Source organism: Psychroserpens sp. BH13MA-6, assembly GCF_052983595.1.
The window spans coordinates 980413-1032505 of sequence record NZ_JBRJGE010000001.1 but is presented as its reverse complement, the minus strand read 5'-3'; the positions used below and the strand labels follow the sequence as shown (position 1 = coordinate 1032505).

At 37.1% G+C, this 52093-nt stretch carries 51 protein-coding genes and 1 pseudogene (1 of these 52 cut by a window edge); 22 read left to right on the top strand and 30 right to left on the bottom strand.

The window, feature by feature from the left end; translation table 11 throughout:
• Positions 1–834: pseudogene (locus ACU8DI_RS04565) on the bottom strand (hypothetical protein); the annotation flags it as partial.
• A 219-nt stretch (positions 835–1053) separates the two neighbouring features.
• Positions 1054–2019 (bottom strand): endonuclease/exonuclease/phosphatase family protein, encoded by a 966-nt coding sequence (locus ACU8DI_RS04560; RefSeq protein WP_447111549.1) that lies wholly within the window; start codon positions 2017–2019, stop codon positions 1054–1056.
• A 72-nt stretch (positions 2020–2091) separates the two neighbouring features.
• Between ACU8DI_RS04560 and hflX the strand changes: the two genes are divergently transcribed.
• Positions 2092–3306, top strand: coding sequence for a GTPase HflX (gene hflX, locus ACU8DI_RS04555; protein WP_447111548.1), 1215 nt, complete (start codon positions 2092–2094; stop codon positions 3304–3306).
• Positions 3307–3369: 63 nt separating this feature from the next.
• Here the strand turns inward: hflX and ACU8DI_RS04550 are convergent, their stop codons facing one another.
• The 8 genes from ACU8DI_RS04550 to ACU8DI_RS04515 form a co-directional block, all read right to left on the bottom strand.
• Complete coding sequence (locus ACU8DI_RS04550; protein WP_447111547.1) at positions 3370–4308, bottom strand: DUF3078 domain-containing protein; 939 nt, start codon at positions 4306–4308, stop codon at positions 3370–3372.
• A gap of 155 nt (positions 4309–4463) precedes the next feature.
• Entirely contained in the window at positions 4464–4970 is a 507-nt protein-coding gene (locus ACU8DI_RS04545) for a DUF2480 family protein (RefSeq protein ID WP_447111546.1), read from the bottom strand.
• A 21-nt stretch (positions 4971–4991) separates the two neighbouring features.
• Positions 4992–6827 (bottom strand): ABC transporter ATP-binding protein, encoded by a 1836-nt coding sequence (locus tag ACU8DI_RS04540; protein WP_447111545.1) that lies wholly within the window; start codon positions 6825–6827, stop codon positions 4992–4994.
• Between the two features lie 14 nt (positions 6828–6841).
• Positions 6842–7168, bottom strand: a complete 327-nt coding sequence (locus tag ACU8DI_RS04535; protein WP_447111544.1) for a DUF59 domain-containing protein — start codon at positions 7166–7168, stop codon at positions 6842–6844.
• A gap of 40 nt (positions 7169–7208) precedes the next feature.
• Entirely contained in the window at positions 7209–7631 is a 423-nt protein-coding gene (locus tag ACU8DI_RS04530) for a SufE family protein (protein WP_447111572.1), read from the bottom strand.
• Between the two features lie 65 nt (positions 7632–7696).
• Complete coding sequence (locus ACU8DI_RS04525; protein ID WP_447111543.1) at positions 7697–8176, bottom strand: hypothetical protein; 480 nt, start codon at positions 8174–8176, stop codon at positions 7697–7699.
• 122 nt (positions 8177–8298) lie between these two features.
• Positions 8299–9363 (bottom strand): zinc metalloprotease, encoded by a 1065-nt coding sequence (locus ACU8DI_RS04520; protein WP_447111542.1) that lies wholly within the window; start codon positions 9361–9363, stop codon positions 8299–8301.
• Between the two features lie 161 nt (positions 9364–9524).
• Positions 9525–10739: an aminotransferase class V-fold PLP-dependent enzyme gene (locus ACU8DI_RS04515; protein ID WP_447111541.1), complete on the bottom strand. Its 1215-nt coding sequence runs from the start codon at positions 10737–10739 to the stop codon at positions 9525–9527.
• A gap of 108 nt (positions 10740–10847) precedes the next feature.
• On the opposite strand from ACU8DI_RS04515, the gene ACU8DI_RS04510 reads away from it, so the two are divergent.
• Genes ACU8DI_RS04510 through ACU8DI_RS04500 form a run of 3 tightly spaced genes read left to right on the top strand, consistent with a single transcriptional unit; the run spans position 10848 to position 11809 of the window.
• Complete coding sequence (locus ACU8DI_RS04510; protein WP_447111540.1) at positions 10848–11186, top strand: PadR family transcriptional regulator; 339 nt, start codon at positions 10848–10850, stop codon at positions 11184–11186.
• Positions 11183–11611, top strand: coding sequence for a hypothetical protein (locus tag ACU8DI_RS04505; protein WP_447111539.1), 429 nt, complete (start codon positions 11183–11185; stop codon positions 11609–11611). Before ACU8DI_RS04510 ends, ACU8DI_RS04505 begins: the two co-directional genes overlap by 4 nt.
• A gap of 12 nt (positions 11612–11623) precedes the next feature.
• A complete protein-coding gene (locus ACU8DI_RS04500) occupies positions 11624–11809 on the top strand; it encodes a hypothetical protein (RefSeq protein ID WP_447111538.1) in 186 nt (61 codons plus the stop codon).
• On the opposite strand, the gene sufD is transcribed toward ACU8DI_RS04500, so the two are convergent.
• From sufD to ACU8DI_RS04470, 6 genes are all read right to left on the bottom strand, one after another.
• The gene (gene sufD / locus ACU8DI_RS04495; RefSeq protein ID WP_447111537.1) at positions 11799–13112 is read right to left on the bottom strand and encodes a Fe-S cluster assembly protein SufD; all 1314 of its coding nucleotides are present in this window, start codon (positions 13110–13112) and stop codon (positions 11799–11801) included. The two genes, ACU8DI_RS04500 and sufD, sit on opposite strands and share 11 nt — an antisense overlap.
• Before the next feature lie 74 nt (positions 13113–13186).
• Positions 13187–13939: a Fe-S cluster assembly ATPase SufC gene (sufC, locus tag ACU8DI_RS04490; protein ID WP_447111536.1), complete on the bottom strand. Its 753-nt coding sequence runs from the start codon at positions 13937–13939 to the stop codon at positions 13187–13189.
• Positions 13940–13944: 5 nt separating this feature from the next.
• Complete coding sequence (locus tag ACU8DI_RS04485; RefSeq protein ID WP_447111535.1) at positions 13945–14376, bottom strand: hypothetical protein; 432 nt, start codon at positions 14374–14376, stop codon at positions 13945–13947.
• Positions 14377–14405: 29 nt separating this feature from the next.
• Entirely contained in the window at positions 14406–15854 is a 1449-nt protein-coding gene (sufB, locus tag ACU8DI_RS04480; protein WP_447111534.1) for a Fe-S cluster assembly protein SufB, read from the bottom strand.
• Positions 15855–15863: 9 nt separating this feature from the next.
• Positions 15864–16193, bottom strand: a complete 330-nt coding sequence (locus ACU8DI_RS04475) for a HesB/IscA family protein (protein WP_447111533.1) — start codon at positions 16191–16193, stop codon at positions 15864–15866.
• A gap of 144 nt (positions 16194–16337) precedes the next feature.
• The gene (locus ACU8DI_RS04470) at positions 16338–16508 is read right to left on the bottom strand and encodes a hypothetical protein (protein WP_447111532.1); all 171 of its coding nucleotides are present in this window, start codon (positions 16506–16508) and stop codon (positions 16338–16340) included.
• 226 nt (positions 16509–16734) lie between these two features.
• Between ACU8DI_RS04470 and thiL the strand changes: the two genes are divergently transcribed.
• Positions 16735–17787 carry a thiamine-phosphate kinase gene (gene thiL / locus ACU8DI_RS04465; RefSeq protein WP_447111531.1) on the top strand — a complete coding sequence of 351 codons (1053 nt, stop codon included), beginning with the start codon at positions 16735–16737 and terminating at the stop codon, positions 17785–17787.
• Here thiL and ACU8DI_RS04460 read toward each other — a convergent pair.
• The 3 genes from ACU8DI_RS04460 to ACU8DI_RS04450 all read right to left on the bottom strand — a co-directional run bounded on the left by ACU8DI_RS04460 (position 17768) and on the right by ACU8DI_RS04450 (position 19220).
• Positions 17768–18040, bottom strand: coding sequence for a hypothetical protein (locus ACU8DI_RS04460; RefSeq protein ID WP_447111530.1), 273 nt, complete (start codon positions 18038–18040; stop codon positions 17768–17770). The two genes, thiL and ACU8DI_RS04460, sit on opposite strands and share 20 nt — an antisense overlap.
• A gap of 79 nt (positions 18041–18119) precedes the next feature.
• Positions 18120–18383 (bottom strand): hypothetical protein, encoded by a 264-nt coding sequence (locus tag ACU8DI_RS04455; RefSeq protein ID WP_447111529.1) that lies wholly within the window; start codon positions 18381–18383, stop codon positions 18120–18122.
• A gap of 51 nt (positions 18384–18434) precedes the next feature.
• On the bottom strand, positions 18435–19220 hold the full coding sequence (locus ACU8DI_RS04450) for an alpha/beta fold hydrolase (protein WP_447111528.1): 786 nt from the start codon (positions 19218–19220) through the stop codon (positions 18435–18437).
• A 90-nt stretch (positions 19221–19310) separates the two neighbouring features.
• Here ACU8DI_RS04450 and ACU8DI_RS04445 point away from each other — a divergent pair, with 90 nt between their 5' ends.
• Both ACU8DI_RS04445 and brnQ read left to right on the top strand, forming a co-directional pair.
• Entirely contained in the window at positions 19311–20861 is a 1551-nt protein-coding gene (locus tag ACU8DI_RS04445; protein ID WP_447111527.1) for a serine hydrolase, read from the top strand.
• Positions 20862–22154: a branched-chain amino acid transport system II carrier protein gene (gene brnQ, locus ACU8DI_RS04440; protein WP_447111526.1), complete on the top strand. Its 1293-nt coding sequence runs from the start codon at positions 20862–20864 to the stop codon at positions 22152–22154.
• On the opposite strand, the gene ACU8DI_RS04435 is transcribed toward brnQ, so the two are convergent.
• On the bottom strand, positions 22151–23440 hold the full coding sequence (locus ACU8DI_RS04435) for an aminopeptidase P family protein (RefSeq protein ID WP_447111525.1): 1290 nt from the start codon (positions 23438–23440) through the stop codon (positions 22151–22153). The genes brnQ and ACU8DI_RS04435 overlap by 4 nt on opposite strands.
• A gap of 231 nt (positions 23441–23671) precedes the next feature.
• Between ACU8DI_RS04435 and ACU8DI_RS04430 the strand changes: the two genes are divergently transcribed.
• The 6 genes from ACU8DI_RS04430 to ACU8DI_RS04405 all read left to right on the top strand — a co-directional run bounded on the left by ACU8DI_RS04430 (position 23672) and on the right by ACU8DI_RS04405 (position 32881).
• Positions 23672–25492, top strand: coding sequence for a T9SS type A sorting domain-containing protein (locus tag ACU8DI_RS04430; protein WP_447111524.1), 1821 nt, complete (start codon positions 23672–23674; stop codon positions 25490–25492).
• A 106-nt stretch (positions 25493–25598) separates the two neighbouring features.
• The gene (locus ACU8DI_RS04425) at positions 25599–28436 is read left to right on the top strand and encodes a VPS10 domain-containing protein (RefSeq protein ID WP_447111523.1); all 2838 of its coding nucleotides are present in this window, start codon (positions 25599–25601) and stop codon (positions 28434–28436) included.
• A gap of 38 nt (positions 28437–28474) precedes the next feature.
• Positions 28475–29344 (top strand): hypothetical protein, encoded by an 870-nt coding sequence (locus ACU8DI_RS04420; protein ID WP_447111522.1) that lies wholly within the window; start codon positions 28475–28477, stop codon positions 29342–29344.
• 93 nt (positions 29345–29437) lie between these two features.
• Positions 29438–30112, top strand: coding sequence for a succinate dehydrogenase cytochrome b subunit (locus tag ACU8DI_RS04415; RefSeq protein ID WP_447111521.1), 675 nt, complete (start codon positions 29438–29440; stop codon positions 30110–30112).
• 15 nt (positions 30113–30127) lie between these two features.
• Positions 30128–32125, top strand: a complete 1998-nt coding sequence (locus ACU8DI_RS04410) for a fumarate reductase/succinate dehydrogenase flavoprotein subunit (protein ID WP_447111520.1) — start codon at positions 30128–30130, stop codon at positions 32123–32125.
• 9 nt (positions 32126–32134) lie between these two features.
• Positions 32135–32881, top strand: a complete 747-nt coding sequence (locus ACU8DI_RS04405; protein ID WP_447111519.1) for a succinate dehydrogenase/fumarate reductase iron-sulfur subunit — start codon at positions 32135–32137, stop codon at positions 32879–32881.
• A gap of 132 nt (positions 32882–33013) precedes the next feature.
• On the opposite strand, the gene rpmA is transcribed toward ACU8DI_RS04405, so the two are convergent.
• Positions 33014–33274: a 50S ribosomal protein L27 gene (gene rpmA, locus ACU8DI_RS04400; RefSeq protein ID WP_447111518.1), complete on the bottom strand. Its 261-nt coding sequence runs from the start codon at positions 33272–33274 to the stop codon at positions 33014–33016.
• 36 nt (positions 33275–33310) lie between these two features.
• Positions 33311–33985 (bottom strand): 50S ribosomal protein L21, encoded by a 675-nt coding sequence (gene rplU / locus ACU8DI_RS04395; protein ID WP_447111517.1) that lies wholly within the window; start codon positions 33983–33985, stop codon positions 33311–33313.
• A 347-nt stretch (positions 33986–34332) separates the two neighbouring features.
• Here rplU and ACU8DI_RS04390 point away from each other — a divergent pair, with 347 nt between their 5' ends.
• Entirely contained in the window at positions 34333–35655 is a 1323-nt protein-coding gene (locus ACU8DI_RS04390) for a M16 family metallopeptidase (RefSeq protein WP_447111516.1), read from the top strand.
• A gap of 14 nt (positions 35656–35669) precedes the next feature.
• Positions 35670–37715 carry a M16 family metallopeptidase gene (locus ACU8DI_RS04385; RefSeq protein ID WP_447111515.1) on the top strand — a complete coding sequence of 682 codons (2046 nt, stop codon included), beginning with the start codon at positions 35670–35672 and terminating at the stop codon, positions 37713–37715.
• A 52-nt stretch (positions 37716–37767) separates the two neighbouring features.
• Here ACU8DI_RS04385 and ACU8DI_RS04380 read toward each other — a convergent pair whose 3' ends face one another.
• Positions 37768–38646 carry a DMT family transporter gene (locus tag ACU8DI_RS04380; RefSeq protein WP_447111514.1) on the bottom strand — a complete coding sequence of 293 codons (879 nt, stop codon included), beginning with the start codon at positions 38644–38646 and terminating at the stop codon, positions 37768–37770.
• Between the two features lie 93 nt (positions 38647–38739).
• Here ACU8DI_RS04380 and ACU8DI_RS04375 point away from each other — a divergent pair, with 93 nt between their 5' ends.
• A complete protein-coding gene (locus tag ACU8DI_RS04375; RefSeq protein WP_447111513.1) occupies positions 38740–39249 on the top strand; it encodes a heavy-metal-associated domain-containing protein in 510 nt (169 codons plus the stop codon).
• Positions 39250–39293: 44 nt separating this feature from the next.
• Here ACU8DI_RS04375 and ACU8DI_RS04370 read toward each other — a convergent pair whose 3' ends face one another.
• Positions 39294–39764 carry a CYTH domain-containing protein gene (locus tag ACU8DI_RS04370; protein ID WP_447111512.1) on the bottom strand — a complete coding sequence of 157 codons (471 nt, stop codon included), beginning with the start codon at positions 39762–39764 and terminating at the stop codon, positions 39294–39296.
• A gap of 32 nt (positions 39765–39796) precedes the next feature.
• Here ACU8DI_RS04370 and dinB point away from each other — a divergent pair, with 32 nt between their 5' ends.
• Positions 39797–40906: a DNA polymerase IV gene (dinB, locus tag ACU8DI_RS04365; protein WP_447111511.1), complete on the top strand. Its 1110-nt coding sequence runs from the start codon at positions 39797–39799 to the stop codon at positions 40904–40906.
• Between the two features lie 131 nt (positions 40907–41037).
• Here dinB and pyk read toward each other — a convergent pair whose 3' ends face one another.
• The 5 genes from pyk to ACU8DI_RS04340 all read right to left on the bottom strand — a co-directional run bounded on the left by pyk (position 41038) and on the right by ACU8DI_RS04340 (position 45344).
• A complete protein-coding gene (gene pyk, locus ACU8DI_RS04360) occupies positions 41038–42480 on the bottom strand; it encodes a pyruvate kinase (RefSeq protein ID WP_447111510.1) in 1443 nt (480 codons plus the stop codon).
• Entirely contained in the window at positions 42480–42962 is a 483-nt protein-coding gene (locus ACU8DI_RS04355; RefSeq protein WP_447111509.1) for an IPExxxVDY family protein, read from the bottom strand. Before ACU8DI_RS04355 ends, pyk begins: the two co-directional genes overlap by 1 nt.
• A 132-nt stretch (positions 42963–43094) precedes the next feature.
• Positions 43095–43838 (bottom strand): ribonuclease III, encoded by a 744-nt coding sequence (rnc, locus tag ACU8DI_RS04350; protein ID WP_447111508.1) that lies wholly within the window; start codon positions 43836–43838, stop codon positions 43095–43097.
• A gap of 7 nt (positions 43839–43845) precedes the next feature.
• Positions 43846–45096 carry a beta-ketoacyl-ACP synthase II gene (gene fabF / locus ACU8DI_RS04345; protein WP_447111507.1) on the bottom strand — a complete coding sequence of 417 codons (1251 nt, stop codon included), beginning with the start codon at positions 45094–45096 and terminating at the stop codon, positions 43846–43848.
• Positions 45097–45110: 14 nt separating this feature from the next.
• Complete coding sequence (locus ACU8DI_RS04340; RefSeq protein ID WP_008269813.1) at positions 45111–45344, bottom strand: acyl carrier protein; 234 nt, start codon at positions 45342–45344, stop codon at positions 45111–45113.
• Between the two features lie 184 nt (positions 45345–45528).
• Between ACU8DI_RS04340 and purN the strand changes: the two genes are divergently transcribed.
• The 4 genes from purN to ACU8DI_RS04320 all read left to right on the top strand — a co-directional run bounded on the left by purN (position 45529) and on the right by ACU8DI_RS04320 (position 49702).
• On the top strand, positions 45529–46095 hold the full coding sequence (gene purN / locus ACU8DI_RS04335) for a phosphoribosylglycinamide formyltransferase (protein ID WP_447111506.1): 567 nt from the start codon (positions 45529–45531) through the stop codon (positions 46093–46095).
• The gene (locus tag ACU8DI_RS04330; protein WP_447111505.1) at positions 46088–46729 is read left to right on the top strand and encodes a ribonuclease H1 domain-containing protein; all 642 of its coding nucleotides are present in this window, start codon (positions 46088–46090) and stop codon (positions 46727–46729) included. Before purN ends, ACU8DI_RS04330 begins: the two co-directional genes overlap by 8 nt.
• A gap of 56 nt (positions 46730–46785) precedes the next feature.
• Complete coding sequence (locus tag ACU8DI_RS04325; protein WP_447111504.1) at positions 46786–47712, top strand: PfkB family carbohydrate kinase; 927 nt, start codon at positions 46786–46788, stop codon at positions 47710–47712.
• Between the two features lie 91 nt (positions 47713–47803).
• Positions 47804–49702: an amidophosphoribosyltransferase gene (locus ACU8DI_RS04320; protein WP_447111503.1), complete on the top strand. Its 1899-nt coding sequence runs from the start codon at positions 47804–47806 to the stop codon at positions 49700–49702.
• A 576-nt stretch (positions 49703–50278) separates the two neighbouring features.
• On the opposite strand, the gene ACU8DI_RS04315 is transcribed toward ACU8DI_RS04320, so the two are convergent.
• On the bottom strand, positions 50279–50887 hold the full coding sequence (locus ACU8DI_RS04315) for a superoxide dismutase (protein ID WP_447111502.1): 609 nt from the start codon (positions 50885–50887) through the stop codon (positions 50279–50281).
• Positions 50888–51001: 114 nt separating this feature from the next.
• On the opposite strand from ACU8DI_RS04315, the gene ACU8DI_RS04310 reads away from it, so the two are divergent.
• Positions 51002–52093, top strand: the 5' end (the start) of a protein-coding gene (locus tag ACU8DI_RS04310; protein ID WP_447111501.1) for a UvrD-helicase domain-containing protein. The gene runs 2058 nt beyond the window's last position; only the first 1092 of its 3150 coding nucleotides appear in the window; the start codon lies at positions 51002–51004; its stop codon lies beyond the right edge, outside the window.

Below are 52093 nucleotides of genomic sequence, written 5' to 3'. Positions count from 1 at the left end.
TACCTCATAATCCGTCACAGCTGTTAATCCTCCAACTGTATAAGGATTGTCTGTCGTTGAATCTCCCGATCCTACTGGCTCACCTGTACCAATCGGCTGTACCGCAACCTCCCAAGTACCCTCTGTGCCTCCTGCTGTCCAAGATATATCAGCGCCTGTGGAAGTAATGTTACTTACTGTTATGCCCGTTGGTTCAGGACAACTTACTTCAAATATTGTTACTGTATCAAATGCGACACCTTCGTCTTCAACAGACGTGTCGGATCCAAATGCGACTCTCAAAATCACATTAGCTTCACCAGCCAATCCAGTAAGTGCATGTCGGGCAATCACCCAACCACCAGATCCAGAAGCACCTCTACCTGTCCAACCTACTTGTTGGCCACCTGGGTTTCCTGCGATTGTTCCATCATTGTACCAGTTATTCGGATCACCTAGAGCTCCTACATTTTGCCATGAAGCTCCTCCATCTATAGAGGATTGTAAAACCATACCATCCCAACTGAATTCAGAATTCCACCAAATACTCATTTCAATAGCGGGAGCACTTAACGCTGTTAAATCAAAAACAGGACTCACCACAAATGAATTTTCACTAGTATTGTAGTTTCCTGTCAAATTTGTTACCCAAGCATTAGCGCCAGAGTCTGCACTGTTTATCACAGCATTAGTTGGCGCTCCAAGAGCCCAGGTTCCTGCGTTGGTGTTGTCTGCAACCCAGCCTCCATCTCCAGATTCAAAATCTTCTACATAAGGGTACGACGCAATCTGCGCATCGACACACCAAATAGAAAAAACAAGGAGGAATGATAACGAGAGTATAATTTTTTTCATATTAATGAATGCTATTAAATTATTTTAATTAATTGACAGTTAGCGCCTTAAGTTTAGTCCTTTAGGGGAGTACGGACTATTCCCGACAAAATAAGTCCTTGCTATAAGACTTAAATAAGTAACCGAAGATAAAAAAAATGCCAGTTAACATACTGTTAACAATGTTATAATAGATAAAAAGCAATTATTATCGACAAAAAGAAAAGGAGTTCTAAAATCTTATAATTCAGTTACATTTAATCGCAGGTAAACTGGAAAATGATCACTATAACCTCCTTTGTATTTTCTTCCAACATAAGTTCTGAATGGTTGCCCTTTAAACTTTCCTTTGTACTGGGTCAAAAAAGCTTCATCAAATATATCAGCTTCATCAAATTTCAGACAATTTAAACCTGTTTCAAAAAAGTTCGTAGAACAAAGTATCTGATCAAACAAGTTCCATCTAAAATTGTGGTTTAAACTGCCTCTATTATATGATAGCAATGTTTCCATTGGATTAAATAGGTTACTGGCTTTAGTCAAATACTTTAAACTATCATTCGCTGGGTTATCATTAAAATCTCCCATCACTAAAATTTTAGCATCAGCATCCTCCGCTTTAATCTTACCAATGATTTCAACGACTTTTTTCGCAGCTGTCATACGTTTCAGTGATGATTCTATGACGCCTTCTCTACGCGAAGGCCAGTGATTCACAATACAGTGTATCTTTTCAGCATGTAATTCTCCCGTGACAACCAAAATATCTCGGGTATGATCTTGTGCGCCAATGTCATCCTCAAGATAAATGCTAAAGGTTTGAGAATGCTCTACCGTAAAAACAGTTTTATCATATATCAATGCCACATCGATTCCTCGCTCATCCTGTGAATTATAATGAACAAACCCATAATTATGACTCGCAAGTTCTTTGCTTTGAATTAAATCCCGAACAACGTTCTTGTTTTCAACTTCAGCCAATCCAACTATCGCTGGCGGCTTCACAGACTCCTTTGGACCAATTTTAGAAATGACCTGTCCTAGTTTGTAAAGTTTTCTTTCGTAACGATTTTTTGTCCAGCGTTTCTCTGAACCTGGCAAAAAATCGTCATCAAATTTTGAAGTATCATTATGTATATCAAAAAGATTTTCGAGATTATAAAATGCTATGGTATACGATGTTGTTTTCAAGTCTTTGGAATCCACAACACAAATTTAAGTTTTAAAAAGCAATGGGCGAAGATTCAATTATGTAACTTTGTTTTTTTATTTGAATATATGATTGAAAAGAAAGATATAGAATTAGAGAGAGCTGTTCTTATTGGTGTCGTTACCAGAGAACAAAATGAAGAACAGTCTAAAGAGTATTTAGATGAATTGGAATTTTTAACTTATACTGCAGGTGGTGAGGTCTTGAAACGCTTTACCCAAAAAATGGACATGCCGAACCCTAAAACGTTTATCGGTTCTGGGAAAATGAAAGAAGTGCAACAGTTCATTGAAGACCATGATGTGGGTACCGCTATTTTTGATGATGAATTATCGGCAGCACAAGAGCGAAATATCAGTAAAATTTTAGGCTGTAAAGTATTAGACAGAACCAATCTTATTCTTGACATCTTTGCACAGCGCGCCACAACTAGTTATGCCAGAACCCAAGTAGAATTAGCCCAATGCGAGTACTTACTTCCGAGGTTAAAAGGAATGTGGACGCATCTCGAACGTCAAAAAGGTGGTATTGGAATGCGAGGTCCTGGAGAAACGGAGATAGAAACCGATAGACGTATCGTTCGTGATAAAATCGCTTTACTTAAAGCGAAAATCAAAACGATCGACAAACAAATGGCTGTACAACGAGGTAATCGCGGCAAGATGGTGAGAGTCGCTTTGGTTGGTTATACCAATGTTGGGAAATCCACACTTATGAACGTGATTAGTAAAAGTGATGTCTTTGCCGAGAATAAGTTATTTGCCACTTTAGACACGACCGTGAGAAAAGTGGTCATTCAGAACCTACCATTTTTATTAACTGATACCGTTGGATTTATTAGAAAATTACCAACACAACTTGTTGAATCGTTCAAGAGTACACTAGATGAAGTTCGAGAGGCTGATTTGTTACTTCACGTGGTTGACATTTCACATCCTAATTTTGAGGAACATATCGATTCAGTAAATAAAATCTTAGGAGAAATTGATAGTGCTGATAAGCCTACTATTATGGTATTCAATAAAATTGATGCTTATCAACCTGAACCTTTTGATGAAGATGACCTGGTTACGGAGCGAACCTCATCACATTACACTTTAGAGGAATGGAAAAACACATGGATGAACCGAATTGGGAATAATGCCCTATTTATTTCAGCATTAAATAAAAAGAATTTAGACACTTTTAAAAAACGTGTTTATGATGAAGTCAGAGAAATTCATGTAACCCGTTTCCCTTATAATCATTTCTTATATCCTGATTATACGGAAGAGGAAGAATAATGTATTTTATTACAAAAAAAAGCACCTTTTAACAAGGTGCTTTTTTTAATATGAATACTGACTTTAGAATTTGTAAGTCAATCCTAAGGTGTAGTAAGTTTGTAAATCGTTATCAACACTTTCGAAAGTTGGAATATCGGCTGAATCACCATCAAATTGTGCTAATGCATAATTTAAAGCCTCTTGTTTGTTACTTCTTAAAGCAAAGTCAAAACCGACACCAATTTTCTTCCATAAGGTATAGCTAAATGAGTTCGTCCATGTAAAGTTTGATAAGTCACCACTCTCGTAGCTCTGGAAAGTTGAAAAGTTGGTTTTAAAGTTAATCTTGCCAATTTTACGTGTATAGTCGGCTACGATTTTGGCACCTAAAGATGATTCAAATACGGCATCGTTATCTGCAAATACGAAGTTGTAGTTTAAGGGGTGAATCACCACAATTAAATTCTCGATTGGCGTCCAAGTAGCACCAATACCAACATCCAAATATCCTGGATCATTAAAGTTATCGAGGATGGTGGTTCTGTATTCCATTAATGCCGAAGCCGCTAAAGTTTCACTTAAATTTCTACCATAAAGTGATGAAATATTAAAAACATCAGTCGTTGGTTCAAAGTTATCAGAATCTAAATCGGTGTCCTTGTTATCCAATTTCACCCAACTGAGATTTGTCGTTAATGAGTTTCTCCAGAAAAATTTATCCTCAATTAAGTTAGCGTAAGCATTAACGGTAAAACCTATGTTTCCAGAGGAGTTATTCGGTACGCCTTGAGCATACCAGTTATTGAAGTTAGACAAGCTACCACCAATCACTCCAAAAGCTCCAACGCGCCATCCAGGAAGCGCATCAATTTGAGCTTGTAAGGCATCAGCTTCTGCTTGTGCAGCATCTGCTACAGCTTGTTTTTCTGCCTTTTGTGCTTCTAATTCTTCTTTGGTTTGTGAATAACCAAAAACTACAGTCAATAAAAATATTGTAGATAAAAGTAACTTTTTAGTCATAATATTAGTTTTAAAGTTTTTTAATAATTCCATTGCAAATATAATTCATAACGTATTTGACTACCTATAAGTTTGAATTAATTTTACTTCTTAAAAATACTAATTTTTGTGTTTTAGACACTCGTTTTAGTAAGAGGTCACAAGATTTATAATTATTATTTTCTTTTGTAAAGTGGTACAGAAGAGCAGGCTTCACCAAACATGATAGACTTTGCCACTGGTTTTAGTCGTTTTGCCAACATTAAATAAGCATTTGTTGGGACAGGCTTATGAGAACACCCTTTTATGATAAGTGGTTTATCTGAATAAGGTTGCACATCCAGTTTGCCAATAATGTCTTGATAAATAGCTGTTTCTAAAGCTTCCAAATTGCCAAGCACCACTTTCTTAACGTATGGTTCCAATGCAATGGTCATCAGCATGTAGGCCCAAGCCGGAACAATAGCATCTGACGAACATGTCAAGGCCACGAATTGGTTTTGGTGTTGCGACCAGTCATAATCCTTGACGCGTTGTCTAAATTCTTTTTCTCTTAAAACAAACCCTTCATAAAGCCACTCCTTAATATCAAATACAAAGCGTTCTCCTTCTGGATAATAATCCTCAAGATCTACGACCATTAATTTACTCAAGGCGACTCTATTTACAATCTCTTCTGCCATAGTTCAAATTTAATCAATTATTTATTGGTAACCTTCCGCTTGCAATGCAAATAACTGTGCATATAGCTTTTGGTTACTCATGAGCTGATCATGGGTTCCTATCTCCAGAACCAATCCATTCTCCAGTACCAGTATTCTATCGGCTTGTCGAACAGTACTAAACCTATGAGAAATAATGATACTCGTTTTATTTTCAGTAAGACCAATAAAACGCTCAAAAACCTGACTCTCTGACTTGGCATCTAAAGCTGAAGTCGGTTCATCTAAAATCATGACTTTGGCATCTTTCATATAGGCTCTTGCTAAAGCTACTTTTTGCCATTGACCACCAGATAATTCTTGACCTTTATAAAAACGCTTACCTAATTGCTGGTCATAACCAAACTTCAACTCTGAAATAACCTCATCTGCCAAACTCAAGGCCGCCGCATTTTCTATTTTATCTTGATTGTCTATTTGATCAATGTCTCCAATAGCGATATTTTCCTTAACCGTAAATTCATACTTATAAAAATCCTGAAATATCACACCAAAAAACGCTTGGTATTCCGACTTCTTAAACCGATTAATATTGATCCCATCTAAGAAGATTGCACCAGAAGTAGGCTCATAAAACCGCAATAACAATTTAGTAAGTGTTGTTTTTCCTGCACCATTTTGACCAACAAAAGCCATCTTTTCTCCAGCTTTTATTTCGAAACTAACACCTTTCAATATGTCCGCTGTTGCATCAGGATAGGAAAACGTCACATCTCTAAATTCAAAGCCAGACTTTATGGATTCTGGAAGCGGCATGTCTTCATTATGTTTAGGTACTAAGGAAATATCTAAAAATTCGAAATAATCTTTTAGGTACAAAGCACTCTCAGTAATTCTCGTGAATCTAGAAAAGAAATCCTGAAGGTTTCTTGTTAATCTATTGAAGGAACCTGACAAAAATGTCAACTCGCCTAAGGTAATCACACCAGAAATAACCCTATAAATAATAAATACATAGGCGCCATAATAGCTTAATGTCCCCAATACATTAAACAAAAACCCCAAAGCTGACCGTTTTACAGCGAGCTTCTTATTAAGTTCAAAATAGTCGTTAGATAGCCCTTTAAAACGACTCACTACAAAATCGGTTAAACCAAATAATTTGATTTCTTTAGCTGTTTGGCTATTCGCTCCAATAAATCGTAAATAATCGAGCTCACGCCTTTCTGCTGTCCATCCTCTAGCTAAGGAATATTGTTTTTGACTAAACCATATCTCATTGATAAACGATGGAATGATACTCAGAATCAATAATATAATAAGATAGGGTTCGAAGTAAATAAGTCCAGCAATTAAGGTAGTTATCGAAATAAGACTTTGCACCTCGCTTAAGGTATTAGACATCAAACCAACACGACCTGTTGTTTGCGTTCGAGCGCGTTCTAACTTATCGTAGAACTCTGAGTCTTCCAACAAACTCATATCAATTTGATTCGTCTTTTTAATGATACTCACAGACGAACTGATGGCATAGGCATCGCCTAACAATCCATCGGTTAAAGCAATAGCTCTACTCACCAAATCTGAAAGAATAATAAGACCAAACTCAATACCAACGTATAGCCATAGTCTGGACAAATCACTAGTCTCGATATTCGTCTGTAAAATAATTTCATCAATAATGAGTTTCCCAACCCATAGCACAATAACAGGTAAAAGAGCACCAATTAAACGACAAAATGCAGATACAACAAACCGCTTTTTATTGGTTTGCCATATGTCTTTAAAAAATCTTGGGATAAAAATTAAGGCATTGAATGAATGCCTCAAATTCGTGGTTTGTTTGTCTTTTAAGGATTTAGGAGTATGTCTTGGCATTTAGGAGTTCAAGATTAAAGCATCCCGAGTTCCAACTTTGCCTCTTCACTCATCAAATCTTGGCTCCAAGGTGGATCAAAGGTGATTTCTACCTCTGCTGATTTGACGTCATTCAAAGACTTGACTTTTTCTTCAACTTCTAAAGGCAACGTCTCAGCAACAGGACAGTTAGGCGTTGTTAAGGTCATTAAAATCTTAACATCATAATCTTCATTCACCAAGACATCATAAATAAGTCCTAGCTCATAAATATCTACTGGAATTTCTGGATCAAAAATGGTTTTTAAAACGCGTACTATTTTTTCTCCTAACAGACTGGTATCTATAGTTGTATCACTCATAATTTTATCTATTTCGTTTCCATATCAAATGGTAACGTTTTTAATTTAATTGTGTTTGGTATGCAATGGCATACATCTTAATTTGTTTAATCATACTCACCAATCCGTTCGCTCGTGTTGGCGACAAATGTTCCTTGAGACCTATTTGGTCGATAAAATCGGTATTACTTTCAATGATCGCCTGTGGTTTTTGATCTGAAAATACCCGAATCAAAATCGCAATAATCCCTTTTGTAATGATGGCATCGCTATCTGCAGTAAACTGTACTTTATCGTCTTTCATTTCAGCATGAACCCAAACCTTACTTTGACAACCTTTAATAATATGATCATCATTCTTGTATTGTTCATCAATAAGCGGTAAGGTTTTTCCTAAATCTATCATATACTGATAGCGCTCTTCCCAATCATCAAACATTGAAAACTCATCAATGATTTCTTCTTGTATCTCTTCAATCGTCATAAAACTCTTAGTTTTTTTTGCCACACAACAAGGTGTGATATTCACTTTTCAAAGATACGACATCTCTATTGTTTTTCCATCATAGCTTTCATGGATAACAGCTTCTCAACAAGGGCTTTAATTTCTTTAGGAGGATTTTGATGATCAAAAGCATTCGTTTTGTAGGTCTCATCGCCCTTGGTCGCTTCAAAAGTTGCGATTGCGGCACCATCAAATTGATGCGATTCTGAAGGTGACTTGAGCTCTGAAAGCTTTGTCATATCAAATTGACTTGTTTTTTCATTTAATGCCGTACGTTGTTCTTCTGAAATTTTATGAGTTTTGACATCTTGTAGATTATAGTCATTAGTGTAAGATAAGGTATCTCCTTCAACCCATATTTTTAGAAAAAACCCTCGTGTGGCGGCTTGATATGTTATCTTATCAATCTCTTGACTTTGTCTGTCTGCCATTTCCTGAGATGCATTATTTACCATATCTTTTTGAGTTTTGTCACACTCTTTAGTTGTTATCAACATTAAAATGACACATATAATTAATTTCATAATGTTAGTTTTTTGAGTCTGATAGTAATATTACAAAAAAGAAGCCAAAGTTATTTAGTGCGTTCATTAAATAAAAAAAGGATGTCCGTTCGGACATCCTTTCATACAATATTGTTGCAATATTAATTCGCCATAGCAGCTCTTGGTCCACCACTTTGAAATATTGATCTCATACGTGTCTTTTGACCTTCAGAGAACATATACATACAAGCATCATCTACATAATCCATGTAATTCATCGTCATATCATTTGAACGACAGTTAACCGTTGGATACGAAGGGCATCCATAGTTTGGTCCGTCAGAGGTAGGCGTATCAGCCACATAGTCATCTCTATTACATCTTCCATCACCCCAAATATGGCGTAAGTTTAAGTAATGTCCTACTTCATGAGTTGTGGTTCTTCCTTCATCAAATGGCGCAGCAACATAACCTGTATTTCCAAAATACTGTGGTGATACAACAACACCATCTGTTGCTGAAGGTCCACCTGGGAACTGTGCATATCCAAGGATACCACCGCCTATGTTACATACCCAAATATTAAGATGTGTATCTGGAGTGATTGGAGGATAGGCTGCCTTCATGGCATCATTAGTTCCCCAAGAACTTCTAGAATCTGGATAACGGAATGTTCCAGCTAATGAAAATTGAATTTCACTATCTGCTACTAAACCAGCAAATTCATTAGGCACTTGATTGGCATCATTGTTAGTACCTCTAAAATCTTGATTTAAGACAGAGATTTGTGAATTGATTTGAGTACTTGAAATGTTCTGCTGTGAATTACTGTATATCACGTGTACATAAACAGGAATGGTAATCACACCGAGGTTATCAGTGGTGCCACCGCCTCCGCCACCACCAGTGTTTCCACCGCCGTTGCCGTTGCCGTTCCCATTTCCAGGGCCACCTTTAGCATTAGCTGCAAAAGCTCTTGATTGGTACTCTATATCATACATTTTTTGATACAACTTCGGGTCCTCTTCTAACAATCTATTTAAATTCGTCATGGTATGACAAGCGACAATACCATTCCTTTCATTCTCTCCATTATCAGAATCTGTATGCACGAAGAAATCGCTCATATCTATTTGATTTTGTTCTTGTGAAGTTCCATTTGGTTCAGATTCACAAGACGTGAAGATCAGGGCCAGAGCTGCAAAGCTCAACATCATTTTTTTCATACTTAATATGTTTTAATTAAAAATTCTGCTGAATATATAAATATTTAGGAAAATTTTAACTAAATGCTGAAGTTTTTCGATGAAAAACAGCTGTTTTGTAAATGGTAAAAAACAAAAAAACACCTAAAAAGGTGTCATTCAGAACCTTATATAATCAACACTTAAGAGAGCATCATTTTGGCCTTTTTAACACCTGCCACTAAGACATCTATTTCGGCATGTGTATTGTAAAATGCAAAAGAAGCTCTTACTGTTCCTGGAATTTTATAGAAATCCATAATTGGTTGCGCACAGTGATGTCCAGTTCTAACAGCAATACCCATTTTATCTAGTATCGTTCCAATATCGTATGGGTGTATCCCTTCTATATTAAAAGAAATAACCGAGGTTTTTTCTTTAGCTACTCCATAAATTTTCAAGCCTTCAATTGCTGCTAACTTTTCGGTAGCATAGACCAACAATTCATGTTCGTAAGCCGCAATATTGTCAAAACCGATTTGGTTCATATAATCTATCGCAGCACCGAAAGCGACACCACCAGAAATATTTGGCGTACCGGCTTCAAATTTATGTGGTAATCCAGCATAAGTTGTATGCTCGAAAGTCACTTGATCTATCATCTCTCCACCTCCTTGGTACGGTGGTAATTTTTTGAGCCAAGCCTCTTTTCCGTAGAGCATGCCTACACCAGTTGGCCCACACATTTTGTGCGCAGAAACCACATAAAAGTCGACATCCAAAGCCTGAACATCTGGTTTTATGTGCGGACAAGATTGTGCACCATCCACTAAAACAGCAGCGCCAAACTCATGCGCTTTATCAATGATATATTTAATGGGATTGATAGTTCCTAAGGCATTGGAAATATGGTTGACGAAGACCAACTTCGTTTTATCGGAAAGTAATTCATCATAAGCACTCATCACTAATTCCCCATGGGCATTCATCGGAATCACTTTTAGTTTAGCACCTGTGCGCTCACAGAGCATTTGCCACGGTACAATATTACTATGATGCTCTAATGCCGACACAAGCACCTCATCATCTTTTTGTAGTAAGGATGAAAACCCGTTAGCGACAAGGTTAATGCCATGAGTCGTTCCAGAAGTCATAATGATTTCATGACTGTGCAACGCATTAAAATGCTGTTGTATTTTGCGTCGTGCGTCTTCATATAAATCAGTTGCCTCCTGACTTAAGGCATGTACACCTCTATGAATATTCGCATTGTGGTTAGTATAATAATCTACGATAACATCAATCACCTGCTGAGGCGTCTGTGATGTTGCAGCATTATCAAAATAGACCAAAGGTTTTCCGTTGATTTCGCGATTTAAGATGGGGAAATCCTTTCTGATTTTATTGACGTTTATCATAGGTGCAAAGTTACAAGATGTTTGTCTAAAAAGGCATTTAGAAAAGAAAACTTATTATTTTTTTATCATTTTATAAAAATACATTTAAATAAAATGTATATTTGACATATGTATAGTAAAGAACTCACTAAAGGCACCTTACAACCCATCATTTTAAAGCTAATTAGTAGCAGAGAAAAGATGTATGGTTATGAGATTACTCAAGAAGTAAAAAAAATGACCTTGGGTAAAATAGATATTTCTGAAGGCGCCTTGTATCCCATACTTCATAAACTTGAAGCCAAAGGCATTTTAGAAACTGAAAAAATGTATATAGGAAAACGTATTAGAAAGTACTATATGGTTACAAAAGAAGGTAAGCAAGTGGTCACCGATACCACAAAAGAATTACAAGATTTTATAGATACGTTACGTATCATTTTTAATACTCAAACTGTCAAATCATGATAATATCTCAGGAACATATTGTATATATAGAAAACAACCTCAAACTTTACGGCATACAATCTAAAGATCTAAGAGATGACCTCATCGATCACATTTGCTCTTATTTGGAAACCAGCGAATCTGAGGATTTTGATAGTCTCTATCAAGAAGCGCTTCAAAAGTTTGGTGGTTATACCAGTTTTCAAAATTTACAACGAGAGACCAACATTCAGAAGTTTAGCAAGGAACTTACTGGTCTTAATAAGGTCAAGTTTATTATGAGCTGTTTAGCTACTTTAATAGCTGCTTCCAGCCTTGTATTTAAAATGATGCATTGGCCCTATGCGAATACTTTACTAATTGGTGCTATCGGATTTTTCGTTGTCGTCGTATTACCCATTCATTTTTATTATAGATATAGAAAATCTAATTATCAATACTCTTAAAATATATTAGCCATGAAAAAATCATTTTATGTTTTAGGTTTTTTAACCTTTTTTACTTTAGGAATTGGAGCTATGTTTGAATTTTTAATCTGGCCTTATAGAGGAGTCATCGTTTTTATTGGATTCTTACTCTTAAATTTCGGATTGATTCCAACCTATTTTTATCAAAAATATCACAGCCTAAAAACTAAAGGTTAAATCCAAGATTTACACCTAATTTATTGGCAATAATTTTGGTAATACGTTGTTTAATTTCTGGTATTTTCACGGAATCCAAAACGTTGTTACTGAACGCAAACATCAGTAAAGCTTTGGCTTCTTTCTCTGGAATACCTCGTGAACGCATATAAAACATGGCACTTTCATCCAACTGACCAATCGTACAGCCATGAGAACATTTCACATCATCTGCAAAAATTTCCAACTGTGGTTTTGTGTTGATAGACGCTTTGTCGCTTAGCAAAATATTGTTATTAGCTTGAAAAGCATTTGTTTTCTGAGCAATTTTATCGACGATCACTTTTCCGTTGAAAACACCAGTGGCTTTATCAGAAAAAATGCCTTTATAATCTTGGTGACTTTCACAATTAGGTTCCATGTGATGCACCAATGTGTTATGATCTACATGTTGTTTGTCACCAACAATTGTTACACCCTTGAGCGTTGAATCTATCCGCTCACCTTCCTGATAAAAATTCAAATTATTACGTGTTAATTGCCCACCAAAAGAAAAGGTATGCACAGACGTAAAACTTTCGCGCTTCTGTTTGATAAAGGTATTGTCAATTAAAGAGGCGCTTTGCTTATCGTTTTGGAGTTTGTAGTAGTCTACGATCGCTCTTTTATTAGCAAATATTTCGGTCACGCTATTGGTTAATACTGGATGGTCTGTCAAACTTTGGTGACGCTCAATGATTTGTACATGTGAATTTTCATCCACAACTACAAGACTTCGTGGTTGCAGCATCAGTGCCGATTCGTTTCCTGTAGCGAAATGAATTATCTGAATAGGCTTTTCAACTACTTTATTCTTTGGAATATGGATATACGCACCCTCTTGTGAAAAGGCTGTATTCAATGAGGATAAACTATCTTTAGTCGTCGCTTTATTAAAATAGTTTTCAATGATTAAACGATATTTTGGTTTTGTTAAAGCAGCAGACATCAAGCAAACGTCAATACCATCATGCGTTGTTTGCGATAAATGCGAAGAGTACTTTCCATCAATAAAAACGATTTTATACGAATCAATATCATGGATAAAATACTTTTTAACATCGCGATACTCCAAAGCATTCTCTTGCTTAGGAAATACGCTATAATCATGCTTCAACACCGAATTCAGCGAGGTATATTTCCAGGCTTCATCACGCTTTGATGGAAAACCTTTATCCTCAAACGTCTTTATAGCTTCACTACGTAAATCATGAACTGGTGTCTCAACGTCTACCGAGTTCTCGAATGCCATAAATGACGATACTAATTTATCTTTTAAATCCATTATTTCAAATCTTCCTTTTTAACTGCTTCCTTCAACCACTTTCTTTGTGAAATAGTTACTCGCAATTACTCATTTTAGGCGTTCACCTCTTCTTTAATCCAGTCGTAGCCTTTTTCCTCAAGCTCATGTGCCAACTCCTTAGATCCGGATTTAACAATACGTCCATTGTGTAGCACATGAACAAAATCAGGAACGATATAATCTAATAAGCGTTGGTAATGAGTAATTACTACAACCGCATTATCTTTGCTTTTAAGTTTATTGACACCATTAGCCACAATGCGCAAGGCATCGATATCCAATCCAGAATCAGTTTCATCCAGAATAGCTAATTTCGGTTCCAACATCGCCATTTGAAAAATTTCGTTACGCTTCTTTTCTCCACCTGAAAATCCTTCATTAAGCGAACGTGACAAGAATTTTCTGTCGATTTCTAATAACTCAGATTTCTCTCGGATCATTTTCAGCATTTCATTAGCTGGCATATCTTCAAGGCCTTTCGCCTTACGTGTTTCATTGATGGCGGTTTTCATGAAGTTGGTCACACTTACGCCAGGGATTTCTACCGGATATTGAAACGATAAAAACACGCCTTTGTGCGCACGTTCTTCTGCTGCCAATTCACCTATATCTTCACCTTCAAAAAGGATCTCTCCCTGATCGACCTCGTATTCTTCTTTTCCAGCAACCACATTGGCCAAGGTACTTTTTCCAGAACCATTAGGACCCATGATAGCGTGAACTTCACCAGGTTTCACTTCTAGGTTGATACCTCTTAAAATCGCTTTACCTTCAACACTTGCGTGTAAATTTTTTATTTTTAACATATGTATTAACTTCCTAATTTTACGATGTCGCTATCTTCTTTTGTGGGTTCTGATACCTTTAGAATTTCTTTGACTTCAACTTTATTTTCCCACTCGTTCGTAGCGCCTTCCTTTTTAAATATTCGAGCTCTTATGGTCACAGGCACCATTTGATACGGCTCTGTTTTATAAACTTCTACTTGTTTGTTTAATTCTTTCATCATGTCATCAACGATAACGCCATACATTTGCGTTGGTGTTTGCAACACTGCGGCATTGTCTTTTTCTACATAAAGAAAGTTACCTTGAATCGCGATAAAACCATCACTCTGTTTAGCTGTTTTACCATCTTCAGTTATGCTAGTTTGTTCTTCTACTGCAGAATCAGTAGTTGCTTTGTCATTTTTGCATCCGAAAGTTATCAATGCGATAACCACTACTAAAAACGTTTGTTTCATCTGTTTAATTTTGAAATGATTAATAGAACTTATCCAACAGAGCCTTCCAAGCTAATCTCCAATAATTTTTGAGCTTCAACGGCAAACTCCATTGGCAGTTTATTTAAGACCTCTTTACTAAAACCATTAACTATCAAAGCGATCGCCTTTTCGGTATCAATCCCTCTTTGATTGCAATAGAAAATTTGGTCTTCACCAATCTTACTGGTTGTTGCTTCGTGCTCTATTTGAGCGGATTTATTTTTAGCTTCTATATACGGAAAGGTATGTGCGCCACATTCATTTCCCATCAGCAAACTGTCACACTGTGAAAAATTTCTGGCATTATCTGCTCTAGAACTAATCTGTACCAATCCTCTATAAGAATTTTGAGATTTCCCAGCCGATATACCTTTGGAAATTATTGTTGACTTGGTGTTCTTTCCTAGATGAATCATTTTCGTACCAGTATCGGCTTGCTGATAATTATTCGTGACTGCAATGGAATAAAATTCTCCAACAGAATTATCTCCTTTTAAAATACATGATGGATACTTCCACGTCACAGCAGAGCCAGTTTCAACCTGTGTCCAAGAAATTTTAGCATTGGTCTCGCACAAGCCTCTTTTGGTTACAAAATTGTAGACACCACCTTTACCTTCTGCATTTCCAGGATACCAATTTTGAACCGTAGAATATTTGATTTCGGCATCATCTAAGGCAATCAATTCAACAACGGCTGCGTGCAATTGGTTCTCATCACGACTTGGTGCCGTGCAACCCTCAAGGTAACTCACATAACTACCTTCATCTGCAATGACTAAGGTACGTTCAAATTGGCCAGTACCTGCTTGGTTAATTCTGAAGTATGTTGACAACTCCATAGGACATTTCACGCCTTTCGGAATGTAACAAAAGCTGCCATCACTAAACACAGCACTATTAAGTGCCGCATAAAAATTATCTTTCTGTGGTACAACCGTACCGATATACTTTCTTACAAGTTCTGGATGTTCTTTAATAGCTTCGGAAATACTCATAAAAATGATTCCCTTTTCTGCCAAGGTCTTTTTAAATGTAGTAGCAACCGATACCGAATCTACGACAACATCCATGGCAACACCTGCTAACTTTTTTTGCTCATCTAAGGAAATACCCAGTTTTTCAAAAGTGGCCAACAGTTCAGGGTCTACCTCATCTAAACTATCGTATTTGGGCTTGCTGTTAGGCGCAGAGTAATATGAAATGGCTTGAAAATCTGGTTTTTGATAGTGCACATTTGCCCAATCAGGTTCCACCATTTCCTTCCAAATGCGAAAGGCTTCCAAACGCCATTCAGTCATCCACTCCGGTTCTTCTTTTTTCTTTGAAATGGCCATAACGATTTCCTCGTTTAAACCCACCGGAAAGGTATCGGATTGAATATCTGTATAAAAACCGTATTCGTACTCCTTGGTTTTTAATTCTTCTCTTAAGTCATCTTCAGTATACTTACTCATACATCGTTTTTAAAGTGAAAATGATTCTCCACAACCACATGTTCTATTCGCATTGGGATTATTGAATACAAATCCAGCGCCATTTAACCCTCCGGAATATTCCAAAGTGGTACCAATTAAGTATAAAAAGCTCTTTTTATCTACAATAATCTTGACACCATTGTCTTCAAATACTTTATCGTCTTCTTTCTGCTCTTTATCAAACTTTAGGTCATAGGATAAACCAGAACAACCACCACTTTTTACGCCAACGCGAATGAAGTCGGTAGTGCTGCTGAAGCCATCTTCATGCATCAATTCAATGACTTTCTTTTTAGCTGATTCTGATACTTTAATCATGGGTTATATAGATTTTATCTAAATAGAGTGCAAATATACGATATAAGTAGGTTTTTTCAATGAAACCTAACATTATATTAGCAAATGATGATATAAGTATTTCTAATGTTTAGCGCTCAAGCGCAATCAAGCTATTCTATAGCATTATAAAAAGGAAATTTGCTTCCGCCAATACTGATGGCTCAAAACAAATAATTGCTTAATCGCCGTTTTGATATCATGATTGTGAATTGGAAAACTGTCAAAATTACCATGATCGTCTACATGAACGATGGCTTGACAGGTTTTACATATGAATCGTTTTTGATGACTCATGCTTGAACATTCGAGATTATGTCCAAAAACTGAGCATGACAGCTCGTTGGTTGTGTAGGTTTGCATAGGGATGTAAAAATTTGGGATGACTAATTTAATGTATGTTTTGTAATTTATCGCTAAAACACTTATTTTTTCGATGAAATGCATTGTGTTGGCCTTTTTATCGTCTGAAAATTCATAGGATGAACAAGGCTCTTCAGAAAAAAGCTTCTATTTTTGCATTATGATAGAAGATAAAAACCCACAACGCACACCTTTAGAAGAACTGGGAGAGTTTGGTCTCATTGAACATCTCACCAAAAATTTCGATATCAAACATACCACGACGGTAAAAGGAATAGGTGATGATGCAGCTGTATTGGATTTGACTGCCAAACAAACAGTAATTACCACCGACTTATTAGTTGAAAATGTGCATTTTGATTTGAGTTATGCACCATTGAAACATTTAGGCTACAAAGCAGTGATTGTCAACTTAAGTGACGTCTATGCCATGAACGCAACAGCAAGTCAAATTACGGTATCTATTGCGGTCTCTAATCGGTTTCCATTAGAGGCATTGGAAGCGTTGTATGCTGGGATAGAAACAGCTGCCAAAATTTACAATGTGGATGTCGTAGGTGGTGATACCACATCTTCTACTACCGGACTCATCATTTCTGTCACGGCATTAGGTGAAGTGGACAAAAATGACGTGGTGTATCGCGATGGCGCAAAACCTAATGATTTACTAGTTGTTTCTGGAGACATCGGTGCAGCTTACATGGGTTTGCAGGTATTAGAACGCGAGAAAGAAGTCTTCAAAGTGAATCCTAAAAATCAACCAGATTTAGAGGCTTACACTTATATCATCGAACGTCAATTAAAACCTGAAGCGAGAAAAGATATTATTGAACTTTTAAAAGCTCTAGAAGTGAAACCCACAGCTATGATAGATATTAGTGACGGTTTGTCTTCTGAAATTCTTCACATATGCAAGCAAAGTGATGTGGGTGTTGAAATCTACGAGAATAAAATTCCATTAGATCCACAAGTGATTTCCACTTGTGAAGAATTCAATATTGACAGTACAACCATTGCTTTAAATGGTGGTGAAGATTATGAATTACTCATGACCATTTCGCAAAAGGATTTTCCAAAAATCAAAGGAAATCCAAATTTGACAGTGATAGGATTTATGACCGAAAAGAATCGCGGTATGCATCTAATAACTCGAGGAGAGCAAGCCATACCAATTATTGCAAAAGGTTGGAATGCTATGAATAATGCGGGCTAAAATCTAACAATGTTTCGTTAGAGATATGCTCCTTAGCCTCTTGCTTGGTAATTCTAGAAATTCTTTTATTGTGAATACGCTCCAATACCGAATTGATTTCTTTGTATTTGGGCGTTAATGGTGTCAATCCACCGTTACCACTTGTCGTGACTTGGGATTGACAATGTGTGCATTTGTATTCTTTAACGTGGTAAGTGATATTTTTTGAAACTTCATATTGATGTCCAAAAAAAGAGCAGTAGAGTCCTTTCACAGTATTAAAGTATTTTTTAGTTATTAAAATAGAGGATGTCTAAATATAAAAAAACACTTTTACAATGTGGGATTTTACGCTAATATATCGATGAACTGAGCGTTTTGTTCTTTAAACGAGACATTCGTCGCATGTAGATGTCTGCCAAAATCGCGTTAATTTCTTGGTACTTAGGTGTTAATTCAGTCAATTTACCGTTGCTACTTGTGGTTAATTGTCGCTTGCAGCATTTACAAGTGTATTCTTTTACATGAGATGTGACCTTTTTGGTCATCTCATAATTGTGTCCAAAAATATCGCAGTAAATCTTTAAAGGACCTGAAGTTTTAGTTCGTTTTCTCATGACATTTAAATTTGGGATTATAAACGTATTAAAAAAATATTAATAATACGTCTAAGAGTATTTAAATTCGACAAAACGCATTATTATGTAAGATAATACTGATAAATTCTCAATATGACTCATATGACCAAAGCCAATTTCTTCGCATCTAATAGTCGTTCCCCTTGTGTCATTCAAAATCCGTTGAGGATCTATAACTGGATCATCAGAGGCTATTATGATTAATTTCTCAGCATCCAAGTCCTGTAAAAACGCTAATTTATCACTGCGCTTTATCATACCTTCCTGAGCTGCAATATAACCTTGAACTGGTGTTTTTAGCGCTTCTAATAATGCTTCATCCAACGCTTTTTTATGGCTGACTCTACTTACCTCAGAAAATAAATTAGTAAAGGACATACGCACCATACTCTCAAAATTAGTTTGAACCATTTTATTAGCTCTTTTACGCAGTGCTTTACGCGCTTTATCATCGGCATAGTAAGTTGAATTCATCAAACAAAGTCCCTTTACTGAATCAGGTTGCTTTTCAGCAAGTGCTAACGCCACATAACCTCCCATAGAATGTCCAATCAACACATAGGCATTCATCGCAAGATGATCTAAAACCGCCAAAACTGCATCAGCCATGTCTTCCATGGTATGAATATACCCTAAGCAACCTGTTTGCCCATGACCTAACAAATCTATACAAACCACTCTGTGACTTTCTAAAATTTGAGGTTTTAACGTTTTCCACATCGATGAATTTTCTAGAAATCCATGTAGCAAAACCACCACAGGACCTTGGCCTTCATCCTCATAATACACCGGAACATTTTTATAGTCTAAAATCATTCCTACAAAGATATCATTTGCTAACTTTTCTCATCGCAACATGCATAAGTATTTACTATATTTGATTGAAATCATAAACCTCATAATTCCATGTTTTTAAAACGCATACTCTTTCTAGTACTGCTGGCTTTTTCAAGTACAAGTCATGCTCAAATATCAGAAGAACAACTTGACTCCTTGATTCAAAATACCTTGAGTACTTTTGAAGTGCCAGGCATCTCTGTGGGTATTTTTAAAGATGGTGATATCGTTTATGCTAAAGGCCATGGACTTCGTTCGTTAACAAATAAAAAAAACATGAATGCCAATACTCTCGTTGGCGTAGCTTCCAACAGTAAAGGCTTTACGTGTTTTGCATTAGCCATGATGGTAGATGAGGGAAAATTAAAGTGGGATGATAAAGTGCGGCAACACATTCCTGAGTTCCGATTGCACGATCCATGGGTTACCGAAGAATTTACCATTCGTGACTTAGTAACACATCGAAGTGGACTCGGGTTAGGAGCTGGTGATTTGATGTTTTTTCCTGAAGGCAATAATTTCACTACTGAAGATATCATTTCCAACCTGAAATATCTGAAACCCGAAAGTTCCTTCCGTAGTGAATTTCAGTATAACAATAATATGTTTATTGTTGCAGGCGAAGTTTTGGAACGCGTGAGCGGACTTACATGGGAAGCGTTTATTGAAACCAAAATCATGGCACCTGTTGGAATGACTAGTAGTAAAGCTTCTTATAATCGCATCACAGAAAAGTCCAACATCATAGATGCCCACACCATGGCAGATGGTGAGGTGATTCAAATTCCACACGATTGGAGTGAAACAGCCAATCCAGCTGGTGGTATTGTGAGTAACGTACCTGACATGTTGACTTGGGCACAATTTTTAATGAATGACGCCGTGACTTCCGACGGAAAACGTTTATTGAGTGAGGCTCAAATGCACGAACTTTGGCAATTACAAACACCATTACGTGTACGAAAAGGTGATTGGTATGATTCCAATTTCAGGGGTTATGGTCTTGGCTGGTTTTTAACTGATGTCAAGGGTGGACACAAACAAGTGTACCATACTGGAGGCCTTATTGGTACGGTAACCCAATTCACCATGATTCCAGATATGGATTTAGCCATTGTCGTACTCACCAACCAAATGAATGGCTCGGCTTTTAATACGATTACGAATACCATTAAGGACAGTTACTTAGGTTACGACAATCGTAATTGGCTACAATATTATGGTGAACGTAATACCAACTATATCAAATACAATGACAGTATCAAAACCCGTGTTTATGATCAGGTAAAGCGATTCAAAACTGATTCTTCATTACCTCAACCTTCTCAAATTGTGGGCACCTATTCAGACGATTGGTTCGGTGATGTCACCATTGCTTACGATGGAAAGACCTATAGTATTACTTGCGAGCGTTCTTCCAATTTGTACGGTGAATTATTGCCTTATAACACCACGACCTTTGTAGCCAAATGGGATAATCGCAGTTATGATGCAGATGTCTTTGTGAATTTCAGTTTTGATGAATCTGGAATGGCGACAGGCGCAACGATGAAATATATTGCTCCTATTACAGATTTCAGTTTTGATTTTCACGATCTCCAACTTAAAAAAACGAACTAATTGAATAGCCGAAAAGAACTTTTTATCACCAGCTTTGCGCTCTTCTCCTTATTTTTTGGAGCGGGTAATCTATTACTCCCTCCCTTGTTGGGTTACAACGCGGGCGACCAATGGTTTTGGGTAGCCTTCGGTTTTATGTTAACCGCTGTTGTGATTCCTATCATAGGAATTTTAGCGCATGCCAAACTGCAAGGCACCTTGTATGACTTCGGAAAAAAAGTGTCGCCACAATTTAGTCTCATCTACTGCATTATCATTTATGTGATTGCTGTGGCCATTCCGTCACCACGAACAGCTGCTGCTACACACGAAATAGCGATACATCCCATTTTTGGAAGTTCACCAATTATGACGAGTACCATTTATTTTGCTTTGGTTTTTGTCTTTGTCATGAACCGTTCGAAACTATTGAGTTTTATCGGCAAGTTCTTGACACCTTTAATTGTGATTATGCTTTTACTAGTCATTGGTATCGGACTCTTTTCCTCGGAACTTATCACTGGAACCTCTGAATTTAAAGCCCCTTTAGTGACTGGTATTTTGGAAGGCTACCAAACCTTTGATGCCATTGGTGCGGTTGTAGTGGGTGCCGTGATTATCATTTCCATTAATTTAAGACATTCAGGGAGTTTTGAAGACAAAAAAGCCCTCATCGCCAAATCGGGTTGGATTGCCGGATTAGGCTTGTTTATCATTTATGCTGGATTGATATCGGTGGGTGCTTATTTTAGTGCGGAAATTAATATCAATGACCAGTTAAGTAACGATATGCAACGTGCCAATCTCTTACGTGGTATAAGCATTGCTTCGTTGGGTGGTTTTGGGAATACCGTATTAAGCATTTTAATTTCCTTGGCGTGCTTTACCACTGCTGTAGGAATCATCACAGGAACTGCTGATTATTTTAAAGGTCTCATGGGAAATTCTAGACTCGTCTACGTCGTGACAGCTGTTTTGGGTTGTGTCTTGGGCGTTGTGGTTGGGCAATTAGACTTTAACTCCATAATCATTGTGGCAGTACCCGTGTTATTGTTTATCTACCCAATTACTATAGTACTGATTATTCTGAATGTGTTACCACCGCGTTTTTCAACACCTTTGGTTTTTCGTGCGGTGGTCTTAGTGACCTTCCTCTTAAGTATTCCCGATGTGGTGGGATTTGTGAATCCGTCCGATAACTTATCAAAACTTACCAGCTATATCCCTTTGGCCAACTACAACTTGGGCTGGGTGTTACCTGCGGCACTAACGTGTTTAGGGGTTGGGTTATTGAAAAAAATAAAAAGAAATTAATTCATCAACGCCTCAATCTCCTCCGCTTCAATAGGAATATCGCGCATTAAGTTAAACGGTTCGCCTTGCTCCTGAATCACAACGTCGTCTTCCAATCGAATGCCAAAGCCTTCATCTGGAATGTAAATACCTGGTTCTACCGTAAAAACCATATTAGCTTGCATCGGTTCTGTTAAAATACCATAATCATGAGTATCCAACCCAATATGATGCGAGGTCCCATGCATAAAATATTTCTTGTAGGCAGGCCAGTCTGGGTTTTCGTTCTGCACATCGGCTTTATCTAACAAGCCAAGACCTATCAATTCAGAAGTCATCAACTTACCAACCTCCACATGATACTGTTCCCATAGCGTTCCCGGCACTAGTAGTTTGGTCGCTTCATTCTTAACGCGATTTACGGCATTATAAACGGCTTTTTGGCGATCAGTAAACTTTCCAGAAACAGGGATGGTTCTACTCAAATCACTAGCATAATTAGCGTACTCAGCACCTGCATCGATTAAAATCAAATCACCTGCTTTACATTCTTGGTTGTTCTCTATATAATGTAGCACGTTGGCATTATTACCAGAAGCAATAATTGGTGTGTAAGCAAATCCTTTGGAGCGATTACGCAAAAACTCATGCATGAACTCAGCTTCAATCTCATACTCCCAAACGCCTGGCTTTACAAAATCCAAAACACGTCGGAAGCCTTTATTGGTAATATCGCATGCTTGCTGCATCAATTCCAATTCAATGGGATCCTTTACCGAACGTAAACGCTGCAAAATAGGATTGCTTTTCGCTACCGAATGCGCAGGATATTTGTCCTTCAACCATTTCGTAAAACGGTCTTCACGCGTTTCTGTCTCCACGTTGGCACGATAGTGTTCGTTGGTATTGATATACACGGTATCACATTGTGTCATCAGTTCAAACATGATTTTCTCCATGTCCTTTAACCAATACACCGTTTTTATCCCACTGGTTTCTAGTGCAGCTTCCTTGGTAAGTTTTTCCCCTTCCCAAACCGCAATATGATCATTGGTTTCCTTCAGAAACAAGATTTCACGATGCTTTTCTTTCGGGCAATCTGGGAATAAGACCAAGATACTTTCCTCTTGATCCACACCACTTAAATAAAAAATGTCTCTATGCTGTTGAAACGGCATCGTGCTATCTGCACTAATTGGGTATATATCATTGGAATTGAAAACCGCTAAACTATTCGGTATCATTTTCGACATGAAGTTTTTTCGGTTTTTTATAAAGAGTTGACGGTCTATTCTATCGTATTTCATGATGCGTTGTAATTTATAGCTTCAAAAATAATTAAAGAAAAACGCAATTCAGAACTCAAATGTGGTTTATTTATGAATTTCGTTCATTTCAAAAACTAATTCATCTCATAAAACCGGCTCTTAAACGCTATCGTATGTGTTAATGACCAACTTTAATAGCGCTGTTTCCGACAAATTGTTATATTTGTCCGCTGAAATACATATTTTCAACCCTAACTCTAAACTATACACATGAAAAAAACTACGCAATTACACCTGTTATTAGCAATCCTGCTAGTCGTATCATCTCAGACGTTTATCTCTGCACAAGAATTAATGTTTGAAGTACCTTTACAAACACAAGTCCAAGCGTCTTCACAAATTATTGAAGGCCGAGTTATTTCCAAAACTTCGTTTTGGGACGACAACCAACAAAATATTTATACCATTAATACGGTAGAAGTCTACAAAGTCTTTAAAGGGCAAACAACAAGCACCCTCGTGGAAATAGTGACACCTGGAGGAACTGTAGGTTTAGAATCTGAAGTCGTAACACCAAGTTTAACATTAAATATTGGTGATACTGGTGTATTTATGCTTCATTCAAACAACGTGGCTTTGAGCCAAGGAACAACGTCAAACAAGTTAATGCCTTTCGCCTCATCGCAAGGTTTTTATCAATACGACTTAAAAAATAACATCGTTCGTAATCCTTTTCAAACGCAACAAGGAATTACTACGGAGTTTTACAGTGCCATTCAATCACTTACAAATAACGCTGCCATAACGGAAATATCAGATTTTGATGTTGACACTGTTTATGAAAACCTAAGCGCTAACAGAGACAGTAATGGTGCGGTTTTCATTTCTGGTTTTTCTCCAACCACTGTGAATGGTGGTGTCAAGGATTTATTAGTCGTTGATGGTGGTGGATTTGGAACAAGTGGTACAATTGCCTTCAGAGATGCTAATTTTGGTGGTGTCGATAATATGTTTAATCCTGTGTATTATGACGCTTTAGATAGTCAAATCGTTAGTTGGACTGATTCCCAGATTGTGGTAGAAGTGCCTTCAAGAGCTGGAACAGGAGACATTAGAGTCACCCCTGATATTGGAGGTGAAGTTATCTCTGCTCAAACACTGACCGTATTTTATTCACAGATCAATCCCAGTTCAGGTACTGTAGACTTTCCTTCGCAGCACTTTGACACGAATGCAAATGGTGGTTATACTTGGCAAATGAATACGGAATTTGATGCGAATGCTGCTGCAAATGCGTCCTTTTTAAGAGCATTTGATACTTGGGTTTGCACGACAGGAATCAATTGGGAAATTGGTAGTGTGACGCCTATAGATGTGATTGCTGCAGATGGTGTGAATATCATACGTTTTGATAATGGTACCGAATTACCACAAGGTGTTTTGGGTCGTTGTACGTCTCGATTTGGATCCTGTGCCTCTGGTTCTCCAGGAGGAATTGATGTTGTCGTGACAGAACTTGACATTGTTTTTAATGACGTGTTTACTGGTGACTTTGCAGTCCTATCATGGGAGTTTGGTCCGGACACCGCTACCGGATTTGAAGTGGATTTTGAAAGCGTTGCCGTACACGAATTAGGTCATGGACACCAATTGGCACATATTATTAATGTTGGAGAAGTGATGCATTATTCTATCGCTAATTCTCAAAACAGTAGAGATTTGGGTGCTAGTGATATCGCTGGTGGTACAGATGTCATGAATAGAAATGTGGCAGATCAGGTTTGTGCACAAGACTTAATGACCTATTCTGCATGTTCAGGTCTAACATTGAGCCTTGACGAAGCAACAATTGAAACTCAAATTTCAATATATCCAAACCCGACGAAAGCCACTTTACATATTTCCAACACAGCCAATACAATTATCGAGAATGTCTTAATATACGACATGAGAGGTCGATTGGTCTTATCGAATAAGCCATCATCTAATGCTTTGAATAGCCTAGACGTTAGTCCATTAAACGCTGGTATGTATTTTATTGAATTCCAAATGGAAAATATCGCCATTAGCAAGAAATTTATTAAAGAGTAACTTTTTACTCCTATGGTTCTTAAAGACGCTCATTCATTTGAGCGTCTTTTTTTATTTGCAAACTCAATATTTATTACCTTTAGTGCAGATCAAAAACCAACACACTATGTTCAAACCATTTTGTTTTCTCATTTGCCTTGGAACTTTCATTTCCTTTGCACAGCAGCCAGCGACAAATCCACAAACTATTGAATCAGCTTTAACCAAAAAGCAACAACTCTCAGAATCGTCATTGGTGAAAAATGTCGCTTTTGAAAATATTGGTCCGACTGTCATGAGCGGACGTGTAACAGATTTGGCTGTCAATCCTGACAATCCCACAGAGTTTTATGTCGGTTATGCCTCTGGAGGTGTTTGGTATACCAAGAATAATGGAACAACCTTTGAACCTATTTTAGATAATTCCAACACTCAAAATGTCGGTGACATCGCAGTCGATTGGAAAAACGGAACCATTTGGGTGGGTACTGGTGAAAACAACAGTTCGCGTTCTAGCTACGCAGGAATTGGCATCTTGAAATCAACAGATCAAGGAAAAACATGGGAAAACATGGGACTCAAGGATTCCCATCATATTGGCCGTATTTTGATCAACCCAAATAATCCTGACGAAGTTGTTGTTGGCGTTACTGGGCACTTGTATTCTCCAAATCAAGAGCGTGGCATTTATAAGACGACAGATGGTGGAAAAACATGGTCTCAAAAACTCTTTGTAGATAACATGAGTGGTATCATTGATTTACAGACTAACCCCAATAATTTCAATCTAATGTTTGCTTCGTCATGGACGAAAGACAGAAAAGCTTGGAACTTCGATGGCAGTGGCAATAATTCAGCCATATATAAAAGTACCGATGCTGGTAACACATGGACTAAAGTGTCTACCGAAAAAAGTGGCTTTCCAACGGGTCAAGGTGTTGGTAGAATTGGATTGGCAATTTACGATGACAATATTGTCTATGCCGTGCATGATAGTCAGTTTCGCAGACCTTCCGAAGGAAAAAAAGAAAGCTCTAATGCTTTAACCAAGGAAGACTTCAAGTCCATGTCTACAGAAACTTTTCTCTCATTGGATAACAAAAAACTCAATGCCTACCTCAAAATGAATGGCTTTCAAGAAAAATATAGAGCAGACAATGTCAAGCAAATGGTTAGAAGCGGCAACGTGAAACCCATTGATCTAGCGAAGTATTTGGAAGATGCGAACTCCATGCTTTTTGACACACCTGTGATAGGAACTGAAGTATATAAAAGTACCGATGGTGGTATCACTTGGGAAAAAACTCATGAGGATTACCTCGACGACATCTATTACAGCTATGGCTATTATTTCGGACATATCTATGTCGCACCAAATAACGCTGATCATATTTACATTTATGGTGTTCCAATTGTGAAATCAAAAGATGGAGGAAAGTCGTTTAAGTCTATTAGTGCAGAGAATGTGCATGCCGACCATCACGCACTGTGGATTAACCCTAAGAATCCAGATCACCTCATCAATGGTAATGATGGCGGTGTCAATATCACCTATGACGATGGCGAGAATTGGATAAAGAACAATTCGCCATCTGTGGGTCAATTTTATGCTATAAATGTTGATAACGAGAAGCCATATAATGTCTATGGTGGCTTACAAGACAATGGCGTTTGGGTAGGTGCTCATAACGCTCGTGAAGATAAGAGCTGGCATCAAAGTGGACAATACCCTTGGAAAAGTATCATGGGTGGAGATGGCATGCAAATACAAATCGATAGTAGAAATCACCATATTGTCTATACTGGTTTTCAATTTGGAAACTATTTCCGACTCAATCTTGAAACTGAAGAACAAGTATACATTCAGCCAAAACATGAATTAGGAGACACACCTTACCGATTCAACTGGCAAACCCCTATATTATTATCGCCTCACAATCAAGATATTTTGTATTTGGGAGGCAATAAGTTAATGCGTTCCATGAATCAAGGTAATGATTGGACGGCTATTAGTGATGATCTCACCAATGGTGGAAAAAAAGGAAACGTAGCCTACGGAACATTGACCTCTATTAGTGAATCTCCATTTCAATTTGGATTAATTTATACGGGAAGTGATGATGGCTTAGTTTACGTTACTAAAAATTCTGGTGGAAGTTGGGCCAACATTTCTAGTACTTTTCCAAAAGATCTTTGGGTGAGTCGCGTGGTGGCATCACAACATAAAAAAGAACGTGTCTATGTGACACTTAACGGTTATCGATGGGATGATTTTAAAGTCTATGCGTATATGAGTGATGATTATGGAAAGACATGGAAAGACATTAGTAGCAATATCCCGTCCTCACCAGTCAATGTCATCAGAGAAGACCCAGAAAATGAGCACATCCTATATTTGGGAACAGATAATGGTGCCTATGTAACCTTTAATCAAGGAGAACGTTGGGAAGCTTTTAGTAACGGACTCCCGAATGTTGCTGTTCATGATATCGTCATTCAAGAAGATTCAAAGGATTTACTTCTAGGCACCCACGGACGAAGTATCTACAAAACGGATATTGCACCACTTCAGCAAATGACTGCCGAACTGCTATCAAAAGATATCAACTTATTTAAGGTAAAAGATGTCAGACATTCTTCCAGATGGGGAAGTTCATGGAGTAAGTGGTTTGAAGCTTTTGAACCTGAGGTAGCAATTACTTTTTATGCCAATGCGAGCAAAGAGCAATCTATTAAAGTCTATTCTGAAAAGGGGGCTTTACTCAATCAAATGGCGGTTTCTGCCGATAAAGGATTTAATTATACCAGCTATGATCTTACGCTAACGGACAACGGTAGAAAAGCATTGATGAAAGAGAATACAAGCATGGATATTAATAAAGCTAAAAATGATGCTTACTACCTTCCAAAAGGCACATATACTATTCAAATTGGTGATAAAAAAACAACTTTTGAGATAAAATAAGTCACTAAATATGAAGTTTTATTATAAACTCCCAAGTCATGAAAACTTTACAAATATTCGCTCTTTTGGTGTTAGTCCTAACAATCGCTTGCAGTAGCGATCAAGTTGATAATGTACAACCAGCCAGTCCTAAGCTTGTCATCAAGCTAAAATTTGATCCAAATCAAGAGCGTCTCAACAATTTAGGACAACCTGCAAGCATACCAACAGGGAATGCAGCCCAATCTCCTGATATTAATAGGATGAGTGCCAATTATATAGAATTTGCACCAACAGCAACCACAGCATTGGGTACTGGAGAAATTATCTATGAAGGTCCTGAAACCACCATGGGAGGCGAACAAGCCATTGATTTTCAAAATGCTATTTTTGCTGGCGATAATGAAACGTTCTTAAGTATCCCTTTGAGTGACATTTCGGTAGGTAATTATCAATGGGTAAGAGTATCGCTTGCCTATCAAGAGGGTGACATTAATCTTCTTGTCAATGATCAAGACATTACTGGTACTTTGGCCAGCTTCGTAGGCTACAACTCTTATATTACAAACTTCGACTTAAACGGTACTACCATTGAAGTCAATGAAAACAAAGCACAAGGATTTTGGGCATTTGAAACCCTAGGATTCACCACACAAGGACAGGCTCCAGAAGGTGCCACTACAGTGCCCAACCCATTATTTAATTCGTCGCCTATACCGCAAGGTTCTTGTGTTGTCACAGGCGAATTTGACAATGGTCTGACGATAACTGGTAGTGAAACACAAGACGTAATTGTAACATTATCCTTTTCCATTAACAACAGTTTCGAGTGGACCGAAGTTAACGCTGATGGAAAGTATGAACCTGAAGCTGGCGAACAAGTCGTCGATATGGGACTTAGAGGGTTGATTCCCGTCGTATCTAATTAAACCCATTCTAAATAACTAAAATAAAGTCTAAAATTTGTTGCTCATCCCTTTGAGCCTTATCTTTGTAGTACTTAATAATTAACTACAATTATAATGAGCGGAATTCTAAATTCGTCGATTGGAAGAAAGTTTGCCATGGCACTTTCGGCATTCTTCCTGATGGTTTTCATTTTACAACACTTTTCAATCAACATTTTATCAGTCTTTAGTCCAGACACTTTCAACGAGGTCTCCCACTTTATGGGAACGTTCTGGGTCATCCAATACGTATTGCAGCCCGTATTAATTCTTGGAGTGATATTTCATTTTGTCATGGGATTTGTATTGGAAATCAAAAATAATAGGGCAAGACAAATCAGTTATGCTAAAAATAATGGTGCAGCCAATTCCACATGGATGAGTAGAAACATGATTTGGAGTGGTGGGTTTATTTTAGTATTTCTCGTGATCCACTTTATTGATTTTTGGATTCCAGAAATCAATACGAAATACATCGTTGGTGATATGTCTGGCACCTTACCAAATGGTGAATTTAGATACTACGAAGAACTGGTTCATAAATTTGAGCCTATATGGCGTGTCGCCTTATATTGTATTGGTTTTGTATTCTTATCATTGCACTTATTGCACGGATTTGATTCAGCTTTTCAATCGGTAGGCGCCAACAATAAATACACCAAAGGATTACACGGTTTTGGAAAGTTTTATGCAATTGTTATCCCGCTTGGGTTCATATTCATTGCACTTTTCCATCATTTTAATCACTAAAAAACACATCTAAATATGGCTTTAGATTCTAAAATACCAAAAGGACCACTTGCTGATAAGTGGACCAATCATAAAAACAATATTAATCTGGTTAATCCTGCCAATAAACGAAACATCGACGTGATTGTTGTTGGCACTGGACTTGCTGGTGGCTCTGCCGCTGCAACTTTAGCTGAGTTAGGGTATAACGTAAAAGCGTTCTGTTTTCAAGATTCTCCTAGACGTGCACACTCGATTGCTGCTCAAGGAGGTATCAACGCTGCGAAAAATTACCAAGGAGATGGTGACTCAACCTATCGCTTATTTTATGATACCGTTAAAGGTGGAGATTACCGTTCAAGAGAAGCTAATGTTTACCGACTGGCTGAAGTTTCTGCAAATATCATTGACCAATGTGTCGCACAAGGGGTTCCTTTTGCTCGTGAATATGGAGGACTCTTAGACAACCGTTCATTTGGTGGCGTTTTAGTGTCTAGAACATTTTATGCTGCTGGACAAACGGGTCAACAATTATTATTAGGTGCTTACTCCGCTATGAACCGTCAAATTGGTCGTGGTAAGATAAAAATGTACAACCGTCATGAAATGTTGGATGTCGTTATTGTGGATGGGAAAGCACGAGGAATCATTGCTCGTAATTTGGTGACTGGTGAAATTGAACGCCATTCAGCACATGCTGTGGTTTTAGGAACTGGTGGTTACGGTAATGTATTTTTCTTGTCTACCAATGCTATGGGTAGTAATGTCACAGCTGCTTGGAAAGCACATAAACGTGGCGCTTATTTTGCTAACCCTTGTTATACACAAATTCACCCTACTTGTATTCCTGTTTCTGGCGATCACCAATCCAAGTTAACCTTGATGTCGGAGTCACTTAGAAATGACGGACGTATATGGGTGCCTAAGAAAAAAGAAGATGTTGAAGCGATTCGTGCTGGTAAGTTAAAACCTACGGAAATTGCTGAAGAAGACAGAGATTACTACTTAGAACGTCGTTATCCTGCTTTTGGAAATTTAGTGCCACGTGATGTGGCCTCAAGAGCGGCTAAGGAACGTTGTGATGCTGGGTTTGGTGTGAATGCTACAGGCGAAGCTGTTTACTTAGATTTTGCTTCAGCCTTTATGCGCTACGGAAAAGAACAAGCTCATGTCAAAGGTTTAGATGAAAACGATGATGCCTTGGTTAAGAAACTAGGTCAGGAGATCGTAAAACAAAAATACGGTAACCTTTTCCAGATGTACGAAAAAATAGTTGATCAAAACCCCTATGAAACACCAATGATGATTTATCCTGCGGTGCATTATACCATGGGAGGAATTTGGGTCGATTACAATCTACAAACAACCGTTCCTGGACTGTACTGTATTGGAGAAGCCAACTTCTCAGATCATGGTGCCAACAGATTAGGAGCATCGGCCTTGATGCAAGGTCTGGCTGATGGCTATTTTGTTTTGCCATATACCATTGGTGATTATTTATCTAATGATATTCGAACAGGTCCAATTTCAACAGATACGAAGGAATTTGATGAAGCCGAAAAGAATGTTGTAGACAATATAAACCACTTGATAAATAATAACGGTACACATCCTGTGGATTATTTCCATAAGAAACTTGGAAAAATCATGTGGAACAAATGTGGTATGGCACGAAATGCTGAAGATTTAAAGTCAGCAATTACTGAAATAGCCGAGTTACGAAAGGAGTTCTGGAAGGATGTACGTGTGCCTGGATCTGCTGATGAGTTCAATGAAGAATTGGCTAAAGCTGGACGTGTCGCCGACTTCTTAGAACTTGGCGAATTATTTGCCAAAGACGCCTTGGAACGTGAGGAATCTGCAGGTGGACATTTCAGAGAAGAATACCAAACACCAGAAGGCGAAGCCATGAGACGTAAGGAATTCCAATATGTCTCTGCTTGGGAATACAAAGGTGAACCAAAAGATGCTGTATTGCACAAAGAAGATTTGGTCTACGAAAATATTGAAGTGAAAGAACGAAGTTATAAATAAGAGAAAGCTATGAATTTAACATTAAAAATATGGCGTCAAAAAAACGCCAACGATAAAGGGAAAATGGTAGACTATCAAATTAGTGATGTCTCACCAGATATGTCTTTTTTAGAAATGTTAGACGTTTTAAATAGCGAACTCATTTCTAAAGGAGACGAGCCCGTAGCATTTGATCATGATTGCCGAGAAGGTATCTGTGGTATGTGTTCACTCTACATTAATGGCGAAGCACACGGTCCAGACAGAGGTGTCACGACCTGCCAGCTTCATATGAGAAAATTTAAGGATGGTGATACTATTTACATTGAACCTTTCCGTGCAAAGGCATTTCCAGTTATAAAAGATTTGGTGGTAGATCGTAGTGCTTTCGATCGTATTCAACACGCTGGCGGATTTATTTCTGTAAACACATCAGGTAACACCATTGATGCTAATGCCATTCCTGTCAATAAACACGATGCCGATGATGCGTTTAGTGCAGCCACTTGTATTGGATGTGGTGCTTGCGTAGCGTCTTGTAAAAATTCGAGTGCCATGTTGTTTGTTGGGGCGAAAGTGTCTCAATTTGCGTTATTACCGCAAGGTCAAGTAGAAGCAACAGATCGCGTTTTAAATATGGTGAAGCAAATGGATGAAGAAGGTTTTGGTAACTGTACTAATACTGGTGCCTGTGAAGTGGAATGTCCAAAAGGTATTTCCTTAGAAAACATCGCCAGAATGAATCAGGAATACTTAAAGGCTAGTTTAAAAGGCTAATAAGCTCATATCTCAATAATAATAAAAACCCAAGATAGTCTCTTGGGTTTTTTGTTTTATGGTATCTACAAAAAAAACCCATTCCGATTGGAATGGGTTTTTTAAAAGAATAATTCTTAAGAATTTGTACAATTAAGCTTCAAATGGCTCAATTGATACAAAAGACTTTCCGTCTTTTTTCTTAGTAAATTTCACAACACCATCAACCTTAGCATGTAATGTGTGGTCTTTTCCACCATATACATTTTCACCTGGGTGATGCGTGTTTCCTCTTTGTCTTACGATAATGTTTCCAGCTACGGCAGCTTGTCCACCAAATATCTTAACACCTAAGCGTTTCGATTCTGATTCTCTACCGTTTTTAGAACTACCTACTCCTTTTTTATGAGCCATTGTCTTAAGGTTTTATATTGTTAAACTTAAATGGAATTATTTTTCAATTCCACCATCTAATTTGTCTTGTAATGCTTTAAGCTCGTCCCATTTACCATCAGCAGCCAATTTAGCTTGTTTTGGCCATGTATCTGTAACGATATGTGCCAATCTTGAACTTGCTTCAGAAAGCACATTGCTTAATTCTTCTGGTGTGGCTTTTGCTACTTTAGCAAATGTCTCATAACCAGCATTTACCAACGCTTCAGCTGCTTTTGGTCCAGCTCCTTCGATTTTCTTCAAATCGTCAGCCTTTCCTGTAGCCTTTTTAGTTGCTGCTTTTTTAGCTTCTGGCTTCGCTTCTGCCGTTTTAGGCTCAGCTTTTTTAGTTGCTTTCTTCGGCTCTGATTTCTTAGCTCCAGAAGAAACGATAGATTCAATAACGATTTCAGATAAGGCTTGTCTATGACCATTTTTTACACGGTAACCTTTTCTTCTTTTCTTTTTGAAAACTATTACTTTGTCACCTTTAAGGTGCTTTAAGACTTTAGCACTTACTTGTGCTCCGTCTATAGCTGGGGCGCCTAAAGTTACATTGTCACCATCGCCAATTAAAAGAACGTTATCGAAAGAAACTTTCTTACCTTCTTCTGTTGCTAAACGGTTAACAAAAACTTTCTGGTCTTTTTCAACTTTAAATTGATGCCCTGCTATCTCTACAATTGCGTACATAGCGTAACGTTTTTATTAATGATATTTTGTTAATAATAGTGCTAACTCTTGGGAAAGCGGGTGCAAATATACATCCTAATTAATTAATCTACAAACGATTTATGCGTTTTTAGCGAAGTTACGTTAGCTTCTGATAAAACAAATTTAATCAACGAATAGTGTCTTACACTGAAAAATATACATTGGAAGATGTATTTTAAAATTATTTTTACATCCAAAAGCTGAAAAAACGCTGTGTGATTGCTATTTTTGTAACAACAGTGTAACATAATTAGGTAAATTTATACTAATTGACACAGTTCAAAAACAATAATACAACTCACAAATTAATTTAAAACAAACTCACAATGAAAAAATGCTTATTTACTTTAGCTTCTTTGGTGTTGATTTGCAATGTTGCGATCGCCCAAAAAGTTGAATTTGAAGAGTATGATCTTGATAATGGCATGCACGTTATCTTACATCAAGATAACTCTGCTCCTGTTGTTACCACTTCAGTCATGTATCATGTAGGTGCAAAAGACGAAAATCCAGATCGTACTGGTTTTGCACACTTTTTTGAGCACCTTTTATTTGAAGGAACCAAAAACATAGAAAGAGGTGAATGGTTTACGATTGTAACCTCTAACGGTGGTACAAACAATGCCAATACAACTGACGATCGTACCTACTACTACGAAGTTTTTCCGTCAAACAATGTCGAGTTAGGTCTATGGATGGAATCAGAGCGATTACTACATCCCATCATCAATCAAATAGGTGTAGATACTCAAAATGAAGTTGTAAAAGAAGAAAAAAGATTGCGTGTCGATAATCAACCTTATGGTAGATTTATAGAAAACGTAAAGCTTCACATGTTTAAAAAGCATCCTTACAAAGGCACGACGATTGGAAAAATGGCTCATTTAGATGCTGCGACACTTGAAGAATTTCAAGCCTTCAATAAAAAATTCTACGTACCAAATAACGCTGTTTTGGTCGTAGCTGGTGATATCGATAAAAAAGAGGTCAAAAGAATGATCCAAGAGTATTTTGGTCCTATTCCTCGTGGAGAGGATATCGTTCGAGATTTTCCTAAAGAAGATCCTATTACAGAAACAATCAGAGCCAAAGCCTACGATCCGAATATCCAAATTCCTGCAGTTGTTGCTGCGTATAGAACGCCTTCTTTTAAAGAAAGAGATGCTTATGTTTTAGATATGATTTCCAGCTATTTAAGCAGTGGAAAAAGCTCTAAGCTTTACAAGAAAATGGTTGACGACAAAAAGATGGCATTCCAAGTGGGCGCATTTAATCAAAGTCAAGAAGATTACGGCACATACATTTTGTATGCCTTGCCATTGGGAGACGTTAAATTAGATGATCTCATCGCTGAAATAGATGAAGAAATTGTAAAAGTTCAAAATGAACTAATTTCTGAAAGAGATTACCAAAAACTTCAAAATGAATTTGAGAACAATTTCGTGAATTCTAATTCAAGTATTTCAGGAATTGCGAATTCTTTGGCTAGATACTATATGCTGTATGACGATGTTAATCTGATCAACAATGAAATTGATATCTACAGATCCATCACAAGAGAAGAAATTATGGAAGTGGCTAATAAATATCTCAAACCAAATCAACGTTTGATTTTAGAGTACTTACCAGAAGAGAAAAGTGAAAACTAAAAATTAGGACAACAATGAAATTAAAATTATCAATATATATCGTAGCATTTTTAATGTCGGTAAGTGCATTTGCACAAATTGACCGATCTAAAATGCCTGAACCAGGACCATCTCCAAAAATATCTTTGGAAAAGCCTAAAGAGTTCAAATTAAAGAACGGCTTGACGGTCTTAATCGTAGAAAATCACAAATTACCAAGAGTGTCTTATTCACTTACCATTGACAATAAGCCTATGACAGTAGGTGACAAAGCAGGCGTAGAAAGTCTCATTGGAGCGATGATGGGTAATGGTACAACCAATATTTCTAAAGATGAATTTAATGAAGAAGTAGATTTCTTGGGTGCCAGCATAAATTTTGGTTTTAGTGGTGCTTTTGCGAGATCCCTTTCTAAATATTCTGACCGTATCTTAGAACTTATGGCAGACGCTGCCATCAATCCTTTATTGACAAAGGAGGAGTTCGAAAAAGAAAAAGATAAACTTTTGGAAGGTTTAAAATCTCAAGAAAAAAGTGTGGAAGCTGTGGCTAGTCGCGTGGGATCTGCTCTGTCTTATGGAAAAAAACATCCTTATGGAGAATTTACAACGGAAGAGACAGTAAATAACGTGTCTTTTGGTGATGTCGTATCATTTTATGAGCAGTATTTCAATCCTAACAATGCCTATTTGGTTGTCGTTGGAGACGTGGATCAAAAGGATATTAAGAAGAAAATTGAAAAGTATTTTGGCCCTTGGGAAAAATCGGTAGGTGTGGACTATACCGTTCCTGAAGAAGCTCCAAATGCACAATACACACAGATCAATTTTGTAGATATGCCTAACGCCGTTCAGTCAAATATTTCCTTGACTAACAATGTGGATTTACAAATGAAAGATCCTGATTATCATTCTGTATTAATCGCGAATAAGATTTTAGGTGGTGGTTTCAACAGTTATTTAAATATGAATCTTCGTGAAGAACATGGTTACACCTATGGCGCACGTTCGAGCATTGGGACTGATAAATACGCCTCTCGTTTCACAGCGGGTGCCGCTGTAAGAAATATGGTGACAGATAGCGCTGTGGTTCAAACTTTGAAAGAAATTAATCGTATTAAGACAGAACCTGTTGAACAGGACATGTTGAAAAATGCTAAGGCAAAATACGTTGGTGATTTTGTTCTGGCTTTAGAAAACCCACAAACTATTGCTCGTTATGCCTTAAACATCAAGTTGAATGACCTTCCTGATGATTTTTACACGACTTATTTACAAAAGATTAATGCTGTAACAGCAGATGATGTTAATCGTGTGGCTAACAAATATTTCAAAACACAAAATGCACGTTTTATTGTTGTAGGAAAAGGAAGTGAAATTTTGGAAAATCTTGAAAAAACTGGAATTCCGATTAAGTACTTTGATAAGTATGCCAACAGCACATCAAAACCAAGCTATGAGATTGAAATGCCAGCAGATATGGATGCTACCAAAGTGATGGAAGCCTATATCGAGGCTATTGGCGGTAAAGATGCCTTAGATAAAGTGAATTCTGTATATATCACTGCTGAAGCTGAATTACAACCAGGAATGATGATGAATCTTGAATTAAAGAAAACGAAGAGTAATCAATATTTACAAATCATCAATACACCTATGGGTTCGCAAAAATCTGTGCTTGATGGTTCTTCAGGTTATACATCTTCAGCTGGCGTAAAAACTGATTTGAATGATGATCAAGTTAAAAGATTACAAAGCGAATCTTCACCATTTCCAGAAGTTAATTACTTAAATGGTGGTGTGACTCTTGAAAAAATCGAAATGATTGATGGTGAAAAAGCCTACAAAATTAATGTAGATGAAAACACAGCCATCTATTACAGTGTCGATACTGGATTAAAAATAAAAGAGGTTACTACTAGTGAAGCTGGATCGTCAACAACGTTCTATAACGACTACCAAGAGGTTGCTGGAATTAAATTTCCATTCACTGTTGGACAAACTTTCGGTCCTCGTCGCATTGATTTTAAAGTGAAAGAACTTAAAATTAATGAAAATGTCACCGATGCCGATTTTGATTAATCTAAAGCACATAACTTAGAGAAAAACCGAAGCCTGTATGCTTCGGTTTTTTTTATGATCGTTTTTTATTAGCAAGATAGACGCCTAATAATATGATAGCACTAGCCGTTAGTTGTAAGAGACCAAAAGTTTCACCATCTAAAACGCCCCATCCGAATGCAACAATAGGCATGATATAGGTAACCGAAGAGGCAAACACAGGCGTTGATATCTGTACGAGTGTATTAAATAATACTTTAGCTAAGGCTGTACCAAAAAGAGACAACACAGTTACATATACAATTGCCATCTTAAACTCAGGATGTTCAAAAGTAGGTTCAGAAAAAAAATCGGTGGCTATTAAAATAATGATGGCTGGAATAATAATGATGACATAATTACCTGTAGCAATACCCAAGGGTTTTACATGCTGTAAATGCGCTTTAATGATGTTGACATTTAAGGCGTACATAACCGTCGACAAGATCACAAATCCGGCATATAAATAATTTTGTTCAGGGTTGAGATTGGCTCCTGATAATATCAAAACACAAGTACCAATAAATCCAATAATAACGCCTACAAGTTGTTGTTTTGTAAATCCGATTTTAAAGATAGCAAGACCCAATAATATGGCATTTAACGGGACTAAAGAATTCAAAACGGAAGTGATAGCACTATCAATTTCGGTCTCAGCAATAGCAAACAAAAAGGCTGGTATAAAAGATCCTAAAAACCCAGAAGCCGCAATCCACTTCCAAGCACTTGCTTCAATGCCTTTTAAGCTCTTATAACCTACTGTAAATAGTAAGAGTCCAGTGATGATCGTCCGAAGCGCACCTAATTGAATAGGGCTTAATCCTAGTAAGGATTTCTTTATTAAAATGAATGAGCTTCCCCAGATAACCGATAATATCAGTAGATAAAGCCATTTTTTGTTAATTTTCCCCATATAGTATCCTAACTAATTCACAAAAATCGTTAATTTTAATACACAACACCTCAATATTTATTAAGTTTGTTCGAAATAATATCCTTATAAACTATGAGAACTTTTAAACATATTTTAGCCATTGTATTCATATCTACAGCGATTGTTTCATGTAAAAATGACCAAAGTCCTGAAGTAAAAACGGTTGAAACTAAAGCCGAAATCAATACAAATGCCGCTAAAAAATTAGATCCAAATGCTACTTACGCAAAAGCCGAATTTGGTATTGAAGGAATGACTTGTGCAATGGGTTGTGCAAAAACCATCGAAAAGAAAATTGCTAAAATGGATGGCGTGAAATCTGCCAAAGTAGATTTTGAAAAAGAGCTAGCCATGGTAGAGTATGACGAAGCAATGGTGACACCAACTTCATTGGAAGAAGCAGTTGCCAAAGCTGGTGACACTTACAAGGTAAAGGACATGAAAACAGTCACATCGTTTTCTTCAGAAAAACACGAGTGTTCTGCTAATTGTGATAAAACAACTTGTGCCAATAAATCAGAAGCTGAAAAAAAGGCTTGCGCTGAAAATTGTACAAAAGCTTGTTGCGCTAAAAAAGACTAATTAGAATAGCATCAAAATTTAAACCACTCTACGGAGTGGTTTTTTTATGACCAGGTTTTAAATGGCTGAAGACTTAACTGCGAGTTATAATAACGTGGATCTCCTGTAACTTCTTCTCCCAACCAATCCGGTTTTTCAAATGGGTCGTCTGGATGCTTCAATTCTACTTCAGCAATAACCAATCCCAGATTATCTCTTTCAAAAACGTCCACTTCAAAAAGATGCTGTCCAACAGAAATTTCATAACGCATTTTATCAATAACTCCTTTTTGACATAACGACAATAAATCTCTGGCATCTGTGCGAGAAATTTCCTTTTCCCACTCAAATCGGGATAAACCATCAACAGAGGATTTTCCTTTCACCGTGAGAAAACCAGTGTCTCCTTTTAATCGCACTCTCACCGTCCTTTCTGGATCTGTATTTAAAAACCCTTGTGTAATTCTCGTTTTTTTCTGCGCTTGGGCTTTAAAATCTTCGGAAACCACTAAAAATTTACGCTCTATTTCTATCATTGAAAAAGACATTTAATGTCTAAATTTACATCATGCTAGACGATTTACCAATAAGAAAAATTATTCATGTGGATATGGATGCCTTTTATGCTTCCGTGGCCCAAATGGACAATCCAGAACTTAAAGGTAAAGCTATTGCAGTAGGTGGTGGAGGCACACGAGGTGTCATAAGTGCGGCAAGTTATGAAGCTCGAAAATTTGGTGTAAAAAGTGCTATGTCTGGTAAGCTCGCCAAAAAATTATGTCCAGATCTTATTTTTGTTAAAACTGACTTTACACGTTATACCGAAATTTCTAAGCGTATTAGAGCCATTTTCTATGAATATACCGATTTGGTAGAGCCATTGTCCTTAGATGAAGCCTATTTGGATGTTACTGAAAACAAAAAAGGGAATCCGAGTGCTTCTTTGATCGCTCAAGAAATTAGACAACGCATCTTTAATGACATCGGGTTGACCGCCTCGGCAGGAATTTCCATCAATAAGTTTATTGCTAAAGTTGCTAGTGATTATAATAAACCGAATGGACAAAAAACGGTGAATCCAGAAGAGGTCATTCAGTTTTTAGAAGACTTAGATATTCGAAAATTTTATGGTGTTGGTAAAGTCACCGCAGAAAAAATGTACCAAAAAGGCATTTTTACTGGAAAGGATCTAAAATCAAAATCTTTAGAATATCTTGAGGAGCACTTCGGAAAATCGGGTCGTTATTACTATCAAGTTGTAAGAGGGATTCATAAAAGTGAAGTGAAACCTAACCGTATCCGAAAGTCATTAGCCGCAGAACGCACCTTTAGTGAAAATTTATCATCTGAAATTTTTATGCTCGATAAGCTTGAGCATATTGCTGAAGAAGTTGCGAAACGTCTAGTCAAAAGTAAGGTGTCTGGAAAAACTGTGACCTTAAAAATTAAGTACAGCGATTTCACGTTGCAAACACGAAGCAAGACCTTAGCCTATTACATAAGTGATAAAAGTATGATTCTTGAAACCGCCAAGGATTTACTGTATCAGGAATCCTTAAATAACTCGGTGCGTTTATTAGGAATTTCGATGTCTAACCTCAACACGGAAACCTCGAAAAACAGCGCAACAAGAGTAGATGAAAAACCTGTGAGCGTCCAATTAAAATTTGAATTTTAGTTCTATAGTCCTAAAAAAAAGCCGAGTTGTTTTATAGCCTAAATACATCGCGTTAGTGATTGCAGCGACATCCTTTTGCAATGATGCAAAAGATATAGCGGAAAGCACGACCCTTCGGGTAACGCACACATCTAAAAACTACAACTCGTGATTTCTGTCACTCTTAAGGTGTTCACCATCCCTTTCTCTTGGATAGGCATCGCTGCCAAACTAATAAGCATGTCACCAACTTCTAGATAGCCCTTTTTACACGCTATGGCATTCACGTCTTCAATAGTTTCATCGGTACTGACAAACTTATCGTAATAAAAAGCTTCTACACCCCAAAGCATGCTTAACTGTGTCAAAATACGTTTGTTTGAAGTAAAGACTAAAATATGAGCCTTTGGTCGCCAAGCAGAAATTTGGAAGGCGGTATAACCACTATTTGTTAACGTAGAAATAGCTTTGGCGCTTATTTCATTAGCCATATTTGCCGCGTGGTAACATATAGATTTTGTGATGTAACGCTTGGTCTTAATATGTGGAGGCGATTGTGGTACTTGAATTAAATTTGAATCTTCTACACTCTTGATAATGTTAGACATTTGTCTGATGACCTGAATTGGAAAATTTCCAACGGAGGTTTCTCCAGATAACATCACAGCATCTGCACCATCCATCACCGAATTGGCTACATCATTAACCTCTGCACGTGTTGGTGTTAAGCTAGTAATCATAGTCTCCATCATTTGAGTCGCTATAATCACGGGAATTCTAGCACGTTTGGCACGTAATACCAATTGTTTTTGAATAAGTGGTACTTCTTCGGCTGGAATCTCTACGCCTAAATCACCACGAGCCACCATTAAACCATCACAATATGCTACAATTTTATCAATATTTTCAACAGCTTCTGGCTTTTCAATTTTAGCTATAATTGGAATTTTATGGTCACTGTGTTCTTTAATCAATTCTTCCAGTTGCATAAGGTCTTCGGCGTGACGTACAAAAGACAAGGCTATCCAATCTACTTGCAAGCTACAAGCAAAAATAGCATCTTCGATATCCTTTTCAGTTAAGGCTGGTTGAGATATATTTGTATTTGGAAGGTTCACACCTTTTTTAGATTTTAGAGGTCCACCTTGCAGTACGCGGGCTTTCACTTCAGATTTTTTATCTGTAGATACTACCTCAAAGATCAATTTTCCATCATCAAGAAGAATGCGTTCGCCAGGTTTAGCATCCTGTGGAAAATTATCGTAGGTCATGTAAACACGATCTTTCGTACCTTCAAATCGCTCACCTGTTGCAAAAACAATTTCATCACCTTCATTGACAACAACTTCTCCTTTCATCACACCCACACGTAATTTCGGACCTTGCAAATCGGCAAGAATAGAGGCGTTAAATCCAAATTCCTCATTGAGATCCCGAATCATTTTTACGCGTTCTTCTACATCTTTATAATCGGCATGTGAAAAGTTAACTCTAAATACATTGGCACCTTCTTCCAGCATGCCTTTTAGGACTTCCTTGCTGCTTGTAGCTGGGCCTAATGTGGCTACTATTTTAGTTTTTTTAGTTCTTAGCATCAATCAAAAATTAAGTGGTCTTTAGCTTTTATTTGGTCAATGTCAACACTATAAGTGGTTATCACCTGAGGTATTGACTGAATATTATTTAATAGTAATTTCTCATTAAAATTTCGAGATTCATTGGAAATTTTAAGGAGGTAATCAACAGATTTTAATTCTGTGATTAAGTTGTAGGTTCGTGTAACATTAGATGGATTTTCGAAAAGTGATCCTGAGCTTTGGAGCGCCAACTCTTCTTTTTTACAAATGTTGGACACTAAGTTCCAAACGGTATCCAATTTGGTGTTTTCCCATTCGTAAATTGAATAGGAAGCTGCAAAATAATTGTAGTCCAAATCTTTAGGCTTACGAGCTAAATGAAGTCCGAGATGTTTATTAAGCAAATAGGCCAATCGATAATCTTCTAGCCTACAATGAATAGCCAAAAGCGTGAAAGAAGCATCATAAAAATCGTCAACAAGTAGCTTGTGTAATGCCATAATTAATCAACTACAAGTTGTAAATATAACACATAAATGCTATAATACTGTGAAGTTTTGGTTAATCTTAAGCCTTAGCTAAAACGAAAACGTTGTAGTTCATAACTTAAATTAATTGGAATATGGTTCGACTTACAATGCTTTACTTATTTCCTTCTGAAATGCAAAAAACGCACGCTTGGAAGCCTTTTCTTCGGCCTTCTTTTTGGAGGTAGCTCTAGCCTTAGCAATCACCTTATCATCTATGGAAAGTTTCACTGAAAAATGTTTAAGATCGTCATTACCAGTATCTTCATACACATGATAATCAAAGGTCTTCTTTTCTTTTTGACACCATTCTATCAGTAAGCTTTTATAGCTTATCACGCGACCTTCTAATTTTTCTATGTCTACATGAGGTTTTATCACACGTTTGTGTATGAATTTTTCGCAATACTTATACCCTTTATCGAGGTAAATAGCACCAACTAAGGCCTCAAATAAGTTGCCATGAATATTATTTCCGAAATTGGACTTCGGGATTTTACTTTCAACTAAGTCTATAAGTTTCAGTTCTTTACCTAATTCGTTCAGGTGTTCCCTACTCACCACTTTTGAGCGCATTTTTGTAAGATAGCCTTCATCTCCGTGAGGCACTTCTTCAAATAAATAGGCTGCAATGACAGCGCCTAGCATGGCATCACCAACAAATTCTAACCGTTCATAATTGATCGCGTTACCATCCTTATCCTTAATATTCATGGAGCGATGGGTAAACGCTTTGATGTATAAAGCATCATTTTTGGCTTTGTACCCAATAATTTCGTTGAGTATTAAAAAAAAATTCCCGTCTTTATCAGAACGGGAATTTTTTAGTATGTTACGAATGAAGCTCATTCGGGATTTAATCTATTTTTTTAAATAATACACAGGCGTTATGTCCGCCAAATCCAAAGGTATTACTCATAGCAACTTTAACGTCTCTCTTTTGAGCCTTGTTTAATGTTAAATTAAGTTTTGGATCAATATTCTCATCAACAACCTCGTGATTTATGGTTGGAGGCACCATGCCATGTTCTATCGACAATATCGAGGCGATAGACTCAATAGCTCCGGCAGCTCCTAATAAATGTCCAGTCATGGACTTGGTTGAATTGATATTGATATGTTCTGCATGGCTACCAAACACTTCAGAAATCGCTTTAAGTTCGGCCACATCTCCTAACGGAGTTGACGTCCCGTGCGTGTTGATATGATCAACTTCTTCAGGTTTCATTCCTGCATTTTCCAAACAATTTCTCATCACAGCCATAACTCCGATGCCTTCAGGATGTGGCGCCGTCATATGGTGAGCATCAGAAGACAAACCGCCTCCTACTAACTCCGCATAAATCTTAGCACCTCTAGCTTTCGCATGTTCGTAATCTTCAAGAATAATTGCTCCTGCTCCTTCACCTAAGACAAAACCATCTCTGGTGGCGTCAAAAGGTCTTGAAGCCGTTTCTGGGCTTTCATTTCTTGTAGATAAGGCATGCATCGCATTAAAACCACCCATTCCTGCAATGGTGACCGCTGCTTCACTTCCGCCAGTTACAATAACATCACAATGTCCCAAACGAATATAATTCAAGGCATCAATCATGGCATTGGCTGAAGAGGCACAAGCAGATACTGTGGTATAATTTGGACCCATAAAACCATTTTTGATGGAGATATTTCCAGGGGCAATATCAGCAATCATTTTAGGGATAAAAAACGGATTGAATCTTGGAGTTCCATCCCCTTCAGCATAACTTAATACTTCATTCTGAAAGGTTTCCAAACCACCAATACCTGCTCCCCAAATAACACCAACACGTAATTTATTTACTTTATCAAGATCTAACTTAGCATCTATGATGGCCTCATCTGAAGCCACCATAGCGTACTGTGTAAATCTATCCATCTTACGAGCCTCTTTTCTGTCAAGAAAATCTGTGGCGTTAAAGTCTTTTAATTCGCAAGCGAATTTCGTTTTGAACTTTTCAGTATCAAAATACGTTATAGGTGCGGCACCACTTTTTCCACTAACAAGCGCATTCCAATATTCATCTTTGGTATTGCCTATAGGTGTAAGAGCGCCTAAACCAGTAACTACAACTCGCCTTAATTCCATAAAAGTTTATTGAATTATTTTGCTTCTTCTATATAAGAGATCGCTTGACCAACTGTTGCAATGTTCTCAGCTTGATCGTCTGGAATTTGGATATCGAATTCTTTTTCAAATTCCATGATTAACTCGACCGTGTCTAATGAATCTGCTCCTAAATCGTTAGTGAAGCTAGCTTCAGTTACAACTTCGTTTTCATCAACACCCAATTTGTCTACGATAATCGCTTTTACTCTTGATGCAATGTCTGACATAATTTTTTAATTTTAAGTTTTAATTAGGTCGCAAAAATAAAAAACTTTATTTTAATACACACCTTTACGTTAAAAATGTGTCTGTAATTTACTAAATTACTTTGAAGAATTTATCTTTTACTTACTAATTGTTATTTATTATTCTTTTTTTTGTTTTTGAATAACACTAACTCTTTGTCTGTAAATGAAACGTATTGTAATCTTTGCGTCCGGAAGTGGCACTAATGCTGAAAATTTAATTAAGTTTTTTCACAACAGAGAAAATGCTTCTGTCATTCAAGTGCTTACTAACAATCCTCATGCCAAAGTTTTGGAACGAGCAAAAAAATTGAAAGTTAGTGCCTTGTCTTTCAACAAAATAGCCTTTACTGAAACAGATGATGTTCTGAATATCCTAAAAGCCGCTCATCCCGATATCATTGTATTAGCTGGATTTCTTTGGAAATTTCCAGAGCGCATATTAAATGTGTTTCCTAACAAAGTGATCAATATTCATCCTGCATTGCTTCCTAAATATGGAGGCAAAGGCATGTACGGTAAGCATGTTCATCAGGCTGTCGTTGATAATCATGAAAAAGAAACAGGTATCACCATTCACTACGTCAATGAGCACTACGATGAAGGCGCCATTATTTTTCAAGCAAGATGTGCTGTAGACGCTGCGGATTCCGCAGAAACTGTTGCCAGTAAAATTCATACATTAGAAATGGAACACTTTCCTAGGATTGTAACACAACTGTTAGATGAGTAAAAAGAAGAAAAAGTTTTATACGGTTTGGAAAGGTCATCATACGGGCGTATTTGAATCTTGGGATGACTGCAAAGCACAAATTAAAGATTTTCAAGGTGCCCAGTATAAATCGTTTGCCACTTTTGAAGCTGCAAAAAAAGCACTCAAAGGCAACTACAAGGATTATATTGGTAACAACAAAATTTTCAAAAGTGAGCTTTCCGAAGCGCAACTCAAAAAAATCGGAATGCCAAATTACCATTCTATTGCAGTGGATGCTGCATCCTCTGGTAATCCCGGAAAAATGGAATATCGCGGTGTTGATACCAAAAGCAAAAAACAATTGTTTATCCAAGGGCCATTTGAAGAAGGCACTAATAACATTGGAGAGTTTTTGGCAATTGTACATGGCCTGGCGTTTTTGAAAAAAAACAACAGTGATCGTATCATCTATACCGACTCCAAAACTGCCATGAGTTGGGTACGCAAGAAAACATGTAATACAAAACTAGAGCGTAATACTAAAAACAAGTCTTTATTTGAGTTAGTTGATCGTGCGGTTGATTGGCTCAAAAACAATACGTACAAGACCACTATTGTGAAATGGGAAACCAAAGCTTGGGGAGAAATTCCTGCAGATTTTGGTCGAAAATAAATTCGTTTAATAGTCTGTAAAAATCGTATATTTGCCGCTTAAAATAAATCGCTTACATGAGTAAATTAGTAATCGTAGGAACCGTGGCTTTTGATGCCATTGAAACGCCTTTCGGCAAAACTGATAAAATTCTTGGTGGTGCTGCAACCTTTATAGGTTTAGCGGCTTCACATTTTGATGTTGACGCTGCCGCAGTTTCAGTTGTGGGAGGAGACTTCCCTCAAGACTATTTGGATTTGTTATCTAGCAGAAATATTAATATTGAGGGTGTAGAAATTGTAAAAGAAGGAAAAACATTCTTCTGGAGCGGGAAATATCACAATGATATGAATTCTAGAGACACCTTAGCAACCGAACTCAATGTGTTGGCAGATTTCAATCCAGTAGTACCAGAAAGCTACAAAGATTCGGACGTGGTGATGTTAGGAAATTTGCATCCGATTGTACAAATAGGTGTTTTAGAGCAAATGACCAAAAAGCCAAAACTTGTCATTCTGGATACCATGAATTTTTGGATGGATTGCGCTCTTGAGGATTTATACAAGGTCATCAAAAAAATAGATGTCATCACGATAAATGACGAAGAAGCCAGACAATTAACTGGTGAGTATTCGTTAGTGGTTGCTGCACGTAAAATTCATGACATGGGACCTAAGTATGTGGTCATCAAAAAAGGCGAACATGGTGCTTTGCTATTCCATGAAGATCATATGTTTTACGCACCTGCTTTACCACTAGAGGAAGTGTTTGATCCAACAGGTGCAGGCGATACATTTGCTGGAGGCTTTGCAGGCTATTTGGCGAAAACTGAAGATTATTCTTTTGAGAATATGAAAAACGCGGTCATCTATGGATCAACCTTAGCATCGTTCTGCGTGGAGAAATTTGGTACGGAACGTATGGTGAACCTCACAAACGAAGAAGTTCACAAACGTATGGAACAATTCAAGCGATTAACACAGTTTAATATCGAATTAACATAAATCAACGCGCTCCATTTTGAGCGCGTTTTTTAATTATAAAAACACATCCAAAATAATTAATTTTGGCTCACTCAAAAACAACACAACAACAATGAGCGATGCTTTAAAACATGAATGCGGAATTGCACTCATCAGACTTAAAAAACCATTAGAGTATTACAAGGAAAAATACGGAAGTGCATTTTATGGCGTCAATAAAATGTACCTCATGATGGAAAAGCAGCATAATCGTGGTCAAGATGGTGCTGGATTTGCTAGCATCAAATTAGACACAAATCCTGGAGAACGCTATATTAGTCGTGTGCGCTCCATTGCACAGCAGCCTATTCAAGATATTTTTGCACAAATCAACCAACGCATCAATGAAGAACTTATAGAACACCCTGAATATCAAGATGATGTTTCGCTTCAGAAAAAGCATATCCCGTATATTGGAGAATTATTATTGGGACATGTTCGTTATGGGACCTTTGGAAAGAATAGTGTTGAAAGTGTCCATCCTTTTTTAAGACAAAACAATTGGATGCATCGAAATCTGATTGTAGCAGGAAATTTTAACATGACCAATGTCAATCAACTTTTTGATGGACTCATAAAGCTTGGTCAGCATCCAAAAGAAAAAGCGGATACGATTACGATCATGGAAAAAATAGGTCATTTTCTTGATGACGCTGTTGCTAAAATATATAAGAAACTCAAAAAGGAAGGCTATAATAAAAGTGAATGTTCGCCATTAATTGCTGAACGTCTTAATATTGCAAAAATTTTGAGAAAAGCCGCCAAAAATTGGGATGGAGGCTATGCCATGGCTGGATTATTAGGACATGGAGATTCGTTTGTTTTACGTGATCCCTCTGGAATTAGACCGGCTTATTTCTACGAGGACGAAGAAATTGTAGTTGTGGCCTCAGAACGACCTGTTATTCAAACTGTTTTCAATGTAAAATTTGAAGATGTTCAAGAATTGGATCCTGGTCACGCCATTATTACAAAAAAGTCTGGAGAGGTTTTTATTGAGCAGATTATAGAACCACTAGAACGTAAAGCCTGTTCTTTTGAGCGCATTTATTTTTCAAGAGGTAGTGATGCTGAAATTTATCAGGAGCGAAAAAACCTAGGAAAATTATTAATGCCTAAAGTTTTGGAAGCTATTGATAATGACACAAAAAACACGGTATTCTCCTACATTCCAAATACGGCTGAAACATCATTTTTCGGAATGATTGAAACTGTTGAAGAACATCTCAATGAGCAAAAAACAAAAGCGATTTTAGATGGTGATGGAAAATTATCCGCAGAGCGTGTCACTGAAATTCTATCTGAAAGACCTCGTATCGAAAAAATTGCAATAAAGGATGTTAAGTTACGAACCTTCATTACCGAAGATAGTAGTCGGGATGATCTTGTTGCTCATGTCTATGACGTGACATATGGCGTCATTAAGCCGACAGATAATTTAGTGATTATAGACGATAGTATCGTGAGAGGAACAACACTAAAGAAAAGTATCATTAAGATGATGGATCGTCTTAATCCAAAACAAATTGTGGTCGTATCTTCAGCACCACAGATTCGTTATCCAGATTGTTATGGTATTGATATGGCAAATCTAGAGAGTCTCATCGCCTTCCGTGCAATGTTGGAATTATTGAAGGAACGTAACAAATACCATTTAATAGAAGAGACCTATCAGAAGTGTAAGGCTCAATTAGCGTTGAAAGACAAGGAAGTCAAAAATTTTGTAAAGGATTTGTACAATGAATTTACCGCAGATGAGATTTCAAATAAAATAGCCCAACTCATTTCTGATGATTCGGTAAAAGCCAAGGTAAAAACCATTTTCCAACCAATTGAGAGCTTACATAAAGCTTGCCCAAAAAATTTAGGGGATTGGTATTTTACAGGAAATTACCCAACACCAGGAGGTAACAGAGTGGTTAACAGGGCCTTCGTAAATTTCTATGAAGGAAACAAGGAAAGAGCTTACTAGATAAACGGTTGATTTTTGGCACTTTATCCTAAAAATTATGCTTTTTATCTGATAAAAATGCATTTCGTCTAATATTTGATTACTCTTCTCGAATAAACGCATACATTGGTATCACCATAACATAAGTAGGTTAAGTTCATGGTAGATTTGGGGCAAAAAAAGGTGAACTCTTGTTCACCTTTTTTTATGGCATCAATTGAAGGTTTTCAGATTTCATAGATTTAAAAGATAGCGCTATCGCATAAAAACTATGACTTTCTCTTGTTTTATTTATTCACTTTCTTGCTTTAGGCCTTGTCTCCTTTTATCTTATAAAACTCTAAGACTATCAATTTTTTCCGTTTAAGCCAATTTATTTGTCGTTGGTCTAAAAAATTAACATATTAAATATAAGTGCTGTTATATTTGTTTCACCATAACATAAGTAGGTTAAGTTTATGGTAGATTTGGGGCAAAAAAGTCGGACTCTCGTCCGGCTTTTTTCATTTTAATGCGTTCTACAAAAACTCTTATCAGTTTAAAAAAAAAGCAAACCCTTCCTGAGTTTGCTTTTATCAATTTATAAGTTAACGAATCTTACTTCGCTTCTGCATATCTGCGCTCGACCTCGTTCCAATTAATCACTTTAAAGAAAGCGTCAATATAATCTGGTCGTCTATTTTGGTAATTTAAATAATAGGCATGTTCCCATACATCCAATCCTAAAATTGGATGTCCACCACAACCTACGCCTGGCATCATTGGATTGTCCTGATTAGGTGTTGAACAAACTTCAACCTTACCGCCTTTGTGAACGCACAACCAAGCCCATCCAGAACCAAATTGAGTTGCTGCTGCTTTACTAAACGCTTCAACAAACGCCTCTTTTGAACCAAATGCTGCTTCAATGGCATCTTTAAGTTCACCTGACAAATACCCTCTGTCTTCTGGATTCATTACTTCCCAGAATAATGAGTGATTGTAAAAACCGCCACCGTTATTTCTAACAGCTTTGTTTTCCATATCTAAATTCTCTAAGATATTTTCTATAGATTTTCCTTCTAAATCGGTTCCTTCAATAGCTGCATTCAACTTTGTCGTATAACCATTGTGGTGTTTAGAATGATGTATTTCCATGGTACGCGCGTCGATATGTGGTTCTAAAGCGTCATATGCATATTTTAATTTCGGTAATTCGAAAGCCATAATATTATTGGTTTTTTGTGTTAATAATTAATTCACTCAAATTTACGCATAATAAGGCGCAATTAAAAATATTAAATACCTATGAACTCATAGATAGATTTTATAATTTTAAGCGTGGAAAATCAATCACCATTTACAATCTATAATGCTTCCGCAGGAAGCGGTAAAACATTTACCTTAGTTAAAGACTATCTTAAAATCCTGTTCGACTCACATAGTAATTTAATCTTTAGGCAAATTTTAGCACTTACTTTTACGAATAAAGCCGTGAGTGAAATGAAGTCACGAATCATTGACATGTTGAAAGCATTTTCCAGCGCTCAAATATTACAGTCGTCACATCCCATGTTTAACGTTTTAGTGGATGAACTTGACATGACTCCAGAACAATTGCATCAAAAATCCAAACAAATTTTGGAACGGATTGTTCACAATTATGCCGCGTTTGATATTTCTACGATTGATAAATTCAACCATAAACTTATTCGAACCTTTGCTTACGACTTAAAACTACCACTCAATTTTGAAGTGGAATTAGACACGTCGGGTATTTTAGCCAAAGCGGTTGATCAATTGATAGATCAAGCTGGTTCCGATGACATCTTGACGAAAGTATTAGTCGATTTTGCCATAGAGAAAGCTGATGATGATAGGAGTTGGGATATTTCTTATGATTTTAATAACATCGCTCAACTGCTTATTAACGAGAATGATATTCCGTTTTTACAAACATTACAAGATAAAAACTTGAATGATTTTAAAAACTTGGATCACATCCTAAGATCACAAAAAAAAGATGTTGAAAACCAAATCAAACAATTAGCCGAAACGACATTAGCACTCATTAGCTCAGCAGGTATTGCATTCGAAGATTTCAGCAGACAAACTTTACCCAACCATTTTAAAAAAGCAAGCACTTTAGATTTTACAAATCTTTACGGGAATCAACTTCAAAATAATTTAGCAAATCGCACAAAAATCTACGGCACGAAGTTAGATGCTGATAAAGCTGCTCTCATCGACAGTTTATTACCTGAAATTGAAACCCACTATTTAACCATTAAAACCTTAGTTTATACGTCTAAATTCTTAACTAATGTTTTAAAAAATATCACACCTCTTTCTGTATTAGGTGCCATTAGTAAATCGCTAGAAACACTCAAAGAAGCAGACGATTTATTATTAATTTCTGAGTTTAACTCTATC

Bases quoted from the DNA above. Each gene is read 5' to 3' on its own strand.
- hflX (WP_447111548.1), top strand. From the start codon at position 2,092: ATGATTGAAAAGAAAGATATAGAATTAGAGAGAGCTGTTCTTATTGGT.
- ACU8DI_RS04550 (WP_447111547.1), bottom strand. From the start codon at position 4,308: ATGACTAAAAAGTTACTTTTATCTACAATATTTTTATTGACTGTAGTT.
- ACU8DI_RS04545 (WP_447111546.1), bottom strand. From the start codon at position 4,970: ATGGCAGAAGAGATTGTAAATAGAGTCGCCTTGAGTAAATTAATGGTC.
- ACU8DI_RS04540 (WP_447111545.1), bottom strand. From the start codon at position 6,827: ATGCCAAGACATACTCCTAAATCCTTAAAAGACAAACAAACCACGAAT.
- ACU8DI_RS04535 (WP_447111544.1), bottom strand. From the start codon at position 7,168: ATGAGTGATACAACTATAGATACCAGTCTGTTAGGAGAAAAAATAGTA.
- ACU8DI_RS04530 (WP_447111572.1), bottom strand. From the start codon at position 7,631: ATGACGATTGAAGAGATACAAGAAGAAATCATTGATGAGTTTTCAATG.
- ACU8DI_RS04525 (WP_447111543.1), bottom strand. From the start codon at position 8,176: ATGAAATTAATTATATGTGTCATTTTAATGTTGATAACAACTAAAGAG.
- ACU8DI_RS04520 (WP_447111542.1), bottom strand. From the start codon at position 9,363: ATGAAAAAAATGATGTTGAGCTTTGCAGCTCTGGCCCTGATCTTCACG.
- ACU8DI_RS04515 (WP_447111541.1), bottom strand. From the start codon at position 10,739: ATGATAAACGTCAATAAAATCAGAAAGGATTTCCCCATCTTAAATCGC.
- ACU8DI_RS04510 (WP_447111540.1), top strand. From the start codon at position 10,848: ATGTATAGTAAAGAACTCACTAAAGGCACCTTACAACCCATCATTTTA.
- ACU8DI_RS04505 (WP_447111539.1), top strand. From the start codon at position 11,183: ATGATAATATCTCAGGAACATATTGTATATATAGAAAACAACCTCAAA.
- ACU8DI_RS04500 (WP_447111538.1), top strand. From the start codon at position 11,624: ATGAAAAAATCATTTTATGTTTTAGGTTTTTTAACCTTTTTTACTTTA.
- sufD (WP_447111537.1), bottom strand. From the start codon at position 13,112: ATGGATTTAAAAGATAAATTAGTATCGTCATTTATGGCATTCGAGAAC.
- sufC (WP_447111536.1), bottom strand. From the start codon at position 13,939: ATGTTAAAAATAAAAAATTTACACGCAAGTGTTGAAGGTAAAGCGATT.
- ACU8DI_RS04485 (WP_447111535.1), bottom strand. From the start codon at position 14,376: ATGAAACAAACGTTTTTAGTAGTGGTTATCGCATTGATAACTTTCGGA.
- sufB (WP_447111534.1), bottom strand. From the start codon at position 15,854: ATGAGTAAGTATACTGAAGATGACTTAAGAGAAGAATTAAAAACCAAG.
- ACU8DI_RS04475 (WP_447111533.1), bottom strand. From the start codon at position 16,193: ATGATTAAAGTATCAGAATCAGCTAAAAAGAAAGTCATTGAATTGATG.
- ACU8DI_RS04470 (WP_447111532.1), bottom strand. From the start codon at position 16,508: ATGAGTCATCAAAAACGATTCATATGTAAAACCTGTCAAGCCATCGTT.
- thiL (WP_447111531.1), top strand. From the start codon at position 16,735: ATGATAGAAGATAAAAACCCACAACGCACACCTTTAGAAGAACTGGGA.
- ACU8DI_RS04455 (WP_447111529.1), bottom strand. From the start codon at position 18,383: ATGAGAAAACGAACTAAAACTTCAGGTCCTTTAAAGATTTACTGCGAT.
- ACU8DI_RS04450 (WP_447111528.1), bottom strand. From the start codon at position 19,220: ATGATTTTAGACTATAAAAATGTTCCGGTGTATTATGAGGATGAAGGC.
- ACU8DI_RS04445 (WP_447111527.1), top strand. From the start codon at position 19,311: ATGTTTTTAAAACGCATACTCTTTCTAGTACTGCTGGCTTTTTCAAGT.
- ACU8DI_RS04435 (WP_447111525.1), bottom strand. From the start codon at position 23,440: ATGAAATACGATAGAATAGACCGTCAACTCTTTATAAAAAACCGAAAA.
- ACU8DI_RS04430 (WP_447111524.1), top strand. From the start codon at position 23,672: ATGAAAAAAACTACGCAATTACACCTGTTATTAGCAATCCTGCTAGTC.
- ACU8DI_RS04425 (WP_447111523.1), top strand. From the start codon at position 25,599: ATGTTCAAACCATTTTGTTTTCTCATTTGCCTTGGAACTTTCATTTCC.
- ACU8DI_RS04420 (WP_447111522.1), top strand. From the start codon at position 28,475: ATGAAAACTTTACAAATATTCGCTCTTTTGGTGTTAGTCCTAACAATC.
- ACU8DI_RS04415 (WP_447111521.1), top strand. From the start codon at position 29,438: ATGAGCGGAATTCTAAATTCGTCGATTGGAAGAAAGTTTGCCATGGCA.
- ACU8DI_RS04410 (WP_447111520.1), top strand. From the start codon at position 30,128: ATGGCTTTAGATTCTAAAATACCAAAAGGACCACTTGCTGATAAGTGG.
- ACU8DI_RS04405 (WP_447111519.1), top strand. From the start codon at position 32,135: ATGAATTTAACATTAAAAATATGGCGTCAAAAAAACGCCAACGATAAA.
- rpmA (WP_447111518.1), bottom strand. From the start codon at position 33,274: ATGGCTCATAAAAAAGGAGTAGGTAGTTCTAAAAACGGTAGAGAATCA.
- rplU (WP_447111517.1), bottom strand. From the start codon at position 33,985: ATGTACGCAATTGTAGAGATAGCAGGGCATCAATTTAAAGTTGAAAAA.
- ACU8DI_RS04390 (WP_447111516.1), top strand. From the start codon at position 34,333: ATGAAAAAATGCTTATTTACTTTAGCTTCTTTGGTGTTGATTTGCAAT.
- ACU8DI_RS04385 (WP_447111515.1), top strand. From the start codon at position 35,670: ATGAAATTAAAATTATCAATATATATCGTAGCATTTTTAATGTCGGTA.
- ACU8DI_RS04380 (WP_447111514.1), bottom strand. From the start codon at position 38,646: ATGGGGAAAATTAACAAAAAATGGCTTTATCTACTGATATTATCGGTT.
- ACU8DI_RS04375 (WP_447111513.1), top strand. From the start codon at position 38,740: ATGAGAACTTTTAAACATATTTTAGCCATTGTATTCATATCTACAGCG.
- ACU8DI_RS04370 (WP_447111512.1), bottom strand. From the start codon at position 39,764: ATGATAGAAATAGAGCGTAAATTTTTAGTGGTTTCCGAAGATTTTAAA.
- dinB (WP_447111511.1), top strand. From the start codon at position 39,797: ATGCTAGACGATTTACCAATAAGAAAAATTATTCATGTGGATATGGAT.
- pyk (WP_447111510.1), bottom strand. From the start codon at position 42,480: ATGCTAAGAACTAAAAAAACTAAAATAGTAGCCACATTAGGCCCAGCT.
- ACU8DI_RS04355 (WP_447111509.1), bottom strand. From the start codon at position 42,962: ATGGCATTACACAAGCTACTTGTTGACGATTTTTATGATGCTTCTTTC.
- rnc (WP_447111508.1), bottom strand. From the start codon at position 43,838: ATGAGCTTCATTCGTAACATACTAAAAAATTCCCGTTCTGATAAAGAC.
- fabF (WP_447111507.1), bottom strand. From the start codon at position 45,096: ATGGAATTAAGGCGAGTTGTAGTTACTGGTTTAGGCGCTCTTACACCT.
- ACU8DI_RS04340 (WP_008269813.1), bottom strand. From the start codon at position 45,344: ATGTCAGACATTGCATCAAGAGTAAAAGCGATTATCGTAGACAAATTG.
- purN (WP_447111506.1), top strand. From the start codon at position 45,529: ATGAAACGTATTGTAATCTTTGCGTCCGGAAGTGGCACTAATGCTGAA.
- ACU8DI_RS04330 (WP_447111505.1), top strand. From the start codon at position 46,088: ATGAGTAAAAAGAAGAAAAAGTTTTATACGGTTTGGAAAGGTCATCAT.
- ACU8DI_RS04325 (WP_447111504.1), top strand. From the start codon at position 46,786: ATGAGTAAATTAGTAATCGTAGGAACCGTGGCTTTTGATGCCATTGAA.
- ACU8DI_RS04320 (WP_447111503.1), top strand. From the start codon at position 47,804: ATGAGCGATGCTTTAAAACATGAATGCGGAATTGCACTCATCAGACTT.
- ACU8DI_RS04315 (WP_447111502.1), bottom strand. From the start codon at position 50,887: ATGGCTTTCGAATTACCGAAATTAAAATATGCATATGACGCTTTAGAA.